Annotated in this window: 56 protein-coding genes and 1 tRNA gene (1 of these 57 running past the window's edge); 39 read left to right on the top strand and 18 right to left on the bottom strand. The window is 43.1% G+C overall.

Annotated features, from left to right (window positions below):
• Positions 1–443, bottom strand: partial view of an SRPBCC family protein gene (locus BMX02_RS10840; protein WP_091690724.1) — the 5' portion only. Its footprint begins 10 nt before the window's first position; only the first 443 of its 453 coding nucleotides appear in the window; the start codon lies at positions 441–443; the stop codon falls past the left edge of the window.
• 236 nt (positions 444–679) lie between these two features.
• Here BMX02_RS10840 and BMX02_RS10835 point away from each other — a divergent pair, with 236 nt between their 5' ends.
• Positions 680–1,396, top strand: a complete 717-nt coding sequence (locus BMX02_RS10835) for a cysteate racemase (RefSeq protein ID WP_091690722.1) — start codon at positions 680–682, stop codon at positions 1,394–1,396.
• Between the two features lie 174 nt (positions 1,397–1,570).
• Here BMX02_RS10835 and BMX02_RS12405 read toward each other — a convergent pair whose 3' ends face one another.
• Positions 1,571–1,816: a DUF2834 domain-containing protein gene (locus tag BMX02_RS12405; protein WP_210409156.1), complete on the bottom strand. Its 246-nt coding sequence runs from the start codon at positions 1,814–1,816 to the stop codon at positions 1,571–1,573.
• A 252-nt stretch (positions 1,817–2,068) separates the two neighbouring features.
• Between BMX02_RS12405 and BMX02_RS10825 the strand changes: the two genes are divergently transcribed.
• Positions 2,069–2,653 carry a hypothetical protein gene (locus BMX02_RS10825; RefSeq protein WP_091690720.1) on the top strand — a complete coding sequence of 195 codons (585 nt, stop codon included), beginning with the start codon at positions 2,069–2,071 and terminating at the stop codon, positions 2,651–2,653.
• 108 nt (positions 2,654–2,761) lie between these two features.
• Here BMX02_RS10825 and BMX02_RS10820 read toward each other — a convergent pair whose 3' ends face one another.
• The gene (locus BMX02_RS10820) at positions 2,762–4,198 is read right to left on the bottom strand and encodes a TrkH family potassium uptake protein (RefSeq protein WP_091690718.1); all 1,437 of its coding nucleotides are present in this window, start codon (positions 4,196–4,198) and stop codon (positions 2,762–2,764) included.
• A gap of 276 nt (positions 4,199–4,474) precedes the next feature.
• On the bottom strand, positions 4,475–5,323 hold the full coding sequence (locus BMX02_RS10815; RefSeq protein WP_091690716.1) for a YihY/virulence factor BrkB family protein: 849 nt from the start codon (positions 5,321–5,323) through the stop codon (positions 4,475–4,477).
• Between the two features lie 227 nt (positions 5,324–5,550).
• On the opposite strand from BMX02_RS10815, the gene rsgA reads away from it, so the two are divergent.
• Entirely contained in the window at positions 5,551–6,576 is a 1,026-nt protein-coding gene (rsgA, locus tag BMX02_RS10810; RefSeq protein WP_091690714.1) for a ribosome small subunit-dependent GTPase A, read from the top strand.
• A 191-nt stretch (positions 6,577–6,767) separates the two neighbouring features.
• Here the strand turns inward: rsgA and BMX02_RS10805 are convergent, their stop codons facing one another.
• Complete coding sequence (locus BMX02_RS10805; protein ID WP_091690711.1) at positions 6,768–7,166, bottom strand: hypothetical protein; 399 nt, start codon at positions 7,164–7,166, stop codon at positions 6,768–6,770.
• 183 nt (positions 7,167–7,349) lie between these two features.
• Positions 7,350–7,619, bottom strand: a complete 270-nt coding sequence (locus BMX02_RS10800; RefSeq protein WP_091690709.1) for a DUF3303 domain-containing protein — start codon at positions 7,617–7,619, stop codon at positions 7,350–7,352.
• An 867-nt stretch (positions 7,620–8,486) separates the two neighbouring features.
• Here BMX02_RS10800 and BMX02_RS12430 point away from each other — a divergent pair.
• The 3 genes from BMX02_RS12430 to BMX02_RS10790 all read left to right on the top strand — a co-directional run bounded on the left by BMX02_RS12430 (position 8,487) and on the right by BMX02_RS10790 (position 11,134).
• Positions 8,487–9,512, top strand: coding sequence for a reverse transcriptase N-terminal domain-containing protein (locus BMX02_RS12430; RefSeq protein WP_245725356.1), 1,026 nt, complete (start codon positions 8,487–8,489; stop codon positions 9,510–9,512).
• Entirely contained in the window at positions 9,472–10,242 is a 771-nt protein-coding gene (locus tag BMX02_RS12425) for a group II intron maturase-specific domain-containing protein (protein ID WP_244624893.1), read from the top strand. Before BMX02_RS12430 ends, BMX02_RS12425 begins: the two co-directional genes overlap by 41 nt.
• A 241-nt stretch (positions 10,243–10,483) precedes the next feature.
• Positions 10,484–11,134 (top strand): YggS family pyridoxal phosphate-dependent enzyme, encoded by a 651-nt coding sequence (locus BMX02_RS10790; RefSeq protein WP_091690708.1) that lies wholly within the window; start codon positions 10,484–10,486, stop codon positions 11,132–11,134.
• 240 nt (positions 11,135–11,374) lie between these two features.
• Here the strand turns inward: BMX02_RS10790 and BMX02_RS10785 are convergent, their stop codons facing one another.
• A complete protein-coding gene (locus tag BMX02_RS10785; RefSeq protein ID WP_091690706.1) occupies positions 11,375–11,947 on the bottom strand; it encodes a PGF-CTERM sorting domain-containing protein in 573 nt (190 codons plus the stop codon).
• Positions 11,948–12,592: 645 nt separating this feature from the next.
• On the opposite strand from BMX02_RS10785, the gene BMX02_RS10780 reads away from it, so the two are divergent.
• The 8 genes from BMX02_RS10780 (at position 12,593) to BMX02_RS10745 (ending at position 21,461) form a co-directional block, all read left to right on the top strand.
• Positions 12,593–13,246: a hypothetical protein gene (locus tag BMX02_RS10780; RefSeq protein WP_091690705.1), complete on the top strand. Its 654-nt coding sequence runs from the start codon at positions 12,593–12,595 to the stop codon at positions 13,244–13,246.
• Positions 13,247–13,540: 294 nt separating this feature from the next.
• Complete coding sequence (locus BMX02_RS10775; protein WP_091690703.1) at positions 13,541–14,581, top strand: COG1361 S-layer family protein; 1,041 nt, start codon at positions 13,541–13,543, stop codon at positions 14,579–14,581.
• 60 nt (positions 14,582–14,641) lie between these two features.
• Positions 14,642–15,688 (top strand): COG1361 S-layer family protein, encoded by a 1,047-nt coding sequence (locus tag BMX02_RS10770; RefSeq protein WP_091690701.1) that lies wholly within the window; start codon positions 14,642–14,644, stop codon positions 15,686–15,688.
• Positions 15,681–16,625, top strand: a complete 945-nt coding sequence (locus BMX02_RS10765) for an ABC transporter ATP-binding protein (protein ID WP_091690700.1) — start codon at positions 15,681–15,683, stop codon at positions 16,623–16,625. Before BMX02_RS10770 ends, BMX02_RS10765 begins: the two co-directional genes overlap by 8 nt.
• A gap of 4 nt (positions 16,626–16,629) precedes the next feature.
• Complete coding sequence (locus BMX02_RS10760; RefSeq protein ID WP_091690699.1) at positions 16,630–17,811, top strand: ABC transporter permease; 1,182 nt, start codon at positions 16,630–16,632, stop codon at positions 17,809–17,811.
• A gap of 154 nt (positions 17,812–17,965) precedes the next feature.
• Positions 17,966–18,481, top strand: a complete 516-nt coding sequence (locus BMX02_RS10755; RefSeq protein WP_091690698.1) for an NTPase — start codon at positions 17,966–17,968, stop codon at positions 18,479–18,481.
• A 60-nt stretch (positions 18,482–18,541) separates the two neighbouring features.
• On the top strand, positions 18,542–20,215 hold the full coding sequence (locus BMX02_RS10750) for an acetate--CoA ligase (protein ID WP_091690697.1): 1,674 nt from the start codon (positions 18,542–18,544) through the stop codon (positions 20,213–20,215).
• Between the two features lie 64 nt (positions 20,216–20,279).
• The gene (locus tag BMX02_RS10745) at positions 20,280–21,461 is read left to right on the top strand and encodes a Glu/Leu/Phe/Val family dehydrogenase (protein WP_177165270.1); all 1,182 of its coding nucleotides are present in this window, start codon (positions 20,280–20,282) and stop codon (positions 21,459–21,461) included.
• Between the two features lie 71 nt (positions 21,462–21,532).
• Here the strand turns inward: BMX02_RS10745 and BMX02_RS10740 are convergent, their stop codons facing one another.
• The 3 genes from BMX02_RS10740 to BMX02_RS10730 are packed head-to-tail and all read right to left on the bottom strand — an operon-like array spanning position 21,533 to position 24,604.
• Positions 21,533–22,468 (bottom strand): thiamine pyrophosphate-dependent enzyme, encoded by a 936-nt coding sequence (locus BMX02_RS10740; protein ID WP_091690695.1) that lies wholly within the window; start codon positions 22,466–22,468, stop codon positions 21,533–21,535.
• A 4-nt stretch (positions 22,469–22,472) separates the two neighbouring features.
• Positions 22,473–23,693: a pyruvate synthase gene (locus tag BMX02_RS10735; protein ID WP_091690693.1), complete on the bottom strand. Its 1,221-nt coding sequence runs from the start codon at positions 23,691–23,693 to the stop codon at positions 22,473–22,475.
• Complete coding sequence (locus BMX02_RS10730; RefSeq protein ID WP_091690692.1) at positions 23,693–24,604, bottom strand: 2-oxoacid:acceptor oxidoreductase family protein; 912 nt, start codon at positions 24,602–24,604, stop codon at positions 23,693–23,695. The genes BMX02_RS10735 and BMX02_RS10730 overlap by 1 nt, the downstream gene beginning before the upstream one ends.
• Positions 24,605–24,824: 220 nt before the next feature.
• Between BMX02_RS10730 and BMX02_RS12170 the strand changes: the two genes are divergently transcribed.
• The 4 genes from BMX02_RS12170 (at position 24,825) to BMX02_RS10710 (ending at position 28,483) form a co-directional block, all read left to right on the top strand.
• Positions 24,825–25,025: a hypothetical protein gene (locus tag BMX02_RS12170; RefSeq protein WP_244624881.1), complete on the top strand. Its 201-nt coding sequence runs from the start codon at positions 24,825–24,827 to the stop codon at positions 25,023–25,025.
• Positions 25,026–25,186: 161 nt separating this feature from the next.
• Entirely contained in the window at positions 25,187–25,456 is a 270-nt protein-coding gene (locus BMX02_RS10720; protein WP_091690690.1) for a zinc ribbon domain-containing protein, read from the top strand.
• Positions 25,457–25,717: 261 nt separating this feature from the next.
• Complete coding sequence (locus BMX02_RS10715; RefSeq protein ID WP_091690688.1) at positions 25,718–26,581, top strand: hypothetical protein; 864 nt, start codon at positions 25,718–25,720, stop codon at positions 26,579–26,581.
• Positions 26,582–26,800: 219 nt separating this feature from the next.
• The gene (locus tag BMX02_RS10710) at positions 26,801–28,483 is read left to right on the top strand and encodes an Ig domain-containing protein (protein WP_091690687.1); all 1,683 of its coding nucleotides are present in this window, start codon (positions 26,801–26,803) and stop codon (positions 28,481–28,483) included.
• A 346-nt stretch (positions 28,484–28,829) separates the two neighbouring features.
• Here the strand turns inward: BMX02_RS10710 and BMX02_RS10705 are convergent, their stop codons facing one another.
• Complete coding sequence (locus tag BMX02_RS10705; RefSeq protein WP_091690685.1) at positions 28,830–30,224, bottom strand: multiheme c-type cytochrome; 1,395 nt, start codon at positions 30,222–30,224, stop codon at positions 28,830–28,832.
• 72 nt (positions 30,225–30,296) lie between these two features.
• Between BMX02_RS10705 and BMX02_RS12280 the strand changes: the two genes are divergently transcribed.
• A complete protein-coding gene (locus BMX02_RS12280; RefSeq protein ID WP_280176508.1) occupies positions 30,297–30,425 on the top strand; it encodes a hypothetical protein in 129 nt (42 codons plus the stop codon).
• A 93-nt stretch (positions 30,426–30,518) separates the two neighbouring features.
• On the opposite strand, the gene BMX02_RS10700 is transcribed toward BMX02_RS12280, so the two are convergent.
• From BMX02_RS10700 to BMX02_RS10680, 4 genes are all read right to left on the bottom strand, one after another.
• Positions 30,519–30,782, bottom strand: a complete 264-nt coding sequence (locus BMX02_RS10700) for a helix-hairpin-helix domain-containing protein (protein WP_091690684.1) — start codon at positions 30,780–30,782, stop codon at positions 30,519–30,521.
• A gap of 30 nt (positions 30,783–30,812) precedes the next feature.
• A complete protein-coding gene (locus tag BMX02_RS10695) occupies positions 30,813–31,232 on the bottom strand; it encodes a VOC family protein (protein ID WP_091690682.1) in 420 nt (139 codons plus the stop codon).
• A 511-nt stretch (positions 31,233–31,743) separates the two neighbouring features.
• Positions 31,744–32,916 carry a PKD domain-containing protein gene (locus BMX02_RS12025; protein WP_342210520.1) on the bottom strand — a complete coding sequence of 391 codons (1,173 nt, stop codon included), beginning with the start codon at positions 32,914–32,916 and terminating at the stop codon, positions 31,744–31,746.
• Positions 32,917–33,402: 486 nt separating this feature from the next.
• Positions 33,403–33,487: transfer RNA gene (locus BMX02_RS10680), tRNA-Leu, on the bottom strand.
• Positions 33,488–33,567: 80 nt separating this feature from the next.
• Here BMX02_RS10680 and BMX02_RS10675 point away from each other — a divergent pair.
• Positions 33,568–34,314, top strand: coding sequence for an MBL fold metallo-hydrolase (locus BMX02_RS10675; RefSeq protein ID WP_091690679.1), 747 nt, complete (start codon positions 33,568–33,570; stop codon positions 34,312–34,314).
• Between the two features lie 53 nt (positions 34,315–34,367).
• On the opposite strand, the gene BMX02_RS10670 is transcribed toward BMX02_RS10675, so the two are convergent.
• Positions 34,368–35,000: a metallophosphoesterase family protein gene (locus BMX02_RS10670; RefSeq protein WP_091690678.1), complete on the bottom strand. Its 633-nt coding sequence runs from the start codon at positions 34,998–35,000 to the stop codon at positions 34,368–34,370.
• A gap of 23 nt (positions 35,001–35,023) precedes the next feature.
• The gene (locus BMX02_RS10665; protein WP_091690676.1) at positions 35,024–35,803 is read right to left on the bottom strand and encodes a TIGR00266 family protein; all 780 of its coding nucleotides are present in this window, start codon (positions 35,801–35,803) and stop codon (positions 35,024–35,026) included.
• A gap of 523 nt (positions 35,804–36,326) precedes the next feature.
• Here BMX02_RS10665 and BMX02_RS10660 point away from each other — a divergent pair.
• The 19 genes from BMX02_RS10660 to BMX02_RS10570 all read left to right on the top strand — a co-directional run bounded on the left by BMX02_RS10660 (position 36,327) and on the right by BMX02_RS10570 (position 56,681).
• Positions 36,327–37,643, top strand: coding sequence for an invasin domain 3-containing protein (locus BMX02_RS10660; protein ID WP_167879258.1), 1,317 nt, complete (start codon positions 36,327–36,329; stop codon positions 37,641–37,643).
• Between the two features lie 265 nt (positions 37,644–37,908).
• Positions 37,909–38,409, top strand: coding sequence for an META domain-containing protein (locus BMX02_RS10655; RefSeq protein WP_091690673.1), 501 nt, complete (start codon positions 37,909–37,911; stop codon positions 38,407–38,409).
• A gap of 235 nt (positions 38,410–38,644) precedes the next feature.
• On the top strand, positions 38,645–39,667 hold the full coding sequence (locus BMX02_RS10650) for a DUF21 domain-containing protein (protein WP_091690671.1): 1,023 nt from the start codon (positions 38,645–38,647) through the stop codon (positions 39,665–39,667).
• A gap of 238 nt (positions 39,668–39,905) precedes the next feature.
• Positions 39,906–40,514 (top strand): tRNA (pseudouridine(54)-N(1))-methyltransferase TrmY, encoded by a 609-nt coding sequence (gene trmY, locus BMX02_RS10645; RefSeq protein ID WP_091690669.1) that lies wholly within the window; start codon positions 39,906–39,908, stop codon positions 40,512–40,514.
• Positions 40,515–40,544: 30 nt separating this feature from the next.
• The gene (locus BMX02_RS10640; protein WP_091690668.1) at positions 40,545–41,837 is read left to right on the top strand and encodes a tRNA pseudouridine(54/55) synthase Pus10; all 1,293 of its coding nucleotides are present in this window, start codon (positions 40,545–40,547) and stop codon (positions 41,835–41,837) included.
• Positions 41,838–41,902: 65 nt separating this feature from the next.
• Positions 41,903–42,199 carry a 50S ribosomal protein L21e gene (locus BMX02_RS10635; RefSeq protein ID WP_091690666.1) on the top strand — a complete coding sequence of 99 codons (297 nt, stop codon included), beginning with the start codon at positions 41,903–41,905 and terminating at the stop codon, positions 42,197–42,199.
• A gap of 153 nt (positions 42,200–42,352) precedes the next feature.
• The gene (locus BMX02_RS10630; protein ID WP_091690664.1) at positions 42,353–42,706 is read left to right on the top strand and encodes an RNA polymerase Rpb4 family protein; all 354 of its coding nucleotides are present in this window, start codon (positions 42,353–42,355) and stop codon (positions 42,704–42,706) included.
• Positions 42,707–42,782: 76 nt separating this feature from the next.
• Positions 42,783–43,379, top strand: coding sequence for a DUF655 domain-containing protein (locus BMX02_RS10625; RefSeq protein ID WP_091690662.1), 597 nt, complete (start codon positions 42,783–42,785; stop codon positions 43,377–43,379).
• A 17-nt stretch (positions 43,380–43,396) separates the two neighbouring features.
• Positions 43,397–44,209 (top strand): 16S rRNA (adenine(1518)-N(6)/adenine(1519)-N(6))-dimethyltransferase RsmA, encoded by an 813-nt coding sequence (gene rsmA / locus BMX02_RS10620; protein ID WP_177165269.1) that lies wholly within the window; start codon positions 43,397–43,399, stop codon positions 44,207–44,209.
• A gap of 5 nt (positions 44,210–44,214) precedes the next feature.
• Positions 44,215–44,817: a HemK2/MTQ2 family protein methyltransferase gene (locus BMX02_RS10615; protein ID WP_091690661.1), complete on the top strand. Its 603-nt coding sequence runs from the start codon at positions 44,215–44,217 to the stop codon at positions 44,815–44,817.
• A 166-nt stretch (positions 44,818–44,983) separates the two neighbouring features.
• Complete coding sequence (locus tag BMX02_RS10610) at positions 44,984–46,903, top strand: hydantoinase/oxoprolinase N-terminal domain-containing protein (protein ID WP_091690660.1); 1,920 nt, start codon at positions 44,984–44,986, stop codon at positions 46,901–46,903.
• A gap of 268 nt (positions 46,904–47,171) precedes the next feature.
• Positions 47,172–49,103, top strand: a complete 1,932-nt coding sequence (locus BMX02_RS10605; RefSeq protein WP_091690659.1) for a hydantoinase/oxoprolinase N-terminal domain-containing protein — start codon at positions 47,172–47,174, stop codon at positions 49,101–49,103.
• 50 nt (positions 49,104–49,153) lie between these two features.
• Positions 49,154–50,017 carry a shikimate kinase gene (locus tag BMX02_RS10600; RefSeq protein WP_091690658.1) on the top strand — a complete coding sequence of 288 codons (864 nt, stop codon included), beginning with the start codon at positions 49,154–49,156 and terminating at the stop codon, positions 50,015–50,017.
• Between the two features lie 14 nt (positions 50,018–50,031).
• Positions 50,032–50,319, top strand: coding sequence for a chorismate mutase (locus BMX02_RS10595; RefSeq protein ID WP_091690657.1), 288 nt, complete (start codon positions 50,032–50,034; stop codon positions 50,317–50,319).
• Positions 50,320–50,331: 12 nt separating this feature from the next.
• Positions 50,332–50,718 carry a 5-(carboxyamino)imidazole ribonucleotide mutase gene (gene purE, locus BMX02_RS10590; RefSeq protein ID WP_091690656.1) on the top strand — a complete coding sequence of 129 codons (387 nt, stop codon included), beginning with the start codon at positions 50,332–50,334 and terminating at the stop codon, positions 50,716–50,718.
• Between the two features lie 399 nt (positions 50,719–51,117).
• Complete coding sequence (gene lonB, locus BMX02_RS10585; RefSeq protein ID WP_091690655.1) at positions 51,118–53,031, top strand: ATP-dependent protease LonB; 1,914 nt, start codon at positions 51,118–51,120, stop codon at positions 53,029–53,031.
• A complete protein-coding gene (locus BMX02_RS10580) occupies positions 53,024–54,355 on the top strand; it encodes a TldD/PmbA family protein (protein ID WP_091690654.1) in 1,332 nt (443 codons plus the stop codon). Before lonB ends, BMX02_RS10580 begins: the two co-directional genes overlap by 8 nt.
• 1 nt (position 54,356) lies before the next feature.
• Entirely contained in the window at positions 54,357–55,667 is a 1,311-nt protein-coding gene (locus tag BMX02_RS10575) for a TldD/PmbA family protein (protein ID WP_091690653.1), read from the top strand.
• Positions 55,668–55,811: 144 nt separating this feature from the next.
• Positions 55,812–56,681 carry an ATP-binding response regulator gene (locus BMX02_RS10570; protein ID WP_244624870.1) on the top strand — a complete coding sequence of 290 codons (870 nt, stop codon included), beginning with the start codon at positions 55,812–55,814 and terminating at the stop codon, positions 56,679–56,681.
• 101 nt (positions 56,682–56,782) lie between these two features.
• On the opposite strand, the gene BMX02_RS10565 is transcribed toward BMX02_RS10570, so the two are convergent.
• On the bottom strand, positions 56,783–57,671 hold an 889-nt coding region (locus BMX02_RS10565), incomplete at its 5' end, for a PGF-pre-PGF domain-containing protein (RefSeq protein WP_177165268.1).

Here is a 57,671-nt window from a genome sequence, read left to right as displayed (position 1 = left end):
GAATTTTCCAATAGGTCTTTAAGGTTTTCTCCCTCTTCTCTCATATGTGTCCTGATAGCATCAACTCTTTTTTTAGCAATTTTTGAAAATAACCATCCAAACCGAAAAGAAAGTGTAGCGGTGAATACACTTCCTTCACCATTTAGAGGTTTTATGGAAAAGGACCCCCGGGGACAAATAATTGAATGTGGGAACAGGAGCTTGTATTCTATCAATTCACCTTTTGTGAATTTGGTTATTTCAAAACTTAATTTTTCCACTTTACCGTCGAGATATTCCTCGGCGTAAAGAATCGACCCCTTCTCAAAATTCCCCCCCCTGATCAATTTTGCAACTACATGATCCTGATGCCACGATGTGTAATTTTCTGTGAAATGAGAGAACCATCCAAAAATAACTTCTGGTGGTCGGTTTATTGTTATGGAATCTTTTAATGTAAGCACATTTTACACCTTCATATCCCCTTGCTAATATAAATTAACAAAGAATAGTTGTCTTTATTCCAAAAATAAGTTTGCTAATATCAGATTTGAGATGATGAAATTTCTTTGGCATATGAATAAAAATACAAAATTGATTTATGATAATAGCTCTATCAAAATAAAGATACTTAATTTAGCAATAAAAATGGGGATAGAGGGGAAGATCTTGCAAATAGGGAAGTTTTGGGAGCAATTGAATGAAAGTCAAAGCACGTGATAAAACGGTTGGTATTTTAGGGGGTGTGGGATCTGAATCAACTGCACGTTTTTTCTTAAAGGTTATCAAAAATACTCCCGCCAAAAATGATCAGGACCATTTAAGGATCATCATCGATAATAACCCAAATATACCAGACCGTACACAGGCAATCCTTGGAATGGGCATAAGCCCCGTAGAGGAAGCAACAAGATCGATCTATACTCTAGAAAATGCTGGTGCAGAGATCATCGCAATACCATGCAATACTATGCACTACTTTTATTCTGAACTACAAAATAGTACAGAGATCCCCATAATAAATATGATCTCAGAAACTGCATCGCACATTCATAAAGTATTTCCGGATATCAAAAAAATAGGGTTATTGGCCACTACCGGCACACTAAAGACCAAATTGTATCATGACGCAATAGATGGGATCGAAATAATAACTCCAGATGAAGAATTACAGGAAAAAGTCATGAATTCGATTTATGGAGAAGAAGGGATAAAGGCAGGATACACAGAAGGAAATGCACGGGATGGTATTTTAGAAGTAATTGAAGTGCTGATCAAAGAGGGAGCAGAAGCTATAATACTTGGTTGCACTGAACTTTCATTGATTTCAATTAAAGAGGAAGTACCTGTTCCATTGATAGATCCTTCACAGGTCTTAGCAGAAGTTGTGGTCAAAAAGGCAAGGTTGCAAATATGACTTTTGAATGCTGTAAAAAGTAAGATCCGAATCTTAAGCTTGATCCGCTAAACGATATCACATCAATAAGCTGCAACCAATTAGATGTCTTCTAAGAGGATTTTATACTAAACACTAACAAAATAAAATTTAGAGAAATCCAACATCATGAAGCATTCTCCAGATGCATGTCCCTTAGATAAAGGAATAAAGGCAAACCCAATGAAACCCCACTGTAAATGTTGCAACCAGTGGCAACCAGAGGTTTTGCATTCCCAGACGTTTCCCTTCAGCAAATATGAATACGACCAGAACAATTGCAGGAACAACTACATCCAGCGCAAAGAAGCTACTGATATAGTTGGCGAATAGTTGCTGGAAGAGTAGTTGGATATCAATCCCATAAGATAAAATGAATTGTATGAACTGAGAATATGGCAAAGCTGCTCCAAGGACACATCAGATCAGATCGATGTTGCGAAGTTTCACAATCTTCCCCCTGTTTCACAAAATTAGTTCATTTTGTTCAACAATAATATTCTGAAGAGATAGTATTTATGAATTTCACTTAACTGCAGGTTATTTTAGGTATAACCTGCTTTCAGATTATTCCTTCCTTGTACCGGAAGAGAATTGATATAATGTAAAACCAAAAGGTATATACTATTATAATTCATAGAAATAAATAATAGTATGTTTGAAAATAAAGACCCGTTTGAAAATGAAGTAGTAGTGATCGGAAAGTATGTTTCCAGATCAGACAACTACATTACTAAGGAAGGTTATTTTGCTAAAAAGGGAAATAAACTCGTAATTTCTCCTGAAGAGCTTAGCTGTTATGCACCTCAAGTTATAGAGGGGGGCAGGAGTGAAAAAGCCGGAGATGATTGGCGTTTCTTTGATAGCAAACAAGATGATGACATACGAGATATTAGTCTTATTTATGATGAGTTCCTGGATTCTCTCCGTGTCTATAATTGTAAAAAATTAAAAAGAATTATTGGAGAACTTCCCGGATATAGTTTAGTAGACAATAGTTTCATTGGAACTGATGCTGTGTGCCTATTAGAGAAATACGGAGAACGTTCCATTCAAAAAGAGGATTTTTGTTTTTCATGCCTTCCTCTTACTGATGAAGAAACAGAGAAATTTAAAGATTCAGTAGAGAAATATATCAATCACTATTATGATGCTAAGTTCTGTGGCTATAACAGTGAAGAAGACTCTCGCTTGAAGCGATTTTTGAGTTCAATAAAAGAACTTATAGGGAATATCTAACTTTGTCTGAACAGAGCACGAACTCTTTTTAGCATTTTTAATCTTGCTTTGCAAAGGGCAAGATTCAAACCACTCAAAATTACCAGGATACACCAACTCCCATCCTTCTCACCGCCTCCAGAAAGCCGGCGTCAGTATTACCATGACTGTAAACACCTCAAGCCTTCCGATCCACATATTGGCAGTGAGGAGCAGCTTGCCAAGGTCCGGGATGGAATCAAAACTGGCCATCGGGCCTACAAGACCGAGACCGGGACCAACATTACCAAGGGTCGCAATGGAAGCACTCAGGGAAGTAACGAAATCCATTCCCATCAGTGAGAGCATGGTCGAGCTGGCAACGAAGATCATGAAATATATTACCATGAAGGATACGATGGAATGGATAACATCTTCAGGAACTGTCTTGCCGTTAAAGCGGACATGTCTGATGGCTTTTGGGTGAAGTACCTTGAAAAGTACATTCTGTGCGTACTTTAGCAGAAGAAGTACACGCACTACTTTCACACCGCCTGAAGTGGAACCTGCACAACCTCCGATGAACATCAGCAGAAAGAGGATGAATCTTGAGGAGTCCGGCCAGAGATTGAAATCCGCTGTTGCATAACCGGTTGTTGTAAGGATGGAAATGACCTGGAAACTACTGTACCTGAAAGCATCAGCAAGTGAATAAACCCGGGTAGTGAAGAGCATATAGGCAAGAACAACGGTCGCTATCGCAATTATAGCGAAGTAGAACTTGAATTCCTGGTCCTTTATCAGGCTTTTTCGATCTGAGAATATTGTTTTGTAATGAAGGGCAAAGTTTGCTCCTCCAAGGAACATGAAAACGATGAAAATACCCTCTACCAGAGGATCATTAAAGGCTGCTATGCTGTCTGAATAAGGGGAAAAACCGGAACATGAGATGGATGTGAATGTATGGGTGATGGAATCATAAAAGGATAATCCTGCAAGGTCCAGGACGATCACTTCTGCAACTGACAACGTGATGTAAACGAGCCACAAGATCTTGGCAGTCTCCCTGATCCTCGGTCGCAGTTGTTCTTCGTGAAGACCCGGAACCTCCGCACGGAACATCTGGCGGCCTGCAATGCCGAGTTTTGGCAGGATAGCAATGAACAGCATGATAATTCCCATACCACCAAGCCACTGGGTCATACCTCTCCAGAAGAGCAGGCTTCTGCTATGACTCTCAATATCGCTAAGCGCTGTGGCCCCGGTAGCCGTTACCCCGGACATGGATTCAAATAAGGCATTTAGCGGAGGTACGCCTTCAAGCATATAGGGTAATGAATAGATAATTGCAGCAATAAGCCAGCCCGATGCCACAATAAAAAAACCTTCCTTCATATTCCATTCCTCTTCTACTTTTGTGAAGAACAATGAAAAAACGAAAGCAACAAGTACTGTGATGATCAGAGGGAAACCAAAAGTAAAAAGCGGTTCATCATAATAAAAAGCTACAAACAATGGAACAACCATAAATGCGGCAAGCAGCCAGAGGATAGAACCCAGTACGCCCAGAACTACATTATATCTCAAACCGATCACACCACATTATATTAGCATATTAACATCTTCGTTTTTGCCACATGAAGGGTATATGCATATTCAATCTCTTTACAAAAACCCGGGAAATTCAATCCCTATTTTGTAAAACATTCTTCATGTAGATATCCATCCAATTTATTTAGGTGTTCTGTGCAGGTTCTTTAGAGGAATAACATGTGACATTTTGAACTCAGTTGATCAGGGGGTGAAGGTGTATGGCTATATCCCAATTATTATTGAATAAATAATTGGACAGGTACAAAAGTATCATTTATCCCCAACAATCTGGTGTTCAATATCTGAATAGATTTTGATAAATTCGGCCATTAGTGTTACGATAATAGAAGAATAATACAACCACATAAAAATCGCAAGAAAAGCCCCAATTTGTGTATAGACCGTCGTTAAATTGCTATATGAAAAATATAAGCTAAAAAGATATTTGCCAATGGTAATGAAAAAAACAGTAAGAAATGAACCTATAGCAATATACTTGATGTCGATTTTCTTTTCAGGAAGTGTCTTGTAAAGATAGATAAAAAGGACTGTAAGTACGAAGACGTTTGCGATAGAAGAAGCATATTGGATAATATCCAGAGAAAATGGAATAATGGTCGTAAGTATTTTTGAGATTACTACTAAAAATATCTCGGCAAGAATGCTCATGATCAGTAACAAGCTAAATATAAAAACCGCAACAAATGAAGAAATACGTTTATTAAAAATTCTTCGAACAAATCCTTTTTTATACTCTAAAACTCCCCACATCTTATTGATCGTTTTCTGGAAATGCAAAAAGATGTTGCCGGCACTCCAAAGGAAAAGTAAGAAACTGATCATCAATCCAAAGGTAAGGGAACTTGTTTCAGGTAATTGCTGGAAAAGCAGGTTCAATGAGTTTATGATTTCTTCATCTGCAAAAGGTGAAATATACTCGATAATTGTTGCTTGAAGTCGTTCCACTTTCAGGAACATTCCACCAATGGATAATGAAAACAAAAGCAAGGAAGGAAGACTGAGTATTAAATAGAATGAGAGAGCTGCACTGAAAGATATTCCGTCGTCAGCGTTCCACTTTTTAATAGTTTGTACAACCACGCCCCTGAACTTTTCCATAAAAAGTAATTAACGTGTAGCTACAATTAGTTTATGATACCAAAAATCCAGATATAGATGAATATAAAGGCCATGAAACTGACAAAAAGCAGTAGCACGTCCAAACACAATCAAAAGACCTATTCATGATAAAATTATAATTACTTCTAATAGACAAGCGATCGGAATCCAAAATACCTGAACAAGCCCATCCAGATCTTCCGGATTTAATTCCCGGCTGGGACGACATGCTTGAAGATGCATTTTCTGCTTACAAAGGTCCATACATAGCAGGAAGAGTTGCAGCCCAGCATAAGACTGTCTGCGAGATTCTCATTCCGGGTGCCATGATCCAGGCAGCGATATCAGGTGCTATGCGCCGGATCGGCAAACAGCCGGTTGTCGGGGATTTTGTTGTTCTGCTGGACCAGACTGAATTGAACTCATATACCATCGTAGATATACTTCCCCGAAAGACCTGTCTTGCAAGAGGTTCTCCGGGAGATGGCAGTGAAGAACAGGTTATCGCTGCAAATATTGATACGATTTTCATTGTTACAGCAGTAGGAAAAGATCAAAACCTGCGAAGACTTGAGAGGTACCTTACTATTGTGTATTCATCCGGTGCAAAGCCTGTTATTCTGGTAAATAAGATCGATCTTGTTGATGATACGGCACAGGTAATAAAAGAAACACAGGACATTGCAGGCGATGTCCCTGTTATTACTATCAGCGCCCTTTCAAAGAACGGACTGGATGCACTTCTTCCTTACATCAACCCTGATGAAACGGTAGCACTTATCGGTTCATCCGGAGTCGGCAAATCCACACTGATCAACACTTTTTTTGGTGAAACCATCCAGAAGACCATGGGTGTCCGGGAAGATGATGATAAGGGGAGACACATAACCACAGTGAGGCAATTGTTCCTTCTTCCAAACGGCGGGATATTCATTGACAATCCTGGAATTCGGAAGATCCAGCTTGGGGACAGTTCTGACGGAATTGAAAGAACATTTTCGGATATTACAGATCTGGCTCACAATTGCAGGTTCAAGAACTGTACACATCATGATGAACCTCATTGTGCTGTCCGGAATGCAGTACAGCAAGGACTCATCACACAGGAAAGGCTGGCCAGTTATCACAAATTGACCGATGAACTTGTCTTCCAGTCCGAAAAAGCCGAGCTTGGCCTAAAAAGACTTGAGAAGAAAAAGTACAAAGGAATGACACAAAGTGCCAGAAAATACCGGGAATTTACCGGGAAATAAGAAGTTGATGATGAATTCATCAAATACCACAAATCCGGAAGACATCTCGCTGGAGCCGTGGGCAAATATCGGAATTGAGCAACCGGACTCGGAAATACTGGAAATCTACCGGCTGGAGCAGCACATCGGCACCCTTCCATAGGTAGCAGAAGACATCCGGAATCTGATAACTCGTCTGGAGATATGTCATTTCAAATTTGAACGTCATGTCCTACGGATAATTGGATCCATCGGCAGGATGGAACTCGATCTTGATCCGGAGTCAATCGGCAGTGCTCACCCCAGAACTGGACACCTACTGTGGTCGTTTCAACTGTTGTCTCTGCTTCGACCCAGTTACCCTGATTCATCAACGCGATCCACTGATGATATCGCCAGATCGAACCACTTGTTGCGATCTGGAACTCGGATGGAGGTGTAACATGCACAGTATTGGCATAGGCTACAACATCCGGTGGAGTTGCAAAATCAAGGGCATTTCCATCATACAATACAGTGCTCACTTCTGCAGAAGCAACTGTCACAGACAAAGACAAAGCTACTAAAGAAATGAAAAGAACATGCAGTAAGCTCTTCGATCTATTATTCATATCTTGTCCCCCACGAACAGATTTTTTATTATAGGGATATCTATATTTTCTCTTATTAAAAAGAAACCCCATCCATTATAGAAGAAAAATAGCAGAACATTTAATGGTGCCAGAATTAAAAAAGAAAAATAAGAAAATAGATGATAAGTCAGGAAAGCTTTGGTTTATCAAATTATTGTATGATCATCCCATGCGCTCTGCTGTGAATTTCATTAGCTCTCTTGCTTCCATTACAGGGAAGCTTTCGTGCAGGCATATATCCCTCCATGGAAGAATGGAAGCAGCATAAGCTTCAGTATTCTCAGCATCATACACAACAAAATAACGACAGCTTGTGAGATCAAGCCACTCACTGACAACTTTTATTCCTTCCGGATATTCCCAATTCTCATAACGTTCTTCTACCTTGTCACTGTCCTTCGGGTCCCACGTAACTATGTCCATAAACAACATTTCTTAATACTCCCCTTTTATTCACTTACATTTCTTCTATTCAGTTAATTTCAGCCTAAACCCCTGGCTTGCGGCTGATCTCGGTAAGAGAATTTTATTTCAGCACTCCCAAACCTGGCAAAAGATTTGCACAATTAGCTATATATTCTTTTTGATATGAGCTTTCTCTTAGCGAGTTCAAAAGTAAAAAGTAAGAACAAAAATGATCAGATCCATATTTCAAAGCTATCTGAAATTTGCTGAACAACAGTGGAGCAGACCCATGATCCTGCATTTCATTATCTCAGTTGAAATGAGATATTTATGATCTGTTGATGAAAAAAGATCATTGACATGCCTTATGCTGAATGGAAGAGTGCGACAAGAAAGTTAAACCATGAATTGCGGAAACGCTGTCCCTTCCATTTGGGATAATCCTACTATGACATGCGTTGATGGTAACGTCAGGGTGTGAAGCTCATAGGACAATATGGAGAAGTTTGGGAATCTAACCTAAACAATCTGTTAGGATAAGAATACTATGAAGAAACGAAAGTTGAACCATTGTAAGAACCGTAATCAGCAACAAGCGAAAAATAGATTGACACGCTTGAACCAAAAGGTATAGAATCAGACCATTATGGCTTCTTCCACATAATGGGAAATGGACGAATGGTTCTCGGTTTATAGATGGCTTCTAAGGTATTCACAATTATTCATGTTATAGAACTTGGTAAGCCCTATATGTTCCCTTCGGGGTAGGAATTCCGTAAGGAAGGACAATGACATAGAGGGTAAAGGAAAGGAGTAGAAAGCGAATGACAGACTGTAATGGTATGTATAGGGGTTCAGAATTTGCCCTGATCCGAAAGGATGCAGACTTACTCTATGGTATCGAAACGTAAGAATGAAGGTATAACTATGAATGTAAGATATTCAAATACACCAAATAATGAAACAGAAGCCCTTAGTGGTTATGCCGAATTAAATGATGAGAAACTTACAGACATGTCCAACTGGAACAACATTAATTGGAATACTGTTGAATCACATGTTAATAGAATACAAGTCAGGATTACGAAAGCAGTTATTAAAGGAAATTGGAATTTAGTTAAAAGACTAAGTTATTTGCTAACCCATTCTCACTACGCTAAACTGTTAGCTGTCAGAAAGGTAATTCAGAATAAGGGTAAAAGAACAGCAGGAATCGATGGAGAATTGTGGAATACACCTGTCTCTAAGATGAAAGCTGTACTTGGATTAACTGATAAGAAATACAAGGCAAAACCATTAAAAAGAGTCTTTATTGAGAAATATGGGAAAGATAAGAAACGACCTTTAGGCATTCCAACCATGCATGACAGAGCTATGCAGTCACTTTATGCATTGGCATTAAACCCAATTGCAGAAGAAACAGCAGACAAACGTTCTTTTGGATTTAGAAAATCCAGAAGTACTCATGATGCATGTGAACAAATCTTCGGATGCACATGTCGAAATAATTCTGCTCAATGGATACTGGAAGGAGACATTAAAGGTTGTTTTGACAACATTAGTCATCAATGGTTACTTGACAACATCCTAATGGATAAATCAATTCTTAAACAATTCCTTAAAGCAGGATTTGTCTTTGACCGAACTCTATTTCCAACAAAAGCAGGAACACCACAAGGCGGTATTATATCACCAATATTGGCTAACATAACCTTAGATGGAATTGAAAGTTTATTGGTTGATAAATACCATCGAGGTAAAAGTGGAAGAATAACAGCACATCAAAGCAATAAACACAAAGTAAATTTTGTGAGATATGCGGATGATTTCATTGTTACTGCAAATACAAAGGAAATAGCAGAAGAAGTTAAAGGATTGATTGAAAAATTTCCTAACAAACAAAGGTCTGGAACTGTCTGATGAAAAGACTTTAATTACCCATATTGATGATGGTTTTGACTTTTTAGGCTGGAATTTTAGAAAATACAAAGGGAAACTTCTTATAAAACCGTCTAAGAAAAACATTCAGAAAGTAACTGAGAAAATCAGTAATACTATTAAGGATGGAAAAACGTGGACACAAGAAGTTTTAATAGACACCCTTAACCCAATCATTACTGGATGGTCAAATTATCATCAAGGAGTGGTTTCCAAAGAAACATTCCACTTAATAGATTACAAATTATGGAACATACTTTGGAAATGGGCTAAGAGAAGACACCCCATGAGATCAAGAACTTGGATAGTTGATAAATATTGGCATCCCAAAGGAACGAGGAAATGGGTATTTTCAACAACAAGAAACCAACTTAAATTATTATCAGACAAAAGGATAGTTAGACATACAAAACTATCTCTGGACAAAAACCCTTATACTGACAAAGAATACTTTGTTGAACGCAAGTTCAATCAAGGTGCTAGAAAATTATCTGGAATGTTTAAGAAAGTTTGGATTAATCAAAAAGGCAAATGCCACATTTGTAATCTACCGATTGACATTAGTGCTGATGCAGAAGAAAGACCTCTACATCACAAGAATGGAAATCATAAAGATTACATTGTGTCAAACTTAGCTTACGTGCATGTTCACTGTCATAGACAACATCATGCTACTAATCCAAAAACAATAACTGTTGCCTGTAAAGGTTAAGAGATGCTTGAGCTGTATGAGGTAAAAGTCTCATGTACAGTTCTTAGGCGAGAAAGAGGGAGTAATCCCTCTGACTTAGCCGACAAATAGGGTCCTCTAAAGGTACGTTGCATTACATGAAGCAAACCGTAGAACCAAACGAACGTTTTATATAAAATTCATTGCACTTAATCCATATAGCCCATCATTGGAACCATTTAAATGCATCATATCTTGAATAAAAATCGTATTGGGAACATGAATGACAGTCGATGAAAATGTAAAGATGATCCTTAAAGAACTTGGAAGGACAAAACTTGTCTCCGTCACCAAGACGATCGACCCTGAGAGGATCAACGAATCCATCAAAGCCGGAGCCACCATCATAGGGGAGAACAGAGTTCAGGAATTCGAGGATAAATGTGATGAGATCCTGCCCTGTGAAAGGCACCTAATAGGACATTTACAGACAAACAAGGTTAAAAAAGCCGTTCAGCACTTTGATGTGATCCAGTCAGTTGACTCCTTGAAGTTAATACAGGATATTGATAGGAAAGCCGAAGCCATTGACAAGGTCCAGAAGGTCTTCCTTCAGGTCAACATTGGCAACGAGCCACAGAAATTCGGCTTTGGATCAGATGAAATAGGACAGGTGATAACACAGATCCATTCACTCAAAAATGTTCATGTGAAAGGACTCATGTGCATACCTCCCTTTGTGTCCCCTGAGCAAACACGTTCATATTTCAAGAAGATGAAAGCACTTTTTGATGAGATGAAACAGGTAGATCAGGATAACATCGATATCCAGGAACTATCAATGGGAATGTCCAATGACTACATGATCGCCATCGAAGAAGGGGCTACGATGGTGCGTGTTGGTTCTGCAATATTCGGGAACAGAATATACTAAAATTTGGTTTAGAACTGCTGGAGTAAGGAAAGTTACTGCTAAGTTTAATTCTGTGATGAATGGAAAAGTTGAGTACACGAAAAAGGCTGAATGGAAGAAAATAAGGTTCTCTAAGGGTACTTTGCATTACATGAAGCAGGAATGTCAGAAATGATAAGCCGTTTATGCCCAATGGTAATCTGAAAGAAGCTAAAAAACCGGAATAATGAAGCTTTTAAATTAAAAAATGAGAAGGGAATTTTATTCCTTTCTAAAGAAAAATGCTATAGCTAAGATCGCTAGAATAGAACTTAGAATTTCAAATCCCGGAATTAAAGGAAGCTCGCACCTGGCATAAATATCTTCAGGCTGAGTGCTACCTACCATGTGCCATTCTGCCTTATTTCCATCAACTACGTTTGCATTAGATTCAACAATTTCACCTGGCATCTCCAAATAATAATGTACATCTATGGCGGCAGCCCCGTATTCTGAATAATCGGTCGTGAAGTTGTCGGTTATCGTGTGTCGGTATATAAGATGATCTCCATCTGTTTCTGTATAGATGTTTGGGGGAATAAGTCCACTAATGATCATCTGTACATTATCTCCATCCCAGACTTCACTATATTCTCCACCTTCAGAAACCACAATGTCTCTGATCTGTGTTTCCTCATTCATTAGTGCATATACATATGAGCTGGTTTCTATGACCATAGTATGCTCTACGATTCCTCCATTTCTATCAACTTTAGTATCATATGTAAGCGTCACACAACCGCTGATCAAAATACTAGAAATAAGTATCAAGCATGAAATATATTTATAATTCATAAATGGTCTCCTCATTAAATATGTCAGGCACAACACAAGTAGTAGCACTGCCTGTAGTGTTTTACATTACATGAAGCAAAAATAAAGCCAAAGCTAATCGAAAATAAACAATAAAAAAGTAATTTGATAGCAGTGATCAGGGATCGATTTGTCGACTTTATTGGGCGACATCTCACTGGGCGACCCTTACCCCGATGTTCTCCCCATCTCAGGTCGACCTAAAGGATTTACAAATGCCAATCAAACCTTGAAAGGTCATGGGTTTTTATGCCCAATGGCGTTCTACCTTCTGATTCACTGCCACACCGTACCATTTATGATACGGTAATAGAGTATATGTTTTAAAACTACTAATTGGTTTTGATATACAATCTGATAACAAAAAAGAAATTGAAAAACTTAAAAGAAAAGTAAAAAGGACAAGATCGATGGTCTTAGTCTTTAAGAGCAGCAATAAGCAACTCATGGGCCTGACGTGCATCTGCACACCCTTTGTTTTCTTCATGACCTGACCCACAAGGGGCTTCTTATTATTAGATTATCAGATGGTTATTTACAGTTAAGCCATAGGATTTCTATAGAGCTATTTCAAAAGGCTGAAGATTAAATAATATGCACCACAAATACGATTATTGTGGGATTATCATGGGGACTCAGGAAACATCTGCACAATCGACACTCTCCTATAAATTGGCATTTATATCGATATTCATCGGACTCTTAGCATTGAATATCTGGATATTCTTTGTACAGGGACAGGGAACATGGCAGATAAAGGCGGAACTGCTTTTAGAGTTTATAGCTTTTTACACATTTGTTTTCGGTTTCCTGACGCAGACGGGAATTTTGAAGAATTCCAGGGATCTTGAGAATATTGTCCGGGATATGACCTCTCCGAATCTGTATGAATTCACCAGAGGGAACTTCGTATTCTTAGCGATCTTATTTTCGTCATTGGCTGAAATGCTAGAGCCACGAAAGACACAATTTAATCCATTCTATCTTCTGGAACTGCCATTACTCCTTGTTGTCGGATTGCTCATGTTCGTATATGCTGCTATTCATATCGTGGTCATCATTCCAATGCTGTATATCCCCTATGCAATAGTTTCCGTTCCCATCAGGAACATTCAAACTTCTGCTGACACTATCGGTATTTCATATGGCAACGAAATGATGGCTATCAAAAACATCGTCTCATCGAATGTGGTGTCAATAAGGAATCTGCTTATTGCCGTCCCGGCAGCAGTCTTCTCCCTGATGTCCAAAATTATTTTAACACTTGGATGGAACATTTAAAGAATTTGGTTATGCAAATGAGTTGTAAACGCCGTTGCCCAATTATGCAGTACAGGAAACATCCTAAGCATAAGTTTAGTGGAGAGGTTGGGATTCTTGAGAGAAAGCTTATAAACCGAATTCGTAAAATTAATTGCAATCAAATCTCAAAACTTAAATTCTGACAGAAGAAATCTTACTTTATTTCGTCAATCTATTATTGTTATTAGGAGCACTTATATTTATTTTGAGTCGTAAAAGTTAGGTTATAAATTACATTATAGCGTACTACAAAGTCCAAAAATGAAGGAGGGTATGGAACGTATGCGGAAAAAGATATTGGTGTTGTTTGGGGTGTTTCTACTATTTGTAGCAACCTCTAATGTTAATGCTGAGATCATTCCTCCCAACATTGATGAACTCTTGGATGATTATTATGATGTTTCCGGGGAGCCACAGCTCTCGGGTTCTGTGATGGGAAATCTTGAATTTGAAAGTGGGGAGACATCCAGGATATTCGTCCGGTTGATAAATAACGGTCAGACAGGTACCTTTGAGACTGAAAATAAACCAGTAGGACCAAATGAGTCTGTGGATGCCAGCACAGAACTGGATCTTGAATACGATATTACTACAGCAGTAAATATCCATGGTGCCCTCAAAAATGAAGATGAAGCACCGGTGAGAGTTTTCAGCGATCCTCAGCAGGTAGAATATCTTAGGAGCGGCGAGATAGCACAACCAATGGAATTCGACATCGAGATCTTCAAGAATGCCCCTTCTGGAACATATGAGCTCAGATTAAATCTGACCTATCAATACCAGAGTGATGTTAAAGTTGATGGTTATCCAAACCAGAGAATCGATTATTGGTATGTCATGAAGAACCAGACACTACCTATCCATATTGAAGTGAAGCCCAAAGCTGATTTTATCGTTGAGAGTGTCAAATCCCAGCTGATACCAGATGAAGAATGCCTCTTTTACGTCACATACAGGAATGTGGGAGATGTGGTGGCTGAGGATGCCGTGGCCAGAATAATAGTGTCAGATCCATTCAGCACCACCGATGATCAGGCATTTCTGGGCACACTTGAACCCGGCGACTCGTATCAGGCGCAGTACAGTATAGAAGTGGACAGCGATGCACTGCCCAAAACTTATGGGATCGAGACTGAGGTAGAATACAAGGACGGACGCGGTGATACCCGGATATCTGATGTAATGAAAGTGTCGGCAACAGTGGAGGAAACGGATGAAAGTATGATATCAGTTGGATACCTGCTTGCTATAATAATAGCGGGTGTTGCTGGTGTTTATCTCCACGTTAAACGAGGTAAGGAAAGTAATAGTTGAAATTTTCGCTTAAGGTTATTTTATATATGACCAGATGAAAATTGTACATGGGGTACAGTTATGAAACGACTATTGGCACTTGTAATACTTTTTTTGACGCTGTCTGCAGTTCAGGCACATGGCGAGTCTGTCCCTCCAAATATATGGACATTCAATGATGATTATTTTACCGTCCACGGCAGTCCTGAAATGGTGGTGAGCATCGCGGGCAGCCCTGAATACGATAGGGGTGAATCCTCCGCTGCACTCATACAGATCATGAACCAGGGCAAAATCCTTGGATTTGAATCTGAAAACGAGCCAGAAGATGCCAATGAGATCGCATTATCAACGATAGAACAGGACATGGAATATGATGTCACTACGGCTGTTGGGGTGATGGCATCCCTGTCGGCAAAGGATGCACCGCTGGATATAAAGACACCGCCACAGAGTGCAGGCACCCTGGTTTCGGGTCAGGTATCCCAGCCCATACAGTTCGAGATCAAAGTATGGGAGGGTGCGACCGCAGGCACGTATCCTCTGGAAGTAAACCTTACCTACCAGTTCCAGAAAGATGTACAGGTGGAGGGAGATGTGACCAGCAACCAGATAGACCGAAACATATTGTATCAGGAAGTGAATGAAAGCCATAATGTTTTCATTATCATCAGGGAACAGGCAGATTTTGAGGTCATTGAAGTGGATAGCGAACTGCTGCCTGGAAGTTCTGGCATCCTCCGCATGACATTCACGAATACAGGTGAGGAGACGGCTTCCAGGGCTACTGCCAGGTTGAGGCTCTCAGATCCCTTAAGCAGTACAGATTATACGGCTTTCCTGGGAGATGTGGATCCCGGCGATGAGGTTCAGGCTATGTTCAATATCGACGTGGACCCGGATGCCACTGCCAAGACATATTCCATTAAAGCCGAGATCGAATATGAAGATCACGAGGGTAAAACAAAAGTCTCTGATACCATCTATGTGCCCGCACAGGTTGGGGAGCCTGAAGACAGGGGTGCAATATACCAGAACCCTTTCCTGCTGGGTGGAGGTTTGCTGATACTGGTAGCTTTGGCATATGGCTATATGAAACAGCGTAAAGGCAGGGGTAGCAATGACTGATGACGCCATCATCACCGTGGAAGATCTGAGCAAACAATATGATGGATTTATGGCTGTAGAAGGCGTTTCTTTTGATATCAAAAGAGGTGAGATCTTTGGGCTGCTGGGTCCCAATGGTGCAGGAAAGTCCACCATCATATCTATCCTGTGCTGCCTGCTGGAGCCAACTGCAGGCAGGGTTACCATCGACGGGTTTGATGTGGAAAAAAATGCTACTGACATTAAAAAGATCATTGGTGTTGTGCCTCAGGAGATCAGCCTGTATTACACATTAACAGCCAGGGAAAACCTTGCATTCTATGCAAAAATATACGGTCTGTCCGGAAAAGCAATGAAAGACAGGATAGAAGAATTGCTGGATATGGTGGGCCTTACGGATAGGGCAGACGACAGGCTGGAAGGTTACTCGGGGGGTATGAAACGCAGGATAAACATTGCTGTTGCACTGCTGCACAACCCCAGGATACTGTTTCTGGATGAACCGTCTACCGGTGTTGATCCCCAGAGCCGTAAGCGGATCTATGATACCATCCGTGATCTTAACCGGCAGGGGACGACTGTACTGTTAACCACCCACCAGATGGAAGATGCGGAGAAACTGTGCCATCGCATTGCCATTATGGATAAAGGAAAGCTCGTTGCCCTGGATACCCTGCAAGGTTTGCTGAAGCTGGTAGGTGAGAGCGATATCATTCAGGTGACGTCAAAAGAGCTTCCACCAGAAGCCGCGGATACCATACAGCAGATCGATAAAGTTCAAAAGGTGGCTGTGGATGGCGGTAGCATGACCATTGGACTGGTCCGGGGCAGGGAATCACTGGCAGGCATAATCGATATACTGATAGCTTCAGGTACAAAGGTGGAGTCCATCCAGATAAAAGAACCAGACCTTGAGACCCTGTTCCTCCACCTGACAGGTACTAGATTGAGGAGGTAAAGTCATGAAGTTCCATATCATTGCTGCCAAGGACCTGAAGATCCTTATGCGGGACCGCAATGCCCTTCTTCTGATGTTCATTATGCCCATATTCGTAATATCGGTGACAGGGCTGGCACTGAGTGGTTCGTTCAGTCAGGACATCGGGATTGATGTACTGGTGGTGGATCTGGACAATGGCGAGATCTCAAAAGGATTTGTGGAGTTTCTGGAAGAGATCGATATACTGGATGTGGATATGGAATCCAATGAGTTTGCAGCCAGGGAAAGGATCAGGAACCAGGAATACGGCAGATTGATTATCATTCCACAGGGTTTCACAGAGTCCGTGATGGGAGGGCAGAATAGCGAACTATTGATCATCACTGACCCTACCGAGAAGGATGCGAACACGGTTGTGGAGAAGATCGTGGAAGGTTATGCCAGCAGGTTGTCTACCAACGTGGTGGTGGTTAAGACGGTGGCTGCTTATGGAGTTCCGGTATATAATAAAGAGCAGATATACGAGGTCGTGGATGTGGCAGACCAGTTCACTCAACCTCCTCCTGTGCAGGTGGTCACAGAGAGCACCTCCACCCGTCTGGAGGATTTCTCACCATTTACACAGTATGTACCTGGATTTGCTATCATGTTCCTTCTGTTCACAACCATTGGAGTAGGGTCGGCCAGTCTGTTAAAGGAACGGGAATCCGGGACATTTCGACGACTGGTCACTGCTCCTATCAGCAAACCGGAGATCATCGGAGGCAAGATTGCCAGTACATTTTTCAGGGGATTCGTGCAGCTTACGGTCCTGCTGATCTTTGGACACGTGGTCTTTGACCTGAACCTGGGAAGCAGCGTGGTGGCTCTGATAGTACTGATCTCTGCTATCACGCTGACTAGCACAGGACTCGGTCTGCTGGTGGCAGTATTTGTGACAACCAAGGATCAGGCAGATTCGGTATCTACTATGATCGTGTTAATAATGTCTGCCATGGGCGGTTCCTGGTGGCCGCTGTTCATCATGCCCCAGTTCATGCAGGATCTGGCTCATCTTACCATCACTGCCTGGGCAATGGATGGTTTCTATGATCTGCTGTATTTTGACCTGGGACTTGCCGGGATATTGAAAGAAGTAGGGGTACTGCTTCTTATGACTATTCTTTTCTTTGGACTGGCTATTTCCAGGTTCAGGTTTGAATGAACCACTGGTTTAGCTTTGTATGCTTTTTCATCCCTGATCTCAAAAGTTACGACCAGTTTAGGACCCATGGGTTCATCCTTATATTAACGAAGATCGATACCAATTCAACTTAAATACCACTCGATCCATCTTTTCTATATGGGAGGGATTCCAGATGCTTCGAATAGCGGTGACAGGAAAGCCCGGCGTGGGGAAATCAACGGTAGTGACAAGGGTTGTGGAGAAACTTGATCTAAAAGCCTGTGGCATCCGGGCCGCAGAGATGCGTGTGGACGGCAAACGCCAGGGGTTTTCGATAGAGGATATAGATACAGGCAGGAAAGGTATCCTAAGCCATGTCAAATGCACCGGCCCGAAGCTGGGGAAATATCATGTGAACCTTGAAGACCTTGACGGCATAGGTGCAGAGGCGATCAGGCATGCCCTTGGTTGTGATCTTGTGGTTATGGATGAAGTCGGACCCATGGAACTCAAGTCGGAGAACTTCGTCCGGGCTGTGGAGGAGATTCTTGATTCGGACAGGCCGATACTTGCTGTACTTCATAGATCGAGCAAACATCCGCTGGCGCAGAGGATAAGGGAGGAGTTCGAGGTCCTGACGGTTGATGAGGTTGATCGGGACGATCTGCCTGATAGGATTGCCGCGAGATTCCGGCAAGGCAGAGAATAAGAAAAGAAAGATGGGAATTCATATTTTGGATGAGCATATCCATCAAAAGGGGATAATTAAATGGGGAAGGAAAAAGCAGCATTCGACTATGAAGAGGAGAGAAGGAAGCTCAATTGGGATATTCCTGAAGATTACAATTTTGTTGATATCATAAGGGGATGGGCAAAGGATAGAACAAAGTTGATGGCAATTACCGAGCATCCGGACGGAATGATTGAGAAAGCAGCATACTGGGAGGTATGGGACAATGCCATGAGGTTTGGAAATGTCCTTCAGGGTTCAGGCATCCATAAAGGTGATCGGGTTCTGGTAATACTTCCTAGGAGAACGGATGTTTATGCTGTAAGTATCGGTATCTGGGCTATAGGTGGCGTTGTCGTTCCCGGTACAATTATGCTCAGGGGTAAAGATATAGAATATAGGATACTGGATGCCGGAGTAAAGGCTTTGATAACAGATGATCCGGCAGTTGCTGATGAGGTAGATGCAATAAAAGACAAAATCCCGGTTATCAACCTTTTCTTTTCAGGTCAGAGGGAAGGATGGAGAGATTATCAACAGGAAATTTATTCTGCGTCGAGAGATCTGAGGATCGCATCACTTACCGCAAGTGACCCTTTAGCCATCAACTACACCTCCGGGACTACGGGTGCACCAAAGGGAGTATCGCATACCCATTCATTGATGTACTGCTTCGACAGGCTGAATAGATATTATTGGTGGAATACTCAATCAGACGAGCTATGCTGGGCTACAACAGAACCCGGATGGGCAAAATGGTATTGGGGACCATTCGGAGCTGTTTTAGATGCAGGGGCTACCAACTTCCATTACTCAGGTAGATTTGAACCTGAAAAATGGTTTGAGCTGCTTGATAGATGGAAGATAAACAGGGCATGTCTGACCCCAACGGAACTCAGGGCCATGGCAACGATCGAAGATGCGGACCAGAGATACGATCTGAAGGACCTGAAGGTTATTTTAACTGCCGGGGAGCCCTGCACACCAGGCATCATTAAGTTCTTCGACGAAAAGTTCGGGGTATCTGTGCGAGAGGGGTACGGACAAACGGAAACTTGTGTCATCGCCTGCAATTTGCCCGGAATGGAGATAAAACCAGGTTCCATGGGCAGGTTTACACCCGGGGTCGAGGGGGCAATTGTCGATCCAGAGACAGGTGAAAAGTTACCCTCAGGCGAAAAAGGAACAATTGCTGTCGCAAGGGATCATCCGATGCTTTTCAAAGGATATCACAACAAACCGGAAAAAACGGCTGAATGCTTCGTTGGAAACTGGTATTTGACCGGTGACCTTGCAATGATGGATGAAGCCGGATATATATGGTTTGAATCAAGGGCTGATGATGTCTGTATAAGCTCGGGGTACAGGATCGGTCCATTTGAGGTTGAAAGTGCAGTAGATTCGCATGAGGCAGTCCTTGAATCTGCTATGATCCCGAGTCCGGACCCGATAAGAGGGGAGGTTGTTAAGGTTTTTGTAGTCCTGAGGAAGGGGTACGAGCCATCTGAAGAACTTATTAAGGATATCCAGCAGCATGTCAAAGAGGTGACCGCTCCATATAAGTATCCAAGGGAGGTCGAGTTTGTCAGGGAACTTCCAAAGACCATCAGTGGCAAGATCAAGCGCAGAGAACTCAGGACCACCGAGTTCGAGACAAAAAGGGATGTGATCGAAAAGCTAAAGGAAAGGGGCCTGTGGGAAAGAGCGGATTAAAATAAAGATGGAAAGGCGGTCGATCGGCAAATATTATTATTCAGGAGAGAGAAAATACAATATAATGTCCTGTAATCTTGTGAATCAGGAGACTTTTAAGGGAGGGGTTGATACGGAAGATATCTTTCGATTTGCGGATGAGCTTGGACCGAGCAAGATCATCCATATATATGAACCGTCTGTTGGACTGAAGGCGGTGTTGGTGGTGGATAATGTGGCAGCCGGGCCTTCTATTGGAGGGGTACGCATGGCTCCTGATGTTAGCACAGAGGAGTGTTTTCGTCTTGCAAGGGCTATGACACTGAAGAATGCAGCCGCAGGTCTTCCCTATGGCGGGGGAAAGGTTGTTGTCTATGGTGACCCGAAGATGGCACCTGAAAAAAAGATTGAACTTATGAGGGCACTGGCTTCCTCACTGAGAGAAATTAAGGAGTACATCTTTGCCCCGGACATGGGTACGGATGAGGATTGCATGGCCTGTGTGAAGGATGAGATCGGCAGGGCAGCAGGATTGCCCAGGGTGATCGGTGGAATCCCCTTAGACGAGATAGGGGCTACCGGGTGGGGTCTCAGGCATGCCACGGAAGTTGCCCTGGAATTCTGTGACTTCAAACTGGAAGGGGCTCGAATTGTAGTTCAGGGATTTGGTGCAGTGGGTAAGAATGCAGCCCGCTTCCTTACGGAAAATGGGGCCGTACTGGTGGCAGTGGCGGATTCCCTGGGCACCATATACAACCCTGAAGGGCTTGATGTTGATGCATTGATCACGTTGAAGGAAGCCGGAGGAAGTGTGGTCAATCATCCTGAAGGGGAGAGGCTTGAGCGTGATGCGGTTATAGACATTGATTGTGACATCTGGATCCCGGCAGCCCGCCCTGATGTTCTGAATGAGGATAATGTTCATCGCCTGAGAACAAAGCTTGTGGTTGAAGGTGCCAACATACCCATCACCCCTGGAGCTGAGGAATACCTTCACGAAAAAGGGATCCTATGTGTTCCGGATTTCATTGCCAATGCAGGCGGGGTGATCTGCGCTGCCATGGAGTATGAAGGATCCAGTGAATGTGCAGTACTTCAGGCCATAGAAGCGAAAGTGCGTATTAATACCAGAATTATGCTGAAGGAATCGACAAGCAAAGGTATACTTCCCAGGGAAGCCGCTGTGGATCTTGCTCTGACGAGGATCCGCAAAGCTATGGGTTATAGACGATGGTCCCTGTTCTCGTCAGCTCCGGGGTTCGTATAATGACTAAATGGGATGACCGTTTCCCTATCGTTGGAGAAGCTCATGCCCCGACAATGGCTATGGATATGGTGTTAAGGAAGAAGCTTATATCGTCTCCAGTACCCATTCACCATCTCCTGCATACTTTTCAGGGTATCCTCCTGCCTTACCGGTTTGAAAAGATGGGCGAATTTTTCCTGCTCTTTCAGGTAATCTTCCACAGGCTTGAATTTCTTTGGGACAAATGTATGTTCCACCTTACCATGAACAGATTCTTTTAATGGCCAGAGCCCTGTCTCAACTGACAACTTTGCAAGTCTGACGGAGTTGGATGGATCAAATCCCCATCCGGGGGGGCAGGGGGTATGGGATATGAAAAGTTTTGGACCTTTAAATTGTTCGGCTTTTCTGAACTTGTTCATCAGGTCAACAGGATAGGCCGGTGAGATGGTTGCAAGGTAGGGCGGTCTGTGACTGTTCCAGATATCAAACAGGTTCTTCTTTTGAAGCTGTGAGCCAACTGGTCTCGTCCTTCCGGGCGGGGTTGTTGCTGTCCTTGACGCAAAGGGTGTCGCCCCTGAGTGCTGGAATCCGGTATTCCCATACGCCTCGTTATCATAACAGATATAATAGAAATCCAGGTTGCGATAAATGGCCCCGGATGTGGACGAGAGAGCCATATCGTATGCAGAACCGTCACCGGTCAGCACAACCACCTTCAGATCCTCTTCCGGTTCTATTTTTCCCTTTTTGATCAATATATCCAGAGCATCCCGAACCCCCTGGGCTCCGGCAGGTGCACAGGCCATTGCCGTATAAAGCCAGGAATTCTTGAATGGTGTGAATGGATATATGGAAAGGAGGGTAAAACAGCCTGCAGCATTTACGATAACGATCTTTTCCCCCAGTGCCTTCAGGCAATGCCTCAGTGTAAGGAGACCACCACAACCTGCACATGCAGGAGTTCCTGGTAACATGTTCTCTTCGGCTGGTAGCTCCCTTATGGATCTGATGGTTGCTGTATCCATATCTTTATTCCTTCCCTGCGGTCTCTTTCAATTTTGTCATATCTTTCCACTCATTTTCCGTATACAAGAGATAAGGAGGCTCTACAATTTCCGTATCCACTGCACTGACAATTTTGTCAAAGATAAACTCGAATTCTTCCTGACTGATGTTTTTCCCCCCAAGCCCTCCAATGAAAGAGAGCAAAAGGGGCCTGTTTTTCTCATTGAACAGGCAACCGCCTATCTCTGAATAGATGATCCCTCCCTTGCCTACGCTGATGTTCTGGTCTATGACAGCCACAGCCTTTTTCCCTTTCAATGCATTCTTTATATCAGGGTCCGGAAATGGTCTCAGGACCCTCAGCCTCAATAACCCTGCCTTGATCCCTTTCTCTCGTGCTCTTTTCACGGCAGCTTTCCCAAGGGTGGAAAAAGAGTTTGTCATGACAAGGACATATTCGGCATCTTCCAGCATATATTCTTCAATGGTGCCGTATTTCCTGTCAAATTTCTTTTCGAATTCACCGCACACCTCCTTGTAGACATCCAGTGCATTCTGACTTGCAAGATGCATCTGGTATTTGAAATAGGAATAGAACTCTCCGCCAAGGACCGCCACTCCCTGGGCCATGGGCTGACCTGCCTTGAAAAAGGCATGTTCCGGCTGGTATTCCGACAGGAAACTTCTGACCGTCCCTACATCCGGGATCTCCACGTTTTCTCTGGTAAATGAGAGGTAAAAACCGTCCATGTTCACCATGACCGGCAAGAGCACCCGTTCATCCTCTGCCAGTTTGTACGCCATCAGGATCGAATCAAGTACCTCCTGGCAGGTCTCGCAATGTATCTGTAAGAATCCCGTATCCCTGAGTGCCAGAATATCGTTATGGTCAGGTCCCAGGGTGATCGGTGAGGACAATCCCCTCGATACATTGACCATCACCAGAGGGACCCGCCATCCTGCCACTGTATAGAGCATCTCAAAACCATACAACAGCCCCTGGCTGGATGTGGTTGTGAAGACCCTGACCCCTGTGGCTGAAGCAGCACCTGCTGCCGTAACCATGGAATGTTCCGAGTCCATGGTGACAAAACTCGCATCCATAGACCCTTCGGATATCCACTTTGCTATTGTCTCGATGATCTCCGTCTGGGGAGTTATAGGATAGGCCGGAATATAATCCACTTCTGCCAGCCGAACTCCCCAGGCAGCGGCACCGTTACCGGTAAGCATCTCTTTTCCCATTATCGATCCCCCTCTCCGGAGCGGGAATGCATCTCCCGCACTTTATTGATGGCCTTTGCCGGACATTCCTCTACGCATATCAGACATCCCTTACAATTGTCGTAATCCGCGTATGGATATCCGTCTTCATTTACATGGATACAACCATCAGGACACCTGGCAACACAGGTCATGCACCTGGTGCAGACTTCATAATCCCAGACAGGTCTGAATACTCGCCAGTTTCCCGTTCTTCGCAAAGGGGTATTGCCGGTAGCATTTATGGCAGGACTGGATACAAGAGCAATTTCGAAAGGTATGGTGATAACATTCTCCCCTTCCCGGATGCTCTCAGCAGTTTTTATCTGGACAGGCATGATGGCATTGTAACAATAAAGGGCAGCCTCTGTATTTTTTACTAAAAGCTCCCTGTCCGATATGATCCCGGATAGCTCCTTTTCCACGGCACCCCTAAAAGCATCCTCTCCAATACCGACGATCCTGGAGGCAACAGCAGCTGCAAGGCCGCTGAGGACGGGGTTTCCGATCATATCAAGGCTGATCTTTGTTATATCCAGTGTTATCACATGATCTGCAATATTGTACCTTTCCTTGGTTTCCAGAGGACTATTGGGAGTGTTGACAAAAATGATTCCACCCTTTTTAAGTCCTGACAACGGCATAGCCTGAGGATCTGACAGGAGGGTTTCGTCCATAACTATTACAATATCCGGCTCTGATATTACGCCCCGCTCCATGATGTTCTCTCTGGATATGCGGGTAAAGGCAGTGATCGGTGCCCCCCTTTTCTCAGCCCCATACAATGGGAAATCCTGAGCATTGTATCCGTCCAGAAATGCGGCTGTCCCGAGTACTCTGCTGGCAACCTTTGCTCCCTGGCCACCCCTGCCGTGGAATCTCAACCTGAGCATTTAAACCCCCAATATATTTAGGATTTTATGTGTATAAAAAACCTCTCATCATTTTTCTGAGCTATATGGGTCGATGGTATCAGGGTATTTTGTGAGGACTGAAAGCTTTTCATTGAGGTAAAGACCAACAGAAGCAAGGGAAGTTACTGATGAATTTAATTCTATGATGAACCGCAAGGTCGAGTATAGAGAGAAGAATAGTTCTTGGAGGTCTGTTTTATTGTTGAAGGCAAGAGAGTTAAACCATCATCTTGGTGGGAAAAGGAAAGTTGTTGAGTTCATGAAACCTGTTTATGTGAGTGAAAGGGATGATTTCGATCTGTTGAGGAAGAAGATCCTTGATATGCCCTATGCTGAATGCAAGAAGATGAGATTTTCTAAGGGGTACTTTGCATTACATGAAGCAGAATGCCATTCGTGATAAGCCATTTACTCTCAATGCTCATGTCCAGAAGCGTTTGGAGAATTGGAGAGGGTGTTGTTAAGACCAAGTATCATATTTTTCTACAGTCGAATTGATATAGTCTGCTGTACAATGATAAAATGGGTACTTAACTAATGGAGTAGGGGTAAAACACGGATATGGAAGAACTGGAAGGTATGGTCTTTTGCCAGAGTTGTGGAATGCCTTTTGGGAAGGACGAAGATTTTGGAACTAATGTCGATAGGTCAAAGAGTGAAGAATATTGCAATTATTGCTACCAGAATGGCGAATTCACACAACCTGACATTACTTTGGAAGAAATGATCGACCTATGTTCCAAAGCAATGGATGAATATGGAATTATGCCTCTGGAAGAAGCAAAAAAACTGAGCCAACAGAATATTCCAAAATTAAAGAGATGGAAGTAATTCTTAAATTTTACTTTATTAGTGTTACATTGCATGAAGCAGAATACCATTAGTGATAAGCCATTTGCTTTCAACGCTCATGTGAGATAAAGGCTGGTAAATTGGGGAGATAGCTATCGATATGCCTGACGCTCCCTCCAATCACCTTTAAAGGCACAACATAATTAGAAACATTAACAGATGATCTATTTCAACTTGTTAAAATTATTATTTGAACAAAAAATGAAATGAACATTGGTGTAAGATCAAGGAGTTCTGTTTATGAATGGATTAGTCCCCCTGAGATATATTGAAAACAAAAGCAGAATACTTGTCAATACTCCATTATACTTTTGTCTGTTCATGCTTTTTACAATACTTGGCATTCTTGCATATTATATCCGGACAAAAGATGAATTTGCTCCTGCAATTATACTCTCTGTATTATGGATCATTTTTTGGAAGAACAGCAAGATCGAAGGAAAAACGTTCCTTGTGATAGCATCCGTTTTTGGGTTCATAAATGAATTATTGGGCGTACAATACGGATATTTCACATACCTCAATGGTGCAATAGGAAATGTTCCGATCTGGATATTGCCCGGGTATGGAACAATATTCTGGTCATCTTACAATCTCTGGAAGATATTCGAAAAACAATATTCAAGATCGAAATGGTTCCATTTTACAGATCATTTTGTCATCTTAAGTTTTGTTCTGCTTATACTGGCAGACTACACATTCTTTGATCTGACAAAGAATCCTCTAATCATATCTATTAAATTCATAATTTCATTTATGCTGTTTAGAAATTTCAACCTGTTAAGACTTGCCTACTTTACAGGATTCTTCACAGTCCTTAATGAAATTGCAGGAGAAACACTTGGAACATGGTCACATCCGGATTTTTCATTACTTTCCCTGATGGCAGGATACGTATTCCTTCTTTGGATATGCCTGTCGATCGCCGAGGTAAAAGAAGCAAGGAAAGCAAAATATCATGAAAATGATCAACTCATAAGTTACATATCCGCATTGAAAGGACTTGTAAACGGAGAGAAAGAATGGACAAAAAGAGAGGCAACTGCCGCACTTTTGTTATTATTGTTCTATACTTTGGGTTTGCTTGGGCTGATTAGAGTCTAACCATTTTACTTTCCCATTTTTTAAGGTTTGAAACTGAATTCATAGATTTGAAGCAGACGCTGATTTGCTGATTATCCCTCTATTGCATCAATCCATGATTTTCTCCCATATTTTCGTGCTGCAAAAATCTGTTACCGATATCCTGCGATTGACCAATATATGCTAACACCAATACTTAAATAAAATAAACGAAGATATTTGTTTGGGGGAATTATTCAAATGAAAATATATGTAATGATTTTAGTAGTACTTTTAACGTTAGTGACCACGGGAGCTTCAGCCGCCGAGGGAGTTGTTGAGGATTGGAATGTTATCTTTGATGCCGGTAATGATGATATAGCAAATTCTGTCCAGCAGACCTCCGACGGATATATTGTAGCCGGTTACACAAATAATAGCGCAAATAATGACATGTGGCTTGTTAAGACCGACTCCACAGGTTCCGAGGTCTGGAATGTTACCTTTAACTGCGGCGTTACTGATGACGATATTATATATTCTGTCCAGCAGACCTTAGACGGGTATATTGTAGCCGGTACCACAGAGACTGGCGCAGATCGGGACATGTGGCTTGTTAAGACAAATCTCACCGGTTCCGAGGTCTGGAATGTTACCTTTGATAGTGGATCTTCTGATTATGCAACTTCTCTCCAGCAGACCTCTGACGACGGGTATATTGTGACCGGTTACACAAATAGTAGCGCAGATTGGGACATATTACTTGTTAAGACCGACTCCACAGGTTCCGAGGACTGGAATGTTACCTTTGACGGCGGTGATGATGATTATGCAAGATCTGTCCAGCAAACCTCCGACGACGGGTATATTGTAGCCGGTACCACATATAGTGGTACAAGTTATGACATATGGCTTGTTAAGACCGACTCCACAGGTTCCGAGGTCTGGAATGTTACCTTTGACGGCGGTTATGATGATTATTCATATTCTGTCCAGCAAACCTCCGACGACGGGTATATTGTGACCGGTTACACAAACAATAGCGCAGATCGGGACATGTGGCTTGTTAAGACCGACTCCACAGGTTCCGAGGTCTGGAATGTTACCTTTGACGGCGGCGTTGAAGATGATGGGGCATATTCTGTCCAGCAGACCTCCGACGACGGGTATATTGTAGCCGGTTACACAGAGAATGAGGCAAATCGGGACATGTGGCTTGTTAAGACCGACTCCACAGGTTCCGAGGACTGGAATATTACCTTTGACGGCGGTAATCATGATTATGCATATTCTGTCCAGCAGACCTCCGACGGGTATATTGTAGCCGGTACCGCAGAGACTGGTGCAGATAATGACATGTGGCTTGTTAAGGTAAACGAAAACTACGCTCCTGTGCTGTCCCCAATCGGTGATAAAAGTGTTAATGAGAATAACCCACTAACCTTCACGGTCACTGCCAATGATGTTAACTCCGGCGACATTCTCATCTATACTTCCGACAATCTTCCAACAGGTGCTACATTGAATGACAGTACAGGTGCATTTTCGTGGACACCTTCCGATTCCCAGTCTGGAGTTTATTCGGTTAACTTTACTGTTTCCGATGGTATCCTGAATGATTCGGAGATAATTAGTATCACTGTCAATAATGTTGGCACTGGAGGCGGTTCCTCTGGAGGCGCTGGCACTGCGGAAATCATACCAATTCAGGAAGAAACTGAAGAGGAGGAAGAGAATACAGCTTCCGGTTCAGATGCTACCAATAATGCAACCGTAGTAGTTCCTGATGAGGAATCTTCCGAAGAAGAAGTTGTTGAAGAAACCCATGAATCACAGGAAGAAGTTGAAGCAACTTCAGGATCCAGCATGCTTCCAGCAATCGGTGGGCTGCTGGCAATCGGTGGGCTGCTGGCAGGGTATGTTATTTACAGAAGGAAGGATTGATAAACAATCCTTCTAATCTTTTTTTATGTTCATCCTAAGCTTGAGGTTACTTTTTTTAAGCGGTTGCAATAACATAATTGAAGATCAGGTAATTGAGACTGTGGTCAATAAGAGACTTGACAACATGAAAGATATCATTGTCTCAATCAACGGAAAGATTTGATCACAATGCAAGGTCGAGAACTCTACTGGAAAATGCTGTACACAGGCCTTTAATGAAGCAATAAGAAAAGGTATGGACATTAGGAACAAACATGAATAAAAAAATACTCCGCAGAAATCCTCGGTTATAATTATAAATTTTAATAATAGTAGGCTTTCTACAGAGCTATTTAGTGATAAGGCATCAACCTCTCTTTCTTAAAGATACGAATACGGCACCAAATATGCATGCAATTGCAAACAGAGCCTTGAATCCTGGCAAGCTGGAAGTATCCACATCGTTTCCTGTAGAAGTTCCTTCAGTTCCAAGCTGGGACTCTAGTTCGGCATTGAGCCTGATCTGTTCTGCCATTTCTTCAAGTTCAGCTTTATCCTTCAGGAGCTCATAGAAACCATGCCACTGGACAAAATCCGGACCTAGCATGAATGCCCCCATTCTTGCACGCCTACCCTCATGATGCCACATCTCATATATTTTGAATTCGATCGGCTCATCAAAGTCCTGCTCGGTCAGTAATCCTTCTTCTCTCAGCTCTTCAACGATCAATTTTGAATCTGTGTATTTCCTGTTATATAACTCGACAGCAGTATCTGCATTTTCGTAGTAGTTTGCAATCCAGTCATCTGAGTGGCACTGTTCACACACTGAATACATTCGATCACGCTTTTCCTGCCACGTAGACCCATCGCTGATGGAGGTTCCAAGTACATTTGCTGTGTTGTCAGTACGTCTGGATATCGGAGTCTCAAGTTCCCATGAAAGACGTGAACTCACATCATGAGTAGGATCTAGTTCATCTGTTCCCGACATATGACAGACAGCACAGGTAGGTGTCCTATAATCCTCTCCAGCCACCCATTCCTCATAATCCCAGTTCCATTCATCGCCTTCGGTATTATAGATGCTTCCATGCTTCGATTCAAAGAATATTTCGGCTTGGGGATGGTCCGGTCCGAGATGGCATTGTTCACACGACTCAGGTTTTCGTGCTTCTTCCACTGAGAATAGATGACGTGTGTGACAGGAGGCACACGATCCAAGGCTGCCATCCGGATTTATTCTACCAATCCCATTATTTGGCCATACGCTGGGGTCATCTGTACTCTTTCCGGTCATGTTAGTACCATGGCATGCCTGACAGCCGTTAACCGTAGCATCATGGTTTACAATTGTCTCTCCATCAACTGCTATTTTGCTTTCAAGATATGGTAATCCCTCATTGTCAAAATCCAGTTCATAGTATTTGGCACCAAGAGCATGCAAACTCCGAGTGTTCTCTTCGAACTCTGCGACATGACAGGATCCACAATCACTTGCTGATACCACAGGCGAGATGTAAGATCCCATGTGCGCCGTGGCATCGGGGTCAGCAGGATCAGCAATGTGACAGTCCCCACATGACACACCATATTCTGCATGTTTACTGTTCTTCCAGTCATCTATTATCGCCGGAAACTTGCCTATAGAGGTGTGACAGTCCAAGCAACTATCCGAATCATGCTCGGATGCTGCACCATTTTGTGTTATCAGGACAAAAAGTAAGACCAGTGTCCATGTTAATAAATATGCGACCTTCATGCTTCACTCCATATTTTTAATAACTCTGTAGGATGATACGAGATATACTCCAATAAAATAATAGACAGAACCTTGATAAAAAGGTGTGGCAGGACAATTATGCATTATGTGGAACATACTGAGCATGAGTTCGATGGTGAGATTGGAGTTCTTGGGAGGAAGTGTGTTCATGCTAATGGAGTTGTTTACATTGGCAAGTAAGCTAACAATATTGATGAACAGGAATTAGATGTGAATGTCCAACGAATGCTCCTTCTGAAAATGTCCATGCACTGGTGAAAGCTGCAAGAGATTTCATACATCCTTCCAGTTCCACCATTTCAATAGTTCAGGATCATGGTCCTTGTTTGAAGCATAGTACACAGCACAGCGAAATACATAGAGTACGCATCTATCGACATACGTTCCTTTTCGGGTGGAAAGCTTGAAGTAAAGCTCCTCGGGATTCTTTCCCTTCAAATCCTCAATTGAATGAATGCCCAGACCCCGTAGCTCCTGAGCTATCTTGCTCCCAACACCCGGAATCCGTTCAAGATCATCTGGTTTCGATAGAGTCATTGTTCAAAAATTAACGAGAAATTATTAATATCAAAGACTCTCCGCAAATCCCAAAACATAACCATTACAATCTTTGATATAAAACTCCTGCATCCCGTAAAATGTTGTATGCAATTCTTTGACGATTTCAACTTTTTCTTCCAGTGCCTCAGATAGCTCTTTAACATTATCCACTTCAATATAAAGTGTTAATGATGCGCCAATCCCCCTATCTTTAAATACAGGAATATCTTCAGAAAGGCTATCTTTTGCCTGAAACATCAGTTGCACATCGCCACTTTTCATTAATGCATAAATCAGTTGCTTGTCTTTTGGCATTTCCATTAGAACTTCTTGGCTATCCTTTGGCACAGCCATAACAAATTCAAATCCAAGAACATCTTTATAGAATCCAACTGTCTTGTTTACATCATCAACCATTAAGTTTGGTGTAAGTTTATTTAATTCCATTATTTTCGTCCCCCTTTATAATTTGAAAGATTGTTTTGCATAATATTTGGCCTTTTTCTTTTTGATGTGTTCTGGTTTGAACAGTTTTAGATGGCGTTTATTATCCTCCTCCACGTTCCATCGGGTAGTGAGATGTTATACTTTCTTAGTGTGGAGCACTATAGGAAGAAAATGGGATCCTCTAAGGATACTCTCCATTACATGGAGCAGAATGCCAGGAGTGATGAGCCGTTTACTCTCAATTCGCATGTGGGGGAGAGGTTGGAGACGTGGAGTAAATTAGGAGTGATTTTGTCGGAAGCACAAAACGCGGTATTTGAAGTTGTGTATGGTTATACTGTGCACAAAAACAGAAATTGAAATCATGCATAGAAGTGCTTTGGCTTATTTGAAAAGAAAAAACAAAGGAAGAAGATTTGACTTTCAAATCAAATCGTGATGGGAGCAATGAGTACTTTAAATTAATAAAAAAGAGGAGATTACTCCTTTCTCCTCATGAGTACAAATGCTCTCATTGATACGTTATTGTGCCGGATTTTGTCTCACCGTCCCATTGGATTGTATGGGAAACATCGTTCACTGTAAAGGTGAATGTTCTTGGTTCAGATCCCCACACATTCTTGGAGTCTAAAGTGACCTTTCCATTACTGCCAGTTACTCCAGAATCACTGTCGCTGGTCGCACCGCTCCATTGGCCGGAGACCGTTGCACCATTAATCGGACTGCCAGTGGCATCAACAATCTTTACCTCTGCTGTGGCGTGTATCCGGGTCCACTTCCAGAATTTGTAATTTTCCACCATTGACATGCTGATGCTGTCAATCGAAATGGCATTGGTGTCAGATACTGTTACCGTTGCGGTATCTGATGTAGATGCACCGTCATTATCGGTTATAGTCAAAATCAAGTTGTAAACGCCACTACCAGCATAAGTGTGAGCAGGTGTTAATGTACCTTCTACAGTTTCACCATCTCCGAAGTCCCATAAAATTATGTGAGTATCGAAGGATCCAGGATCATCAAAGCTTCCTGAAAAAACAACTTCTTCACCCATGTTAGCGGTCTGGTCTGTTCCTGCATCCACAACTGGTGCAACATTGTTTACCGTTACTATAAGAGTGTCAGATGTAGATGTGCCCTCATTATCGGTGACCGTCAATGTTACTATATAGATGCCGTTGGTTGCATAAACATGTGTGACTTCCGAGCCGGAAGCTGTCGTTCCGTCACTAAAGTCCCATTCATATGATGTCAGTTCAACACCATCGGAATCATAGGAACCTGAGGCACTAAAGGGTACCAGATCACCTTCATTAACCTCAGAGGGGCTATTGATAACTGCTACAGGGACTTCATTAATAGTCAGAGTTAGATCTGTGATCTGGACATCTATGGGATTTCCTGATGGGTCACTTATGATCACGTTTTTCAGAAATATTGTTGATGTGCTTGTAGCCTGCTCTTTTACACTCATTGTGATGCTTGCAAATGACTCAGGCTCTAAGACGCTTGAAGGACCAATTGCCGATCCGAAAACACCTGAAAGTATTCCGGCATTGTTGTCTATGTTTCCGTCGTTGAAAAATGTTGAAATTCCATTTTGGCTTAAGAGTCTTCCTTCAGATACGCTATCTATCTGTATTTTTGAGCTGTCAAATTCGAGATCGAACTGTAATCCTGCAATTGCAGTATCTGGTGTTATAAAAACATCTACAGTGAAGCTTTCACCGGTTGTGACGATTTGAGTTGATGATTTAAGTGCTACGTCTGCTGCAGTTGAATTGGAACAACCAAGACCAAGCAGAAGTAAAAATATAGCGATTATTGTAATGAGTTTGATGGATACACCCTCCTTATCTGAGAGGTTGTAGGTTTATAACCATATATAATTATTTGAGTATCTCGATAATAATATAATATAATATAATATTCTATAATAATTCGAACCTCAAGTTTTTACAAAATACAAGAGCTGCTTGTCACACTTTGCATTACATGAAGCAGAATGCCAAGAGTGACAAGCCATTTACATTAAATGCTAATGTGAGGGAGAGGCTAGAAGGATGGGACAAAATAATTTTAAGGGTGATATTTTGGAACTAGTGGTTGTGCGAATCAATCGCAAAACCCCGTTGCCATATTTTTCTTTGTATATATCCCGAAAAACAAGTGCGGGGGGAGGGATTCGAACCCTCGAAATCCTTCGATACCAGATCTTAAGTCTGGCGCCTTTGACCTAGCTGGGCGACCCCCGCATAGAAATAGAACGGTCGCCTTGTGCCGTTGAACATCCCATAATTAAAGTTAAGTTACTTAAGCCTTATTCTAATGAAGCATGAAGATAACATTTCTTGGAACCGGTGTGGCGATACCACAGAAGGGCAGGGTGCAATCAGGACTCCTTATGGAGATCGGTGAGAAGAAGGTCCTGTTCGACTGCGGGGGAGGTATCCTGAACCGTATATTCGAAAGCGGGAACAAGCATACGGACATCGATACCATTGTGCTTTCACATCTACACCTGGACCATGTGGCTGATGTGATGTGTCTGCTCAAGGCAAACTGGCTGTGTGATAAGTTCGATGCCATCATCTATGGTCCGGCAGGTACGCGGGAGTGGCTTGACAGGCTCATGGACATCTATCCATACATGAAGGAAAAGGTCAGCATCAATGTCGTTGAAGTATCACCGGGGGAAGAATTCAGGCTTACCGATACGTGCGATGTGAAATGTGCCGCCGGGATCCACAGTGTGCCCTCATTGGCGTATCAGGTTCGGTATGACGGCCAGATCGTGGTCTATTCCGGGGACACTGAGCCTTGTGATGACATCATGGAAATGGCACAGGGTTGCGATATGCTTATCCACGAATGCTCGTTCCCGCTGGACTTTGAAATGACGAATCACACCACGCCTGACATGTTGAGGCCTTACATTAAAGATACAGGCATCAGGGCAGTATATCTTACACACCTTTATCCTCACATGCAGGGTCATGAGGAAGAAGCTCTTGAATACCTGAAAGAAGAGTTCGAGGGGGAGGTTCACATACCCTCCGACCTCATGGTTGTTGAGATCTGATCGAGTCCGATAGGACCCGATCGATCTATTGAAGCTGGTCGAACTTGTTAAGCTCAGTCCTCGAGGAAGACCACGCTTACATTATCGTGATCCAGCTCGATCAAAGCACCATATCCCTGTGCTGCCATGCCGGGATTTACAAGGAAAGTATCGCCGGATCTGGCGAATCCCCTTGCCTCATGGATATGCGCACAGATCACAAGCTTTGCACGATCAAAGAACTTTGCCACGGCTGTGCTTCCCACATTCTCACCGGACACATCATCCAGCAAACCTCTGGGAGGTGTGTGAGAGACCAGCACAACAGTGCCGTCAGCATCTGCAAAAAGTGGCTCAAGGGTTTTTTCGATCTCATCCTCCTCAAGCTCGAAGGGGGTGTTGAACGGGGTTGGGCAGGAACCGCCCATTCCTATGAACGTAAAGTCGTCTATCTTCTTCACAGCATTATGCAGGTTCACCGCATCCGATGAATCGATAGCTTCCATGATCTCTTCCGGGTCACAGTTCCCGGGGACTGCAAGGACAGGGACATCGAACATCGAAAGCAATTTCTCAGCTTCACTGGCAGGACCGAACTGGGTCAGGTCCCCGCTGATCACCGTAAGATCGATCTCACCTGCCTTCTCCAGCAGGCCATCGATATGGGAAGGATCTCCATGTACATCCGCAAGGGCAAGTATCCTCATTTTTCACACCTCGAAAAAGACCGTTAGAACTTCCGGTCGCCTCCAAGGATGCCACCGAGTGCACCTTCACCGATTCCGGATATGCCGCCTCGTTCGCCTCTGTTTGATTCCCCGGAACCGATGGCTGCAGCGATCCTGTCAGCAAGGCGTGAGAACGGCAGGCTCTGGAGATACACTTTACCCGGTCCCTTGACCGTTGCCAGTACCATACCCTCGCCTCCGAAAAGCGCGTTCTTGAAACCGCCCACGAACTGGATGTCGTAGTCGATGCTTTCAGAGAATGCCACCAGGCATCCTGTATCAACCCTCAGGGTCTCTCCCGGTGCAAGCTCCTTTTTCAGTATAGTACCGCCAGCATGGACGAATGCAAGGCCATCACCGTGAAGCCTCTGGAGAATGAAACCTTCCCCACCGAAAAGACCGGCTCCGATCCTCTTGGAGAAAGCTATCGAAATATCGATACCATCAGCAGCACAAAGGAAAGAGTCCTTCTGGCAGAGGAAGCTGCCACCTTCTTCTGTGAGATCTATAGGCACGATCTTTCCCGGATACGGAGCACCGAAAGCAACACTTCCCTTTCCGTTTCCGGTCTGGGTAAATGAAGTTATGAAGAAGCTCTCACCGGAGAATGCTCTTTTAAGGCCTTTCAGGATCCCACCGCCTGTAGAGGTCTCCATCTTAATGCCATCTCCCATGAACATCATCGCTCCGGCCTCGGCTCTTACTGTTTCTCCTTTATCAAGGCCGATCTCCACCAGCTGCATCTCATTTCCATGAATCTTATAATCGATCTCATCTGCCATTATTAGTACTCCTCTATGGGACAACATCCTCAATCCGGAAAGTCCCCTCTGCAGAAATATTGCATTTAAAAGCAAATAAACGTATTGTAGGCATCATATAAGTGTTACAGTTCAAGCATGCTGAAATATTGCAATATATTAGAGTTTCAAATAGCTAAAAAGAACACAATATAAAGAAATTAACTATTTAGAAGATGCTCCAATGGATGGAAAAAAGAATACTAATTATAAACGAGTATAATAAATCCAATATAATAAATACTAAAACCAATGGCAGACGTCACCAATAAGTTGAAATATAAAGAGGGAAAATAAAAATACGGGGAATGTAAAAAGGGTATATCTTCTACTATCATCTGTGACATTGCCAGGGCAGATGTCGGGCTGCTGCCTCTGCATTCACAGGAGACCTGTTCGCACAGGATCCAAATTGCTGGAAGTGATCCTGCCTTCCGCCTGATAGGATCAACTAAATAGAAGCCAATGTTGAAAATCTGAAATAGCACAGATGGGGGAAATGGGATTGGGAGTCAAAAAAATACACATATTTCTTGCATTCATTGTGATTGTAGCTTTTTCAGCCAGTGCAAGTGCAGCCTCCTTCGAAGAACAGATCGCCATCGATCCTGAAAATCCCCATGTGATCGAATTCGAAGTCGATGAAACGGGGATGATATATTCTGAAACTTTTCTGGACGGGAATATCCAGGAACTTGTGATAAGACTGGAGTTCATCCCAACCGGTGAGTTAAAGAAGGAAATATGGGGCAGATCAAATGAAGTGCTGACTTTGAGCTATACCGTTTCTGAGGAAGAGATCTCCAGGGGCACAATATGGAAGATCTCGGTCATAAGTGGCAATGGAGATGGAAAAGGATACATCTATCTTGAATATCCCGAAATGAGTGTGATACAACCCAGCGATGGAAACATTCCACCTGCTGCACATATTGAAAGTGATACAACTACGGTCATTAAAGGAAATACTGTTGTCCTTGAAGGATATGGTACCGATGAGGATGGTGAAATTGTTCAATGCCGCTGGACACTTCCTGTAGGCGAAAGCCTGTTCTCGTCCGGCAGTAGCTGCTACTTTGTACTTGATCCTGATGAAGTTACAGAAGGAATATACCACTTTTCAGTACAGGACAATACCGGAACCTGGTCTGAAGAGCTTACCATGGAAGTTTACTTTGAACACGAGAACGAACGCTACGATGGCATTTCATGGGAATTGATATTGATCACAGCAGTTCTGTTCATTGCCACTGCTTTAGGAATATTGAAGCTAAGAAAAAAGAACAAGGAAAAAATGAAAAAGGAGGAGACCGGATCGATCCATGCAACCTCTGATCCGGAATCGTCCCTGATCCACCTTGATGGGATCTATACAGGACTATCGCCTGCAACAATGTTTGAGATCCCGGTGGGAAAACACCATATTGATTTTACTAAATTCGGCTATTTCGAATGTAGAAAAGAAGCTGATGTTCTCACAAATAGAACAACACCTGTTCACTGCAACCTCAAAAAGATACCAAAGATCGATCTGGAATTGACAGCTGATCCACCAGGAATTCCTGCTGACGGCAGATCAACATCAGTGATCACGATCAGCATTAAAGATCAGAATGGCATTTACATACCAGTACCAGAAGATGTAACGATCGAACTGGAAACCAGCAGTGGGGATCTGGAATCACCTGTCCGTATCAAAAAAGGTCATTCTTCTACCACAGCGCTATTAACAGCTTCTGAATCAGCTGGTATCGTCGAAGTAAAAGCAAGATGTGAACAGCTTCTAGAAAACAGCATTACAATTGAGTACACTGCAGATTAAATTATAATGTTGAAACGCTCCATACATTCGAATAGCTGGAGTTTGATCAAATTTTCAATATGTAGAATATTTTCTAAATTCATAAGATATCTGTAGATGGAAATTTTGCTATTACTTTGGAGGAGCACTTTTCACCGATGTCCACAAAACATCCCACAGATATAAAAATCAATACCTGAAGACTTCAAATTGAACTGTAGCTTAAGTAATCGATAAATAGGAACTCGACATATTTACATTTAGAGAACCAGGAGGTTATCAAATTATGAATGCACAAAAATTATTATCCATTTTCATTATCTTTGCCGTACTTACCTGTACCCTGATCGCAGTGGGTTGTACTGAAACTGATAATAAGAACGACATTGTTGAGACCGAACAGGACGAAGAAAATATCGTATCCCTTGACGAGATCATTGACATCGAATGGCAATGGTCAGGACTAATTGAAACACTTCCAGCCAGCCAGTCTGTAGTCCCTGATCCGGAAAACTACACACTTGTTTTGAAGTCAGACGGGACATACTCCATTAAGGCAGACTGCAACCTTGGAACAGGAGGCTACACACTGGAAGGAAATGATCTGACATTAGCACCAGGACCAATAACGCTTGCATACTGTGGTCCGGACTCGTTGGATAACCAGTATCTTTCCTTATTGAGCAATGTAACAACCGTCTCAATGGAAAATGATCAGCTTGTCCTAGGTGTTGGAGAGAACGGCGACAGAATGCTCTTTGTAAAGGGAGAAGTAGTCGAGCAGTGAAACACACCTATTCTCGATTATAATTTTGTACATGATGCGGGTGAAGAGCTTAATTCCTCTTTATCCCATATTTCAGAGGTATGAATTACTATAACTATAAAGAACTGTTTTAAAGAAACTGATCAGATATCCATTCCGATCTAATAGAGCATAAATTTGAAGACAGAAATTGTTTTATTTTGTGCCCCCGTATTATGTTTAATAATGTTTCTTACCTGGAGTGAAACAGTAAATCATGAATGATATCATCATCTGGTTACTTATTGTTCTTTGTCTTACCCAATCAGCGATCTTTTCCGGACTGACCATTGGTCTTTTTGGTCTGAGCCGCCTCAGGCTTGAGATAGAGGCCGAAGCTAACAACATACATGCAAAGAAGGTCTTAAAACTAAGAAGTGATCCGCATTTGCTCCTTTCTACCTTATTATGGGGTAATGTAGGTGTCAACGTACTTCTGACCCTTTTAACAGATTCAGTTATGATAGGTAGCTCTGCGTTCATATTCTCTACAGTATTCATCACCTGTTTCGGAGAAATAATGCCTCAGGCATATTTCACAAGAAATGCCTTAAAGATGGGTGCTTCCTTAACACCTCTTGTCAAATTGTACATAATACTGTTGTATCCTTTCACAAAGCCTTCTGCAATGATCCTTGACAGATGGCTCGGTACAGAGAAACTTGAGTATTTCAAAGAGACATCCCTGAGGATAATGCTACAGAAGCATATCAGAGCAGATGCAAGTGACATCGATAAGATGGAAGGACTTGGTGCTCTTAATTTCCTTTCACTGGATGATCTTAGCATAAAGCAGGAAGGTTCCCTCATAGACCAGAATTCCATAATAGAAATTGATACATATAACAACCGACCGATCTTTCCGGAGATCGGGACGCCGGAGTTTGAAGAATTGCTTCAGAAGATCGCAAGACCTGCCAAGAAATGGATAATAGCGGTAGATGAGAACGACCATCCGGTCGTAGCAATAGATTCTACGTCGTTCATAAGGGATGCCATCTACAAAAAACCATTCTATCCATTACGATATTGCCATGCTCCGATAATCGTAAAAAGCCCTAAGGAAAAAATAGGGGATGTGCTTCATAAGCTGAAGGTCTATCCTGTGGACTCTGAAGATGATGTCATAGATAATGACCTTATACTTTACTGGAATGATGACGATCCTGAAAAGATTGTCATAACAGGTTCTGATATACTTGGTCGCCTGTTCAGGGGTATCGTTAACAGGGTGAGATGATCGCCTTCTTTTTTTATTTGTTGTTCATCACAATGAAGGCTTTCAATAGATGTTAATTGTCAGCAATTTCCAGCCAGTAATGTTGATCAGAGTAGATATGTTTTTATCCTATATTCCTTATTAAGAACCATTCCGGAATACACATTAACTAAATAAAAAAAGTATTTGTGTTATCTAAGGATATATTTAATCTAATAAAACATGGTTATCACCAAAAAACAAGACAGGATACTAAAATATGCGAGATTTTGTGATAATTGCCCATAAAGCTTTGACAACAGGCGACTTTTCCCTCAATGACATGCCCGGAGCAGCCGGTCGCATGGATATCCTTTGCAGATGCATAAACTCATCATTGTTCTTATCCCATGATCTGAGAAGGGATGTTCAGGTTCATCTGGTACTGCTTGGAGAACCGGATCCCGGAAAGATAGTCCGTTTTGACGGAGAGCATATCAGATACCTGAACCCGGATGAGAGAAGTGCAGGTTCACTTATCAAGAAAGCACTCCAGAAAACAGCAGGAGAATGGGAAATACGCTCTACACCCGGAGTTTTCATGAGAAGGGGTGGCCTTGACACCCTCCTGTCCGAGTTCAGGGAAGCAGGACGCAGGTTTATCTACTTACATGAAGATGGTGAAGATATACGCGAAGTTTCCGACCTTACCGACAATGCTGTGTTCATTCTCGGTGACCATATGGGCGTCACTGAAGAGGAAGAACAAATGATAAATGAACAGGGAGCACAGAATATCTCCCTTGGCCCAATACCACTACATGCAGACCACTGTATAATACTGATCAACAATGAGATCGACAGGACAATTGCAGGAAAGGTCCAATAATATAAGGAACAGGAAGAAGGAAGTGACCAGGTGAACATACTCGATACTGCAAAGAAGATCATCCAGGAAGGACCCATATGTGACCACTGTATGGGAAGACAGTTCGCAAAGCTCTCCACCGGATTGACCAATGATGAAAGAGGACGTGCCGTAAAGCTCTCACTAGCTATGGAAGGCGACCGCCTGAACAAGGATGAAGGCGACAAGGAGATACTGGAAGAGTTGAGTAGCTCAAGTGTTAACGCCCGCAAGTCATTGAAAATGGAAGGCGAAGATGAAAAATGCTGGGTATGCCTGGGACTTTTTGAGAAGCTGGACGATTGGGCTGAAAGAGCTGAGATCGCACTTAAGGATTATGAATATTCCACTTTCCTTGTGGGAACAAAGATGAGCGGACTCCTGAGCGAGAACGAGGAGATACTCTGGACAGAGTCCGAAACTACTCATGCAGAACAGTTCAAGTCCGAGCTTAACCGTGAAGTAGGGAAGCTCATTGCAAAACGGACAAATAAAGATGTAGAGCTTGAGACCCCGGACATACTCGTGACACTTGACATTGCTAACGAAGAGGTCATTCTTCAGGTGCGCTCGGTCTATATCCTTGGAAGGTACAGGAAACTTGTGCGAACCATTCCGCAGACACGCTGGCCATGCCGGTCATGCAAGGGAAAGGGGTGCGAGGCATGCAACTTCACCGGAAAGCAGTATCCCGAATCAGTTGATGAGCTTACCAAGGACCCTGTTATCGAAGCACTGCGCTGCACTGACACGAAGTTCCATGGTGCAGGCCGTGAGGATATCGATGCCCTGATGCTCGGTACCGGAAGACCTTTCGTTGTAGAGGCTGTAGAACCACTACTTCGAACATGTGACCTTAAGAAAGTTGAAAAAGAGATCAATGATCGTGCTGCAGGCAAGATCGAAGTAATTGGTCTTACTTTTACACCAAAGGCCACTATCGAGGCTCTCAAGAGCTCAAAGGCGGATAAAGTTTATAACCTTAAAGTTACATTCAAAGAGCAAATTCCAGAGGAGAAACTCAGATCGGCCATCAATGATCTCATTGGTGCACAGATCGGCCAGAGAACACCACAGCGTGTATCCCACAGAAGGGCTGATCTGGTACGTAAGCGAACCGTCCATGACATAAAGCTTAACGAACTGACCGAGGACTATGCAATGATCGAAGTTCATTGCGAGGGTGGCCTCTATGTCAAAGAACTGATATCCAGCGACGAAGGAAGGACAGTACCAAGCCTTACAGGGCTCATCGGTACACAGGCTACCGTTGCCGAGCTGGACGTCATCGGCGTCGACATTTAAGTCGGCAAACCATCAGATTTATCAAATATAGGTCTTATCCACGACCTGAACAACGGAGGAAAATAATGCCAACATCACATGGTGAAAGAAGCTGTACTAGGTACAAATTGAAGAAAACTGTTAGGGAAAGGGGACTCTCTCCTGTAAGCAAGGCAATTCAGGAATTCGAAGACGGACAGATGGTCCACATCGATATCGACCCAAGCATACAGAAGGGAATGCCAAACGCAAAGTTCCAGGGAAAGACCGGTAAGGTACTTGGACAGCGCGGAAGAGCTTACCTTTTACAGGTCAGGGATGGAAATGCCATGAAAGAGGTCATTTCCCTGCCACAGCACCTGAAACCACAGAAATACAACTAAGTTCATGCTCCAGACTAGCAATAGTCTGGACACTGACACATTCAGGTGTCGATAGATATATCTATATCAACACCTATCTGAAAGATTACGTCTGCTACAACTGTGTGGCCCTCAAAACGGTAAACTATACTTAATTTCAAAGAGTGTATTTTAATGATAGTCAAACAAGTTCAGAGTGAAGAGTTATTGACTGTTCCCGAAGTCAAGGAAATACTTAACGAGATAATGGAAGAGCGCACGGAACGTGGCGAAGAACTGGGATATGAGCTGCGCAAGGCCATAAACCATGCAGACATGTTCGCAAAGATCAGTGCCGAAAAGTCCAGAGAACTTGTGGGCAAACTTCTTGAACTGGAGAAGATGAAACCTGAGATCGCAATCCATATCGCCGATATCATGCCTCAGAGCAGGGATGAGCTCAGGGCACTTTATGCAAAAGAGAGATTCACTTTGACCGAAGAAGAGCTGGATACGATGCTTAATCTAGTACTTGAGTCAATGGAATAATTTATATCTCATACTTTACTTTTTTTAATGGAGACAGTAAGTTTCATCACCGATGCACAACATACGGGAGGATACTATGAGAAAGAGGGGAACACCACCTGAGAAAGAGGATTACGCATGGGTCCTTGACTACCTACCTTATGGCAGTACAACAGACAAGCGTCCGGCATACCAGAAGAAACCTCTGGTCCAAGCAGTTGGTGATAAGCACTTTGTACTTATGGAGCTTGTTCCAAAAGAAGGAGCAAATCCACAGATACAGTCCCGCGTCTACATTGGTGACGGGGACAGAGATGAGATCGATCATGTAAAGCACAGGATACACTATCCGGAACTGAGCCATGGTGCACAGCTTGAGCTGCCTCATGTACTTGAGGAATGTGTCAGCCATCAGGAAGAAAAGTTCGTCAAATTCTTCAACGATGCACATCCGATAACAACAAGGCTGCATATGCTGGAGCTCCTGCCTGGTATCGGTAAGAAGCTCATGTGGGCTATCATCGATGAGCGCAAGAGAGGCGAGTTCAAGAACCTGAAGGACCTGCATGACCGTGTCGGAGGAGTACATACTCCTGAAAAGGTCATTGTTAACCGTATACTTGAAGAGCTTAAAGATGACAATATCAAATACAGGCTCTTTACAGTACCAATGCATCGTCCAAAAAATGATTAAAGACAGGTGTCATCGCCTTGGTAAGAAAACTTCTTCAGAAATATGGCATCCAGGGCGGATACCATGACCAACATTTTTTGATCGACGAACGAATTCTTGATTCTATTACCGAAGAGGCCAACATCTGCGAGGACGACGTTGTGCTCGAGATCGGGGGCGGTATCGGCAATCTTACAGAAAGGCTTTTGGAAAAAGCAGGAAAGGTCATAGTCATAGAACTTGACCCCCAGCTTGTTGATGTCCTTCATGACCGATTCTCCGACAACGAGAAGATCGAGATCATACATGGGGATGTTCTAAAGGTCGATATACCAGAGTTCAACAAAGTTGTGGCAAACCTCCCATATTCGATATCCTCGCCAATTACATTCAAGCTCTTCGAACATGACTTTGAACTGGGCGTACTGATGTATCAGTATGAGTTCGCACAGCGCATGGTTGCAGAAGCCAATACCGAGGACTACAGCAGGCTCTCAGTGAACACCTACTATTTTGCTGATGCCTCCATTATCATGAAGATCCCCCCTTCAGCATTCTCACCACCTCCGGAAGTATGGTCTGCCGTTGTCAAAGTTGTTCCCCGCCCATCACCATTTCAGGTTGATGATCCCGAATTTTTCCTGAATCTTGTCACAGCCGGTTTCCTTCAAAGGCGTAAAAAGCTCAGGAACGCAATTATCAAAGGTAATCATTTACTAAAGGTTCCGAACATCAAGCAGATAGTTGATGAACTGCCAGAGGAGCAGATGAACAAGCGTGCCGAGAACCTTGAACCCCATGAACTGGCCGACATTGCAAATCATATCTGCAGAATGAAGAACTCGATGTAAAGACCATGGTAACGATCACCTACAGGAATGCAAACATAAACCTTGATGAGCAGGTCTACGACCCCGCCGAGGATTCCTATTTGCTTGCTGACGTTGCCATTGATAATGCAAAGGAAGGCATGAAAGTGCTTGAGGTCGGAGCTGGCACCGGTTTTGTTTCAGCAGTCCTTCAGGAGAACGTCGATGTTGACCTTATTGCCACTGAGATAAGCCCTATTGCTGCCACTTGTGCAAGGGCGAGCGGTGTCGAGGTCATCAGGACAGATATGTTCACTTGCTTTAAGCACGGAACTATGTTCGACCTTATCCTGTTCAATCCACCCTACCTCCCCACATCAGAAGATGAGAAGGTTCCAGGATGGCTAAATTATGCTTTCGATGGCGGACCTGATGGCAGGGATGCAGTAAATCGTTTCATTGATGAGGTTCCGGAATATCTTAACAATAACGGAATGGTGCTTATCCTCATATCTTCACTTACAGGTATCGAGCAGGTAAAGGAACGCATGAAAGCCTGCGGATTTAAAGTTGAGACCTGTGATAGTGATAACTGCTTCTTTGAAGAACTTATAGTGGTAAAAGGCACGTTTCGTGAATCTGAACTTTGATCCTGCCAAAACTATAAGTTAAAGAATAGGTTTTGCGCATATTTCACACAACTCTTATATACGATTCCAAACCATCTATATTAGGGAGAAGATCCCTGATTCGTTTTATGCTATATCCTTCATGCAAAGCAGAGTCTGATATTTGGAGTTAAAGGAGTGATAAAAGATGCAATACAGCATGGGTATTGACGCAGGTGGTACTTACACTGATGCGGTAATAATAAGGGATTCGGATGGCGAGATCATTGACTCGAACAAAGCGCTTACCACCTACCCGAACCTTCTGGAAGGAATAAAAAACGCACTTGACGGAGTGGATCAGAATTACCTTCAGGACATAAAACTGGTCTCCGTATCCACCACACTTTCCACAAACACCATCCTTGAAGGTACCGGCTATTCTGTTGCACTTATCATGGCAGGGGATTATGTAATACCGGAAAATCATTCCATAAAGAACTATATTGTTGTCGAAGGCGGTCATGGTCCCAGCGGAGAGGAAATAGGTAAACTGGACATTGAAGCTGTCAGGGAATTCATTCTCCAGAACAAAGATGAGGTCTCGGCCTTTGCAGTTTCATCTTACTTCAGCATACGCAATCCTGAACATGAGCTCCAGATCAAGGAACTGATCAAAGACATGACAGGACTTCCAACTGTTTGCGGACATGAGCTTTCTCAGGATCTTGGTGCTTACAACCGTGGTATCACAGCATACCTTAACGCACAACTGATCCCAATAACAGATCATTTCATAGAGACGATCATCGGCGAAATGGACAGAAGGAACATAAACGCAAGACTTCTTATGCTCAAATGTGACGGTTCCGTGGTCGGTATCGATGAAGCAAAAGAAAAACCTATTGAATCCATCTTCTCAGGTCCCGCAGCAAGTCTTGTCGGTGCAGCCTACCTTAGCAGATCAAAGACCTGTACGGTCATTGATGTCGGAGGTACAAGTACAGATGTATCCATGATAGAAAATGAACTGCCGGAACTCTGTGATGAGGGAGCGGTGGTCGGCGGCTGGCAGACAAAGGTCAAGGCCATTCGCATGGAAACCTCTGCAATGGGCGGGGATAGCCATATCTGGATCAAGAACCAGAAACCAAATATAGGCCCAAGAAGGGTGGTCCCACTATGTGTTGCTGCAACAAAGTTCCCTTCGATACTTGAAAAGCTTAAGATGGCAAGAGTGCCCTCAAAAATGCTCCTGAGCGATAATATACAGCCCACTAAATTCTTTATTCGTTCAGGAAAGGAGCCCACATCCGAATTGAGCGCATCTGAACAGGAGATCTATGACAGGATCGGAGATGAACCCGTTTCCATAAATGGCATTTTCCTGGACAAACTTCCCTCACCGGTCTTCCTGGACCTGCTCATTCAGAAAAGGCTTGTACAGGCTATCGGATTTACTCCAACTGATGCACTGCATGTGCTCGGGGACTACAATGAATGGAATGCTGAAGCTTCAAACACTGCTGCTACCATACTTGGACGCATGACACATCAGAACAAGATAGAATTCTGCCAGCAGGTCAAAAATGAAGTTGCCAAGAATATGGCCATCTACCTTATGTCCTATCTTCTGGAAGATGTACATCCTGATGAGATCAGGAAGGTCATTGAAGGTGATTATCATACCAGGTTCAAGCTTGACGTTCCTGTAGTACTCCTCGGCGGGCCTGTAAGTGCTTATGTGGAAGATGTAAGAAAACTGATCGATGCAGATGTTATACTTCCGGAACATTCCGAAGTGGGCAATGCAGTGGGAGCACTTGTAGGAAAAGGTATCAAGAGGATCGAGATACTTATAAAGAATGTAAGAAAGAAATCGAAGATAAGTAATATCGTGTTCGTGCAAGGTGAACGAAAGGTCTTCATGACCCATCCTGAAGCTCTTGAATATGCCGATCAGCATGGTAGAGAACTTGTTCTCGGTTACATGAAAGAAGCCGGCCTGGATGCGGAGGATGTGCGCATAGACGTAACAAGGAACGATATTTCAATGTTTGGTGATAGCCTGCCACTGGAAACAAAGCTTGTTTTCGTGGGAATAGGGACGCCGAAGAGAGATATCTGAGAATTAACAAGGATCAAAAGTGGTCCACAGCTTGTCTGGATAACCTATGACAAGCTGAAAGAAGAGATCGCAAGCAAGTTCGAGTAACATCGAACTTCTTACAATCCGTAATAAAATCAGAATGTTCATATGGAAGTAACATATCCTAATGTTCTAATTAACGATTCTAATATTAATTAAAACGTGGAAACTGCGCTTTATGTGATACTGGCAAGCAGATCACTGTTAAGCAAACACCAAATCAAATTCACTATAAAGGAATAAGATCATGAAATACAGTCTTGGTATTGATGCAGGAGGAACTTACACTGACGCCGTTCTTATCAGCGACGCGGATGGAAAGATCGTCGATTCTATAAAAGCAAGGACAACCTATCCTGACCTTTTGATCGGTATACAGAACGCTTTTGACGGACTTGACCAATCTATTCTCAAACAGGTTAAACTTGTGTCAGTATCCACGACCCTGGCAACCAACACAATTCTGGAAAAGACCGGCTACCCAGTGGGACTTATCCTTGTAGGAAAAACAGATTCCCCAAGGAATTCTGCGATCAAGTATTACATCTCTGTGGAAGGCGGACACAGTACCGGTGGTAATGAGACCGCTCCGTTAGATCTTCATTCGGTTGAGGAGTTCGTTCAGAATGTAAGGAACAAAGTATCAGCATTTGCCGTTTCATCTTATTTCAGCGTCAGGAACCCCGAACACGAACTGAAGGTAAAGGAACTTATTACAGAGCTTACCGGAATGCCTGTGATCTGCGGACACGAGCTCTCCCAGTCACTGGGTGCATACGACAGAGGAATTACAGCATTCCTGAACGCCCAGCTGCTACCAATAGCCAACCAGTTCATGAACACAGTCGCTTCTGAGGTTAACCGCCGTGGAATAGATGCAAAGCTCATGATGCTGAAATGTGATGGTTCCATCGTGGGAATGAATGAAGCCCTTAAACATCCTATCGAATCAATATTTACAGGACCTGCCGCCAGCCTTGTAGGTGCAGCTTACCTGTCAAAGGAACCAAGCTGCGTGGTGATCGACGTGGGCGGTACAAGTACTGATGTTTCTCTGACTGTCAACGGATTACCTCAGATCTCTGATTCCGGTGCCATTGTAGGTGGCTGGCAGACAAAAGTGGAAGCTATCAAGATGGAAACCTCTGCAATGGGTGGTGACAGCCATGTCTGGGTCATGAACCATGTGCTCAATATAGGTCCGAGAAGGGTTGTTCCGCTGTGTGTTGCAGCTACAGAGCATCCGAATATCATTAAGAAGCTGAAGCAGGGACAATCAATTTCGAGAACACAACTGGGTGAGAACATCCAGCCAACGAAATTCTTTGTGAGGACAGAGCAGAAACCTATCGAACTGACCCAAAGGGAAGAGGAACTGCTGAACAGGATCGGGGATGAACCAGTTTCTGTCAGCGAAATACACTGGGAAAGCAGAAGAATGCCTTCCCCAATGCTCCTTGACAGCCTGATACAAAAAAGACTTGTACAGGCCATCGGATTTACACCGACCGACGTATTGCATGTGCTTGGGGATTACAACGAATGGAATACAGAAGCAGCAATTATCGGTGCAGAACAAATGTGCATCTTTGCAGACATGGAGGTAAAGGACCTCTGCCTTGAGATCAAAAGAAAAGTAGCAAAGAACATGGCATTAAATCTCCTTTCCTACCTCATGGAAACCATGGATGCTAAAGAGATCGAAAAAGGTCTCGATGGCGATTTCTTTGCAGGATTTAAGGTCGATGTCCCGGTAGTGCTCCTTGGAGGACCTGTACGTGCATATACCGAAGAGATAAAGAAGTTCGTGGATGCAAACATAATCCTCCCTGAACTCGCCGAAGTCGGAAATGCAGTAGGCGCTCTTGCAGGAAAAGGGGTCAAAAGGATAGAGATCCTCATCCGGGCAACCTTCGGCGAATCCAAGTACAACCTTAAACCAACCTCAATTTCAGTCTTCTCCCCTCTTGGAAAAGATGAGATGAGCAACTATAAGGAAGCAGTGACCTATGCAGAAGAACTTGGCAACAAACTGGTCATGGATTACATGAGGGATTCAGAGCTCGATGATGGCAATATCAACATCGAAGTTACCAAAAAGGTGATCAACCCGTTAGATACAGGGGTGCCTCTGGAAACGAAGTATGCTTTCCTGGGTATTGCTGAACTGAAGAAGTAAGTCATACCCTTAAATATCAACATCCCATATTCTATTTTCGGGAATTCGATATGACACTAACAGGACATGCCTATGCACTCGGTGCAGGAACCATCATTAATGCCATTGCTACCTGGAAAGGATCAGCTTTCGGGGTTGACCTGAAGACCTTTGCGGATGTTGAACTTACAAATAACAGTTCTTCTATAACCGGAAGTATTGAAAATGTGCCGCAAGGGGACACCACGCTTATTGAAAGGTCGGTTGAGCTTGTTCTGGAGCATTTTGGCATTGAAATGGGAGGAACTGTCCTCACGCGTACCGAAGTGCCACTTGCAAGCGGATTGAAAAGCAGCAGTGCGGCTGCGAATGCAACCATTCTTGCAACTCTTGATGCCATTGGTGAGACAATGGAACCTATGGATGCGGTACATATCGGCGTAAGGGCTGCAAAGGATACAGGCGTTACCATCACAGGAGCTCTTGATGATGCATGTGCGTCTTTTTTTGGCGGGATCGTTGTGGCGGACAACAGGAAGAACGAACTTATCAAACGCACCGAGAAAGAGATGGATGTAATTATCTTTGCACCTGACAGGCAGGCCTTTAGTTCACAGACAAACGTACAGAACTCGGAGCTTATAGCGCCCTGGATCGATATGGCATATGAGCTTGCACTTGAAGGGGAATATGAGAAAGCCATGACGCTTAACGGTTTCCTCTACTGCGGAGCACTTGGTTTCAGTACTGATATAATGATGGAAGCACTGAGAATCGGAGTGAAAGGAGTGAGCTTATCGGGCACCGGACCCGCATATTCTGCACTTGTGGATAAAGATCTGGCAAATGAGCTTGTAAATATATGGGAAGAGTGTGGAACTACCGGAAAAGTGATAAATACCAAGATTAATAATGAAGGTTCAATGAAACTTTAATTTCGTGGGTGAACATGACCGCAATAAATGAAGTTCGCAGTAAGATCGAGAAGATAGATCACGAGATCATAAGACTGATCGCGGAACGGACCGATCTTGCAGATGATGTGTTGGAGAGCAAGAGACAGGAACACAGGGCTATCAATGATGATACGCAGAACCATGTTGTTCTTGACAGGGCTACTAACATTGCAACCGAAAGAAACCTTGATTCCGGCGCCGTAAAAGAGATATTTGAGATCCTTATCAGGATGAGCATTGAGCGCCAGCATGAACTTAGCGGGGAAGGGAACCTTCCCTGATGGAGATAAAAAATGGTAGATATTTCAATATTAATGGGCTCAGAATCAGATCACGCAATTGCAAACCGTGTTACGAAAGTATTGGAAGAAACAAATTACACCTTCGAAGTAAATGTTATCTCCGCACACAGAGACCCTGATAAACTTGAAGATCACATCGCCAACAGTGATGCAAAGGTCTTCATTGCTATTGCAGGACTATCCGCCGCACTTCCGGGAGTTATTGCTTCCAGGACGATGAAGCCTGTGATCGGTGTACCTGTCAGTGCAAAGCTTGGCGGTCTTGACGCATTACTATCAGTTGTGCAGATGCCACCCGGAGTACCTGTTGCCAGCGTTGGTATTGATAACGGTGCAAATGCTGCAAAACTTGCAATAAGGATCCTTGACCTTATTTAATAATTAGTTCAATAAAATTTAATGAAAAAGTGATTTAAAAAGAAGTAGAACTAAAAAGAAATAGAACAGGAAAAGAACTCCTTTTTCTTTCTTAGTTTTCTTTAATAAATTTTATTATTTTCCATTTTTTTCTTTCATTTTTATTGTGAAACGGCTTTTATGGATGCACATGATCTACAAAAGCTTTAGCATTGTTTCTGACAAAGAAAATACTTCGATCAAGTATAACAAACCATCTGAAAATATATCGACCCATAGCTTTCAGACAGGATTGAAATAGTTAAATATATTTAGTTGAATGTCTCTAGTATAACAATAACAAAAGTTCTCAAAAAATGACATTCTGGCATATTCCCTGTAAATACCTGCATATCATACTGTTTAAAATGTGAATTAACCATGGACTACGAAATGACTGCTAATGAAGAAGCCGAACTTTTCGGTGAAGATTTTAACACTACAAATTCAATAGATGTACCTGAATTACTTATCGACCAGGTCATCGGGCAGGAGCACGCCGTCGAAGTTGTAAAGAAAGCAGCTAGCCAAAGGCGTCATGTAATGATGGTAGGTACACCGGGTACCGGAAAATCAATGCTCGCAAAGGCAATGGCTGAACTTTTGCCAAAGGAAGAACTTGAAGATATAATGGCATATCCGAATATTGAGGACAGCAACAACCCAAAGATCAGGCAAGTGCCTGCCGGGAAAGGCAGGGAGATCGTGTTGGCCCATAAGATGGAATCACGCAAGAAAGCCCAGTCACGCAACATGATGATGATGTTCCTGGTCTTTGGTATTGTGATGTATTCCTTCTATGTTGGTCAGTTACTATGGGGTATCATTGCAGCTATCATGATACTTATGCTGACAAGACAGTTCATGCCAAAAGAAGAACTGATGATACCAAAGCTCATCGTTTCAAATTACCAGAAAGATCAGGCACCATACATCGATGCAACAGGAACACACGCTGGTGCACTTCTTGGAGATGTCAGGCATGACCCATTCCAGTCAGGTGGACTTGAAACACCTGCTCATGACAGGGTAGAGAGCGGTGATATCCACAAATCACACAAGGGTGTACTTTTCATCGATGAAATGAACACTCTGAAGATCGAATCCCAGCAAAGCCTCCTCACAGCATTACAGGAAAGGGAATATGCTATTACCGGCCAGTCCGAGCGCAGTTCCGGTGCACTGGTAAAGACAGAGCCAGTACCATGTGATTTCATCATGGTGGCAGCAGGTAACCTCGATGCTATGGAAAAGCTGCATCCTGCACTACGCTCACGTATCAAGGGTTATGGATATGAGGTCTTCATGAGAGATTCCATGGAAGACACCATTGAGAACAGGAAGTCAGTTGTACGCTTTGTAGCACAGGAGGTTGCACGCGACGGACACATCCCTCAATTTGATAAAAGTGCGGTAAACGAGATCATCAGGGAAGCAAGAAGAAGGGCAGGCCGAAAAGGTCATCTTACGCTTAAATTCCGTGATCTGGGAGGGCTTGTCAGGGTCGCCGGTGACATTGCTCACGCTGAGAACGTGGAGGTCACAACTGCAAGGCATGTTCTTGCAGCCAAGAAGATCGCACGTTCAATTGAACAACAACTCGCAGACAGCTATCTGGAAAGGCGTAAGGACTACCAGCTCTTTACCAAGATCGGAGCAGCGGTCGGCAGGGTCAACGGACTTGCGGTCATGGGTGGAGATTCCGGGATTGTGCTTCCGATCATGGCAGAGGTCACACCGACACAGTCTGCTGGCGAAGGACACGTTATCGCCACCGGTATGCTGAAAGATATAGCAAAGGAAGCTGTGCAGAATGTTTCAGCGGTCATCAAGAACGTAACAGGAGAGAACGTGATCAATCACGACATTCACATCCAGTTCGTGGGAACATATGAAGGTGTGGAAGGTGACAGTGCATCAATATCAATTGCAACTGCCGTTATATCTGCAATGGAGAAAATTCCTATCGACCAGACCGTTGCTATGACCGGATCCCTTTCTGTCAGAGGAGATGTACTTCCAATAGGCGGTGCTACCTACAAGATAGAAGCTGCAGCACAGGCAGGTATCAAGAAGGTCATCATTCCAAAGTCCAACAAGGACGATGTGCTTATTGAGGAGAACTATAAGGATATGGTTGAGATCATACCTGTAACAACAATTGCAGAGGTCATCGAACATAGCCTTGTAGGTGAAGATAAAGCAGGTATTATTGAAAAGCTCAGGAAACTGACCGAGATGAATGCTATTGAGATGCCTGAAAGTGAACCGGTCACAGGTAGCGATAATGTCTGAAGTTTGTTTTTACGATGTCAGGGTGATCGATGGTACATCTACCTCGATCGTCCTTGATAATGGCAATATAGAAGAGATCTCGGTAAATTACAGCAGAGGTTGCGGAGTTCGCGCATTATGCGGAGGCTCCTGGGGATTTACCACAGCAGAAGGGAATTTTGATATTAACGATGCCATAAGTTCAGCTTCAGAGCTTGCACAGCAGATGAACAACATCTCCCCAAAGGAGAAGGTCGAGCTCAAGCCCATGGAAGAACCTGTGCTAAAAGACCTACCTGTTGCCACTATTGACCCGAAGGATATACCAATTGAAGATAAGGTCCAGTTATTGAAGGATATAGACAGTCATGCAAAGATAGATGGAATTAGCAGTACTTCTGCAGTTTATTCTGAAGCTTCTGTCAAAATACAATACATCAATTCCGAAGGTATTGATTGTGAATACGATCTTATAAGGACCGGATTCGCCATCAGTGCAGTGGCCAGTGAAGGAGGAGCCTACCAGGTAGGCAGGGAAAGTCGTTTTGGAGTTTCCGGCTATGAACTTTTTGAGAAGAACGATGTATTTGCTCTTGCAGAATCCGCAGGAAGAACAGCCGTGGAGCTACTTGGTGCAAAGCAGGCAAAAGGTGGAACACTGCCTGTGATACTTGATCCGGAGCTTGCAGGTGTTTTTGCCCATGAAGCAGTAGGTCATGCTTCCGAAGCAGACCTTGTCCTTGAAGGAAGCTCCATACTTGCCGGACGCATCGGAGAACAGATCGCATCACCGCTTATTAGCATAATCGATGACCCCACTATTCATGAGTACGGGTACTACCCCTTTGATTCCGAGGGAGTAAGATCATCAAAGACCACCATCATCAAAGATGGAACTTTAAATTCATACCTGCATTCAAGAGAAACTGCAGCAGCTCTTGGCGGAGAACCCGGGAACTGTCGTGCACAGGGATACTCTGCACCTATCGTAAGGATGAGCAATACCTACATTGACAATGGTAATTCCAATTTTGACGAGATGCTGGAGGAGGTCAAAGATGGAATGTACCTTACCGGCTCACGTGGCGGCCAGGTCAATACAGGTGAGGGGATATTCCAGTTCAATGCCGAAAAAGGATATCTTATCGAGAATGGGGAAGTTACCACATTGCTTCGCGATGTATCCCTTTCCGGTAAAACACTTGAGATCCTTAATAATGTCACCCTGGTCGGAAACGACCTTAAGATGCATTCGGGCAGATGTGGTAAAGGCGGTCAGCTTGCACCGGTCTCGGATGGTTCACCACACATATCCATTTCAAAAGCACTTGTAGGAGGTGCCTGAGATGTTCGATCTTGCCGAAAAAACACTGAAAATAGCTGAACAACTTGGTGCCGATGAAGCTGAAGTTTTTATCATACACAGCCGATCCATAACTGCAGATATAAAGAAGAACACGATCGAATCTGCAAAAGAGAGGGGTAGTGAAGGTATAGGAATTCGCACTATTGTCAATGGAGCAGTCGGCTTTGCAAGCACAAATATCGTGGAACGCATCGATGAAGCTGTAAAAGTAGCTGTAGCTTCTGCAAAAGTGAGAGAAAGCGATCCGGAATGGACATCATTGCCTTCAAATTCAAAATATCCGAAAGTTTCAGGAACCTTTGATAAAAAGATAGATGAACTTGGGCTGGATGAGTGTATTTCCCTGACAGGGGAAATGATCAATGGTGCATTGTCCGTGCCAGATATCAACACAACATCAGGAAGTTTCTCTACAACGATCAGCAAACAACTAATAATGAACACAAACGGTGTTGAAGTGATCGATGAAGGTACAGGAGTTTCCGGTTTCGTGGATGTCATCACAACAGATGGAGATATCTCTACAGCCTATGACTTCGAGGTATCACGCTCCCTTGACATTGATACATTCAATATAGGGAAAAATGCTGCAGATCTTGCTATCAGATCACAGAACGGCATATCCATTGAACCACAAAAAACGAATGTCATACTCCATCCATTTGCATTTTCCGACATCCTCGGAAATACGTTCGAGCCATCCATTGATGCTGATAATGTGCAGAAAGGACGCTCTTCACTTATAGGAAAGATCGATGAGAGCATTGCCACATCCGAACTAACAATAATAGATGATGGTACTCTTCATGCTGGAATGGAAACATCCATCTCAGATGAAGAGGGAACTCCTTCTCAGCGCACAACGCTCATCGAAAAAGGGGTTTTCAGATCCTACCTGTATGATAACTATACCGCAGGAAAGGGTAAGACCACCAGTACAGGAAATGGTATACGTCACTCCTATTCATCCACACCTTCGGTAGGTTCACGTAATCTGATCATAGATTATCCTCAAAGCGATGTAATAGGAGAGACTGATGAAGGCGTCTTTATCAATACGGTGATCGGCGCTCATACTGCAAATGCTATTTCAGGAGACTTTTCAGTGGAAGCCAGAAATGCTTTCACAATAAAGGATGGTAAAATAGACAAACCTATCAAATCACTTATGCTTTCAGGTAATATATTTGAGATGCTTAATAATATAACAGGTGCAGGAACCGATGTTCGCAAGGTTGGCGGAACCGTGACACCACCACTAAAAGTGGCTAACATGAGCATTGTGGGATAAAAAAAGAGAACAATAACGGGTATCAATTCATAAGTAAATAGTATGATAGTAATGATTATATATTGTTCATTACAATACTGATAGAAGGTTCAAATACAAAAACCGCTCCCTGAAAACTGATATTCGGTGGTAGTGTTGTTCTACATGACCAATAATGAATTTGAACCCGTTACCTGTCCATTAGGTGTTAATATGGCTGAGAATGGTAGAACCAAAATACTTGTCGTCGACGATGAACCTGATAATGTCGAATTACTTACCGCATACCTATCCTACGATTATGACATTATTCCAGCATACAGCGGCAGGGAAGCTCTTAAGATACTGGAAAATTCACAACCGAATTTACCGGACCTTGTTCTTATGGATATAATGTTAAAGGATGGAATGGACGGTGTGGAAGCTGCAAACCATATCCATATCAACTACGAGATCCCTCTTGTCTATATCACGGCTTATGCTGATGACACCATTATGCAAAGAGCAAAGTTGACAGAACCTTTTGGTTACATACTCAAACCCTTCGAGGAAAGTGAACTTCGCACCAATATCGAAATTGCTCTTTACAAACATGAGATGGAAAGCAAATTAAAAGAGAGCCAGAAGTGGCTCACTGCAATACTGAACAACACCGGCGATGCAATGATCGCAACTGACCAAGATGGTTACATAAAGTTCATGAACCCCTTTGCAGAAGCACTTACCGGCTGGAAGCAGGATGATGTACTTGGAAAACCATTAAAGGACATCTTCTATGTCGAAAGTGAAGATACAGGAAAAGCCGCTGAGGACCCCGTTGAGAAAGTAATTCGGGAAGGCATGTTCTATGGACTTGCAAGCCAGACACTTCTGGTTACAAAGACCAACACAAGGATCCCTGTCGATATCATCGGATCACCCATTAAAGGCGAGAACGACAAATTGATAGGTATTCTGATAAGCTTCTGTGATATTTCAGATCGAAAAAGGATCGAGAACCTTATCTACAAAAATAGTACTTTCACCGAACATTAAGCTTGAATCTAATAGCGACAGTAACTTTTATTGTTGCTAATCAATGCTTGCTTGATGCACAGACTATAAACATTTCGTACATTTCTGTTTATATATCCAATTTATTTTTTGTTCTTGTGAATTACATCTGAGAGAATTCCTGATTCCTCTGACTTCTTGATCTTTTGTTCGATGTCAACTGGTTGAGCTTCATTTACCTGAGCTGGAGATGCAGCTTCAGCTGCCTGAATCGATATTTCCCGCACATTCGTATCATCAGAAGTACTTTCAGAACCAGCTTCTTCTGTAACTTTTATCTCATCAAGGAAGTTGGCAACCTTGTCCCTCGCTTTGATATGATAACCTTTTGAAACGGCAACATATAAAGCAGATATCAACATAATTATTGGTATTCCAAAGAATAGCATTTTCAGACCCAAACCAGTTGAGGATCCTTCACCTGATTCACTTGCAACAATACCTGCATCCCCTTCCAAAGCCAATGCCGGTTTCTCCTTTATAGGTTCAGGAACCTTGCTGCCTTCAGCAACAGCTTCTTCACCGGCATCCAATGAAACAGGTTCACTCTCGATATATTCAATTACTGCAAAGTGTGAATATAGATCACCTGATGTAGCCGCCTCATAGTAAATATACTCATCATCCTCATCGGTCTTTTCTGTATTCAAAACATGCCAGTCACCACTGCGATAAATGCTTAGTTTTACAGAATATTCAGAAACCCCGTTATCTTCAAGCCAGGTACGGTTCACTCTGAATCCCACATCAGAAGTTGTCAGCCTGTTTTTAAGTGCATCATCACCGACCCAGATATTGATGTTCTTATACACCCTGCCTTCTGCCGAAGTTGATATCATTGAAGAGGTCGATTTGAGAGATTCGACTATTGCCTTTACATCCCCCACATTAAGATCTGTTGAGATGTTGATGTAAGTAATGTCAATACCTTCATTCTTAAATGTAAATGAATTTCCAAGGTCTCTTATCACA

The sequence above is a fragment of the Methanococcoides vulcani genome (assembly GCF_900111645.1).
Classification (GTDB): Archaea; Halobacteriota; Methanosarcinia; order Methanosarcinales; family Methanosarcinaceae; genus Methanococcoides; species Methanococcoides vulcani.
Note: the sequence above shows the minus strand (reverse complement) of the source record. Positions and strands in the feature narration are given on the sequence as shown.

Bases quoted from the DNA above. Each gene is read 5' to 3' on its own strand.
- BMX02_RS10595 (WP_091690657.1), top strand. From the start codon at position 50,032: ATGACCGCAATAAATGAAGTTCGCAGTAAGATCGAGAAGATAGATCAC.
- BMX02_RS10775 (WP_091690703.1), top strand. From the start codon at position 13,541: ATGGAACGTATGCGGAAAAAGATATTGGTGTTGTTTGGGGTGTTTCTA.
- BMX02_RS10750 (WP_091690697.1), top strand. From the start codon at position 18,542: ATGGGGAAGGAAAAAGCAGCATTCGACTATGAAGAGGAGAGAAGGAAG.
- BMX02_RS10815 (WP_091690716.1), bottom strand. From the start codon at position 5,323: ATGGAAAAGTTCAGGGGCGTGGTTGTACAAACTATTAAAAAGTGGAAC.
- BMX02_RS10790 (WP_091690708.1), top strand. From the start codon at position 10,484: ATGACAGTCGATGAAAATGTAAAGATGATCCTTAAAGAACTTGGAAGG.
- BMX02_RS10655 (WP_091690673.1), top strand. From the start codon at position 37,909: ATGAATGCACAAAAATTATTATCCATTTTCATTATCTTTGCCGTACTT.
- BMX02_RS10730 (WP_091690692.1), bottom strand. From the start codon at position 24,604: ATGCTCAGGTTGAGATTCCACGGCAGGGGTGGCCAGGGAGCAAAGGTT.
- BMX02_RS10650 (WP_091690671.1), top strand. From the start codon at position 38,645: ATGAATGATATCATCATCTGGTTACTTATTGTTCTTTGTCTTACCCAA.
- BMX02_RS10800 (WP_091690709.1), bottom strand. From the start codon at position 7,619: ATGTTGTTTATGGACATAGTTACGTGGGACCCGAAGGACAGTGACAAG.
- BMX02_RS10605 (WP_091690659.1), top strand. From the start codon at position 47,172: ATGAAATACAGTCTTGGTATTGATGCAGGAGGAACTTACACTGACGCC.
- BMX02_RS10570 (WP_244624870.1), top strand. From the start codon at position 55,812: ATGACCAATAATGAATTTGAACCCGTTACCTGTCCATTAGGTGTTAAT.
- BMX02_RS10735 (WP_091690693.1), bottom strand. From the start codon at position 23,693: ATGGGAAAAGAGATGCTTACCGGTAACGGTGCCGCTGCCTGGGGAGTT.
- BMX02_RS10675 (WP_091690679.1), top strand. From the start codon at position 33,568: ATGAAGATAACATTTCTTGGAACCGGTGTGGCGATACCACAGAAGGGC.
- BMX02_RS10780 (WP_091690705.1), top strand. From the start codon at position 12,593: ATGGGGACTCAGGAAACATCTGCACAATCGACACTCTCCTATAAATTG.
- BMX02_RS10740 (WP_091690695.1), bottom strand. From the start codon at position 22,468: ATGGATACAGCAACCATCAGATCCATAAGGGAGCTACCAGCCGAAGAG.
- BMX02_RS10720 (WP_091690690.1), top strand. From the start codon at position 25,187: ATGGAAGAACTGGAAGGTATGGTCTTTTGCCAGAGTTGTGGAATGCCT.
- trmY (WP_091690669.1), top strand. From the start codon at position 39,906: ATGCGAGATTTTGTGATAATTGCCCATAAAGCTTTGACAACAGGCGAC.
- BMX02_RS10785 (WP_091690706.1), bottom strand. From the start codon at position 11,947: ATGAATTATAAATATATTTCATGCTTGATACTTATTTCTAGTATTTTG.
- BMX02_RS10670 (WP_091690678.1), bottom strand. From the start codon at position 35,000: ATGAGGATACTTGCCCTTGCGGATGTACATGGAGATCCTTCCCATATC.
- BMX02_RS10755 (WP_091690698.1), top strand. From the start codon at position 17,966: ATGCTTCGAATAGCGGTGACAGGAAAGCCCGGCGTGGGGAAATCAACG.
- BMX02_RS10600 (WP_091690658.1), top strand. From the start codon at position 49,154: ATGACACTAACAGGACATGCCTATGCACTCGGTGCAGGAACCATCATT.
- BMX02_RS10825 (WP_091690720.1), top strand. From the start codon at position 2,069: ATGTTTGAAAATAAAGACCCGTTTGAAAATGAAGTAGTAGTGATCGGA.
- BMX02_RS10835 (WP_091690722.1), top strand. From the start codon at position 680: ATGAAAGTCAAAGCACGTGATAAAACGGTTGGTATTTTAGGGGGTGTG.
- BMX02_RS10625 (WP_091690662.1), top strand. From the start codon at position 42,783: ATGAGAAAGAGGGGAACACCACCTGAGAAAGAGGATTACGCATGGGTC.
- BMX02_RS10705 (WP_091690685.1), bottom strand. From the start codon at position 30,224: ATGAAGGTCGCATATTTATTAACATGGACACTGGTCTTACTTTTTGTC.
- rsgA (WP_091690714.1), top strand. From the start codon at position 5,551: ATGCTTGAAGATGCATTTTCTGCTTACAAAGGTCCATACATAGCAGGA.
- BMX02_RS10610 (WP_091690660.1), top strand. From the start codon at position 44,984: ATGCAATACAGCATGGGTATTGACGCAGGTGGTACTTACACTGATGCG.
- BMX02_RS12430 (WP_245725356.1), top strand. From the start codon at position 8,487: ATGGTATCGAAACGTAAGAATGAAGGTATAACTATGAATGTAAGATAT.
- BMX02_RS10770 (WP_091690701.1), top strand. From the start codon at position 14,642: ATGAAACGACTATTGGCACTTGTAATACTTTTTTTGACGCTGTCTGCA.
- BMX02_RS10695 (WP_091690682.1), bottom strand. From the start codon at position 31,232: ATGGAATTAAATAAACTTACACCAAACTTAATGGTTGATGATGTAAAC.
- BMX02_RS10805 (WP_091690711.1), bottom strand. From the start codon at position 7,166: ATGAATAATAGATCGAAGAGCTTACTGCATGTTCTTTTCATTTCTTTA.
- BMX02_RS10665 (WP_091690676.1), bottom strand. From the start codon at position 35,803: ATGGCAGATGAGATCGATTATAAGATTCATGGAAATGAGATGCAGCTG.
- BMX02_RS10700 (WP_091690684.1), bottom strand. From the start codon at position 30,782: ATGACTCTATCGAAACCAGATGATCTTGAACGGATTCCGGGTGTTGGG.
- BMX02_RS10575 (WP_091690653.1), top strand. From the start codon at position 54,357: ATGTTCGATCTTGCCGAAAAAACACTGAAAATAGCTGAACAACTTGGT.
- BMX02_RS10760 (WP_091690699.1), top strand. From the start codon at position 16,630: ATGAAGTTCCATATCATTGCTGCCAAGGACCTGAAGATCCTTATGCGG.
- BMX02_RS10630 (WP_091690664.1), top strand. From the start codon at position 42,353: ATGATAGTCAAACAAGTTCAGAGTGAAGAGTTATTGACTGTTCCCGAA.
- BMX02_RS10710 (WP_091690687.1), top strand. From the start codon at position 26,801: ATGAAAATATATGTAATGATTTTAGTAGTACTTTTAACGTTAGTGACC.
- BMX02_RS10715 (WP_091690688.1), top strand. From the start codon at position 25,718: ATGAATGGATTAGTCCCCCTGAGATATATTGAAAACAAAAGCAGAATA.
- BMX02_RS10580 (WP_091690654.1), top strand. From the start codon at position 53,024: ATGTCTGAAGTTTGTTTTTACGATGTCAGGGTGATCGATGGTACATCT.
- BMX02_RS10615 (WP_091690661.1), top strand. From the start codon at position 44,215: ATGGTAACGATCACCTACAGGAATGCAAACATAAACCTTGATGAGCAG.
- purE (WP_091690656.1), top strand. From the start codon at position 50,332: ATGGTAGATATTTCAATATTAATGGGCTCAGAATCAGATCACGCAATT.
- BMX02_RS10745 (WP_177165270.1), top strand. From the start codon at position 20,280: ATGTCCTGTAATCTTGTGAATCAGGAGACTTTTAAGGGAGGGGTTGAT.
- BMX02_RS10635 (WP_091690666.1), top strand. From the start codon at position 41,903: ATGCCAACATCACATGGTGAAAGAAGCTGTACTAGGTACAAATTGAAG.
- lonB (WP_091690655.1), top strand. From the start codon at position 51,118: ATGGACTACGAAATGACTGCTAATGAAGAAGCCGAACTTTTCGGTGAA.
- BMX02_RS10765 (WP_091690700.1), top strand. From the start codon at position 15,681: ATGACTGATGACGCCATCATCACCGTGGAAGATCTGAGCAAACAATAT.